This is a genomic window from Nocardia sp. NPDC047038 (assembly GCF_040644075.1).
Classification (GTDB): domain Bacteria; phylum Actinomycetota; class Actinomycetes; order Mycobacteriales; family Mycobacteriaceae; genus Nocardia; species Nocardia sichangensis.
Map to the genome: position 1 here is coordinate 1 of NZ_JBEYVQ010000029.1, position 43,597 is coordinate 43,597.

39 protein-coding genes are annotated in these 43,597 nt (G+C 69.3%); 25 read left to right on the plus strand and 14 right to left on the minus strand.

Annotated features, from left to right (window positions below; genetic code table 11):
* The 4 genes from ABZ824_RS38265 to ABZ824_RS38280 all read left to right on the plus strand — a co-directional run.
* A partial coding sequence (locus ABZ824_RS38265; protein WP_356969651.1) for an SAM-dependent methyltransferase occupies positions 1–456 on the plus strand: 456 nt, incomplete at its 5' end.
* Positions 457–679: 223 nt separating this feature from the next.
* On the plus strand, positions 680–916 hold the full coding sequence (locus ABZ824_RS38270; RefSeq protein WP_356969653.1) for a hypothetical protein: 237 nt from the start codon (positions 680–682) through the stop codon (positions 914–916).
* Positions 917–1,144: 228 nt separating this feature from the next.
* Positions 1,145–2,407 carry a helix-turn-helix domain-containing protein gene (locus tag ABZ824_RS38275; RefSeq protein ID WP_355078416.1) on the plus strand — a complete coding sequence of 421 codons (1,263 nt, stop codon included), beginning with the start codon at positions 1,145–1,147 and terminating at the stop codon, positions 2,405–2,407.
* 102 nt (positions 2,408–2,509) lie between these two features.
* Positions 2,510–2,944: a CBS domain-containing protein gene (locus ABZ824_RS38280; protein WP_356969655.1), complete on the plus strand. Its 435-nt coding sequence runs from the start codon at positions 2,510–2,512 to the stop codon at positions 2,942–2,944.
* On the opposite strand, the gene ABZ824_RS38285 is transcribed toward ABZ824_RS38280, so the two are convergent.
* Positions 2,941–3,372, minus strand: a complete 432-nt coding sequence (locus ABZ824_RS38285) for a pyridoxamine 5'-phosphate oxidase family protein (RefSeq protein ID WP_356969657.1) — start codon at positions 3,370–3,372, stop codon at positions 2,941–2,943. The two genes, ABZ824_RS38280 and ABZ824_RS38285, sit on opposite strands and share 4 nt — an antisense overlap.
* Before the next feature lie 138 nt (positions 3,373–3,510).
* Here ABZ824_RS38285 and ABZ824_RS38290 point away from each other — a divergent pair, with 138 nt between their 5' ends.
* Genes ABZ824_RS38290 through ABZ824_RS38305 form a run of 4 tightly spaced genes read left to right on the plus strand, consistent with a single transcriptional unit; the run spans position 3,511 to position 8,895 of the window.
* The gene (locus ABZ824_RS38290) at positions 3,511–4,776 is read left to right on the plus strand and encodes an aminotransferase class V-fold PLP-dependent enzyme (RefSeq protein WP_356969658.1); all 1,266 of its coding nucleotides are present in this window, start codon (positions 3,511–3,513) and stop codon (positions 4,774–4,776) included.
* A complete protein-coding gene (locus ABZ824_RS38295; RefSeq protein ID WP_356969660.1) occupies positions 4,773–6,059 on the plus strand; it encodes a heavy-metal-associated domain-containing protein in 1,287 nt (428 codons plus the stop codon). The genes ABZ824_RS38290 and ABZ824_RS38295 overlap by 4 nt, the downstream gene beginning before the upstream one ends.
* Positions 6,056–7,570: a decarboxylase gene (locus tag ABZ824_RS38300; protein WP_356969662.1), complete on the plus strand. Its 1,515-nt coding sequence runs from the start codon at positions 6,056–6,058 to the stop codon at positions 7,568–7,570. Before ABZ824_RS38295 ends, ABZ824_RS38300 begins: the two co-directional genes overlap by 4 nt.
* On the plus strand, positions 7,570–8,895 hold the full coding sequence (locus ABZ824_RS38305) for a pyridoxal-phosphate dependent enzyme (RefSeq protein ID WP_356969664.1): 1,326 nt from the start codon (positions 7,570–7,572) through the stop codon (positions 8,893–8,895). Before ABZ824_RS38300 ends, ABZ824_RS38305 begins: the two co-directional genes overlap by 1 nt.
* A 12-nt stretch (positions 8,896–8,907) precedes the next feature.
* On the opposite strand, the gene ABZ824_RS38310 is transcribed toward ABZ824_RS38305, so the two are convergent.
* Positions 8,908–10,407 (minus strand): condensation domain-containing protein, encoded by a 1,500-nt coding sequence (locus ABZ824_RS38310; RefSeq protein ID WP_356969666.1) that lies wholly within the window; start codon positions 10,405–10,407, stop codon positions 8,908–8,910.
* Positions 10,408–10,578: 171 nt separating this feature from the next.
* Here ABZ824_RS38310 and ABZ824_RS38315 point away from each other — a divergent pair, with 171 nt between their 5' ends.
* Complete coding sequence (locus tag ABZ824_RS38315) at positions 10,579–11,208, plus strand: TetR/AcrR family transcriptional regulator (RefSeq protein WP_355078424.1); 630 nt, start codon at positions 10,579–10,581, stop codon at positions 11,206–11,208.
* Between the two features lie 11 nt (positions 11,209–11,219).
* Here ABZ824_RS38315 and ABZ824_RS38320 read toward each other — a convergent pair whose 3' ends face one another.
* Positions 11,220–14,267 (minus strand): tetratricopeptide repeat protein, encoded by a 3,048-nt coding sequence (locus ABZ824_RS38320; protein ID WP_356969669.1) that lies wholly within the window; start codon positions 14,265–14,267, stop codon positions 11,220–11,222.
* A 107-nt stretch (positions 14,268–14,374) separates the two neighbouring features.
* Here ABZ824_RS38320 and ABZ824_RS38325 point away from each other — a divergent pair, with 107 nt between their 5' ends.
* The 5 genes from ABZ824_RS38325 (at position 14,375) to ligD (ending at position 18,372) form a co-directional block, all read left to right on the plus strand.
* Positions 14,375–14,608, plus strand: coding sequence for a hypothetical protein (locus ABZ824_RS38325; protein ID WP_356969671.1), 234 nt, complete (start codon positions 14,375–14,377; stop codon positions 14,606–14,608).
* Positions 14,609–14,627: 19 nt separating this feature from the next.
* The gene (locus tag ABZ824_RS38330; RefSeq protein WP_356969673.1) at positions 14,628–15,728 is read left to right on the plus strand and encodes an SPFH domain-containing protein; all 1,101 of its coding nucleotides are present in this window, start codon (positions 14,628–14,630) and stop codon (positions 15,726–15,728) included.
* A 32-nt stretch (positions 15,729–15,760) separates the two neighbouring features.
* Positions 15,761–16,162, plus strand: coding sequence for a cold shock domain-containing protein (locus ABZ824_RS38335; protein ID WP_356969708.1), 402 nt, complete (start codon positions 15,761–15,763; stop codon positions 16,160–16,162).
* 126 nt (positions 16,163–16,288) lie between these two features.
* On the plus strand, positions 16,289–17,374 hold the full coding sequence (locus ABZ824_RS38340) for an ATP-dependent DNA ligase (RefSeq protein WP_355078452.1): 1,086 nt from the start codon (positions 16,289–16,291) through the stop codon (positions 17,372–17,374).
* The gene (gene ligD, locus ABZ824_RS38345) at positions 17,371–18,372 is read left to right on the plus strand and encodes a non-homologous end-joining DNA ligase (RefSeq protein ID WP_356969674.1); all 1,002 of its coding nucleotides are present in this window, start codon (positions 17,371–17,373) and stop codon (positions 18,370–18,372) included. The genes ABZ824_RS38340 and ligD overlap by 4 nt, the downstream gene beginning before the upstream one ends.
* 6 nt (positions 18,373–18,378) lie before the next feature.
* On the opposite strand, the gene ABZ824_RS38350 is transcribed toward ligD, so the two are convergent.
* Positions 18,379–19,137 (minus strand): hypothetical protein, encoded by a 759-nt coding sequence (locus tag ABZ824_RS38350; RefSeq protein ID WP_355078429.1) that lies wholly within the window; start codon positions 19,135–19,137, stop codon positions 18,379–18,381.
* A gap of 230 nt (positions 19,138–19,367) precedes the next feature.
* On the opposite strand from ABZ824_RS38350, the gene ABZ824_RS38355 reads away from it, so the two are divergent.
* Complete coding sequence (locus ABZ824_RS38355) at positions 19,368–19,694, plus strand: hypothetical protein (protein WP_355078430.1); 327 nt, start codon at positions 19,368–19,370, stop codon at positions 19,692–19,694.
* On the opposite strand, the gene ABZ824_RS38360 is transcribed toward ABZ824_RS38355, so the two are convergent.
* Positions 19,676–20,371 (minus strand): helix-turn-helix domain-containing protein, encoded by a 696-nt coding sequence (locus ABZ824_RS38360; protein ID WP_355078431.1) that lies wholly within the window; start codon positions 20,369–20,371, stop codon positions 19,676–19,678. The two genes, ABZ824_RS38355 and ABZ824_RS38360, sit on opposite strands and share 19 nt — an antisense overlap.
* Positions 20,355–21,500 (minus strand): acyl-CoA dehydrogenase family protein, encoded by a 1,146-nt coding sequence (locus ABZ824_RS38365; protein WP_356969677.1) that lies wholly within the window; start codon positions 21,498–21,500, stop codon positions 20,355–20,357. The genes ABZ824_RS38360 and ABZ824_RS38365 overlap by 17 nt, the downstream gene beginning before the upstream one ends.
* 351 nt (positions 21,501–21,851) lie before the next feature.
* On the opposite strand from ABZ824_RS38365, the gene ABZ824_RS38370 reads away from it, so the two are divergent.
* The 3 genes from ABZ824_RS38370 (at position 21,852) to ABZ824_RS38380 (ending at position 24,749) form a co-directional block, all read left to right on the plus strand.
* Positions 21,852–22,784, plus strand: a complete 933-nt coding sequence (locus tag ABZ824_RS38370; protein ID WP_356969679.1) for an alpha/beta fold hydrolase — start codon at positions 21,852–21,854, stop codon at positions 22,782–22,784.
* A 98-nt stretch (positions 22,785–22,882) separates the two neighbouring features.
* The gene (locus ABZ824_RS38375) at positions 22,883–24,313 is read left to right on the plus strand and encodes an SDR family NAD(P)-dependent oxidoreductase (protein WP_355078434.1); all 1,431 of its coding nucleotides are present in this window, start codon (positions 22,883–22,885) and stop codon (positions 24,311–24,313) included.
* A gap of 46 nt (positions 24,314–24,359) precedes the next feature.
* A complete protein-coding gene (locus ABZ824_RS38380; RefSeq protein WP_355078435.1) occupies positions 24,360–24,749 on the plus strand; it encodes a DUF2784 domain-containing protein in 390 nt (129 codons plus the stop codon).
* 14 nt (positions 24,750–24,763) lie between these two features.
* Here the strand turns inward: ABZ824_RS38380 and ABZ824_RS38385 are convergent, their stop codons facing one another.
* Both ABZ824_RS38385 and ABZ824_RS38390 read right to left on the minus strand, forming a co-directional pair.
* Entirely contained in the window at positions 24,764–25,522 is a 759-nt protein-coding gene (locus ABZ824_RS38385) for an alpha/beta fold hydrolase (protein ID WP_355078436.1), read from the minus strand.
* Positions 25,523–25,651: 129 nt separating this feature from the next.
* Positions 25,652–26,632: an MBL fold metallo-hydrolase gene (locus ABZ824_RS38390; protein ID WP_356969682.1), complete on the minus strand. Its 981-nt coding sequence runs from the start codon at positions 26,630–26,632 to the stop codon at positions 25,652–25,654.
* Between the two features lie 83 nt (positions 26,633–26,715).
* Here ABZ824_RS38390 and ABZ824_RS38395 point away from each other — a divergent pair, with 83 nt between their 5' ends.
* A complete protein-coding gene (locus ABZ824_RS38395) occupies positions 26,716–27,666 on the plus strand; it encodes a LysR substrate-binding domain-containing protein (protein ID WP_356969684.1) in 951 nt (316 codons plus the stop codon).
* Here the strand turns inward: ABZ824_RS38395 and ABZ824_RS38400 are convergent.
* Together ABZ824_RS38400 and ABZ824_RS38405 are read right to left on the minus strand one after the other, a co-directional pair.
* The gene (locus tag ABZ824_RS38400) at positions 27,651–28,520 is read right to left on the minus strand and encodes a serine hydrolase (protein WP_356969686.1); all 870 of its coding nucleotides are present in this window, start codon (positions 28,518–28,520) and stop codon (positions 27,651–27,653) included. The two genes, ABZ824_RS38395 and ABZ824_RS38400, sit on opposite strands and share 16 nt — an antisense overlap.
* A gap of 56 nt (positions 28,521–28,576) precedes the next feature.
* On the minus strand, positions 28,577–29,119 hold the full coding sequence (locus tag ABZ824_RS38405) for a hypothetical protein (RefSeq protein WP_356969687.1): 543 nt from the start codon (positions 29,117–29,119) through the stop codon (positions 28,577–28,579).
* Between the two features lie 568 nt (positions 29,120–29,687).
* Between ABZ824_RS38405 and ABZ824_RS38410 the strand changes: the two genes are divergently transcribed.
* Positions 29,688–31,028, plus strand: a complete 1,341-nt coding sequence (locus ABZ824_RS38410) for a CoA transferase (protein WP_356969689.1) — start codon at positions 29,688–29,690, stop codon at positions 31,026–31,028.
* A gap of 101 nt (positions 31,029–31,129) precedes the next feature.
* On the opposite strand, the gene ABZ824_RS38415 is transcribed toward ABZ824_RS38410, so the two are convergent.
* Positions 31,130–31,705, minus strand: coding sequence for a helix-turn-helix domain-containing protein (locus ABZ824_RS38415; protein WP_356969691.1), 576 nt, complete (start codon positions 31,703–31,705; stop codon positions 31,130–31,132).
* A gap of 118 nt (positions 31,706–31,823) precedes the next feature.
* On the opposite strand from ABZ824_RS38415, the gene ABZ824_RS38420 reads away from it, so the two are divergent.
* From ABZ824_RS38420 to ABZ824_RS38430, 3 genes are all read left to right on the plus strand, one after another.
* Entirely contained in the window at positions 31,824–32,876 is a 1,053-nt protein-coding gene (locus ABZ824_RS38420) for a nucleoside hydrolase (protein ID WP_356969693.1), read from the plus strand.
* A complete protein-coding gene (locus tag ABZ824_RS38425) occupies positions 32,873–33,757 on the plus strand; it encodes an amidohydrolase family protein (protein ID WP_355078444.1) in 885 nt (294 codons plus the stop codon). The genes ABZ824_RS38420 and ABZ824_RS38425 overlap by 4 nt, the downstream gene beginning before the upstream one ends.
* A 195-nt stretch (positions 33,758–33,952) precedes the next feature.
* On the plus strand, positions 33,953–34,909 hold the full coding sequence (locus tag ABZ824_RS38430) for an endonuclease/exonuclease/phosphatase family protein (RefSeq protein ID WP_356969696.1): 957 nt from the start codon (positions 33,953–33,955) through the stop codon (positions 34,907–34,909).
* A 23-nt stretch (positions 34,910–34,932) separates the two neighbouring features.
* Here the strand turns inward: ABZ824_RS38430 and meaB are convergent, their stop codons facing one another.
* The 3 genes from meaB to ABZ824_RS38445 are packed head-to-tail and all read right to left on the minus strand — an operon-like array spanning position 34,933 to position 40,108.
* Entirely contained in the window at positions 34,933–35,976 is a 1,044-nt protein-coding gene (gene meaB, locus ABZ824_RS38435) for a methylmalonyl Co-A mutase-associated GTPase MeaB (RefSeq protein WP_356969698.1), read from the minus strand.
* Positions 35,973–38,252 (minus strand): methylmalonyl-CoA mutase, encoded by a 2,280-nt coding sequence (gene scpA, locus ABZ824_RS38440; protein ID WP_356969700.1) that lies wholly within the window; start codon positions 38,250–38,252, stop codon positions 35,973–35,975. The genes meaB and scpA overlap by 4 nt, the downstream gene beginning before the upstream one ends.
* The gene (locus ABZ824_RS38445; RefSeq protein ID WP_356969702.1) at positions 38,252–40,108 is read right to left on the minus strand and encodes a methylmalonyl-CoA mutase family protein; all 1,857 of its coding nucleotides are present in this window, start codon (positions 40,106–40,108) and stop codon (positions 38,252–38,254) included. Before ABZ824_RS38445 ends, scpA begins: the two co-directional genes overlap by 1 nt.
* 181 nt (positions 40,109–40,289) lie before the next feature.
* On the opposite strand from ABZ824_RS38445, the gene ABZ824_RS38450 reads away from it, so the two are divergent.
* The gene (locus ABZ824_RS38450; protein ID WP_356969704.1) at positions 40,290–40,976 is read left to right on the plus strand and encodes a TVP38/TMEM64 family protein; all 687 of its coding nucleotides are present in this window, start codon (positions 40,290–40,292) and stop codon (positions 40,974–40,976) included.
* 388 nt (positions 40,977–41,364) lie between these two features.
* Positions 41,365–43,597, plus strand: a 2,233-nt coding sequence (locus ABZ824_RS38455; RefSeq protein ID WP_356969706.1) for a condensation domain-containing protein, incomplete at its 3' end; no start/stop codon positions are given.

Genomic DNA, 43,597 nt, shown 5'->3' on the forward strand with positions numbered 1-43,597 from the left:
GCGCTGCTCACTTCCACCACGCCGGAGGGCGTCACCACCTACATCGACGCCGACTACCACGATCCCGAGCGGATCATCACCGACGCCAAGCACGTCCTGAACTTCAACGAGCCCATCGCCGTGATGTTCATGGGCGTGCTCGGCCACGCCAAGACCTACGACGAGCTGCTGCGCATCGTGCGCACCGTGCTGGACGCCGTGCCGTCGGGCAGCTACCTGGTGATGTGGGACGGCACCGACGACAGCAAGGAGTATGTCACCTTGTGCGAGAACTACACCGGCACCGGTGGCACTCCTTATGTCCCCCGCCCGCAGGCTCAGATCAAGGCCGTCTTCGACGGTCTGGAGTTGGTCGAGCCGGGCTTCGTGTCCATCACGCAGTGGCGCTCGGGCGCCACGGAGGTGGGCGAGTCCCGTCCGATCTCCGCCTACGGCGCGGTCGCGCGCAAGCCGTAAGGCCCCTGAACGCCAAACCGCAAGCGGCACAGCGGCGGTCGCCGGTCACCACCGGCGGCCGCCGCCGGTTTTTTTCTCCGACCGATCGTGCAGATGTACTTGCATTTGCAAGCGACGGAGGAATAGACTCGAACTCGAAATCGGGGAGGTACGCAGGGAGTTCGAGCCTGCGCTACCAGTACGTCGGCCTCCCCACCGCACGTCGGACGCGAGGGGTAGTCGAATGATCGAGCCATTTCGAACTTCCCCCCGGGTTGCCGTCATCGATGGCGCCGGCGCCGAGCCCTTCCGCCAGTACCCTGCGCCCGAGTTCGCCGCGACGGATTGCAGTGTGGAGCCCCGCGGCCTCACCTACCGGCAGGCCCGCGACATCCTCTACGCCCACGAGGTCCACGGTCCGCAGTGCAGGCAGTGGCTGGCGGCAGCCGCGTATCTGTCAGCCGGGCTGGACGACGAATAACAGGCCACATCCCGGCGCGCGAGTGCCTCGCCGCTTCGTAAACCCTGCTCCAGCATCGTAATCCGGGCCGCGCGCTGCGCGTCCGTCATCGGGTCACTACGGAATGCGGAGCGATCCCAAGCGATCTCACAGATCACTCCCGGTCCACACAGCCCTTTCGTATAGTGATCGATCGACTCGGGCGCGATTTCTCGCACGCCCGACGTGGCATTGGGGAGCGAACTCGTCATGACCTACTCCGCGTTGGATCTGTCCGCCGACTCGTCCGACCCGGTGCTGGAAATCGGTGGACAGCCGGCTTCGGTGCCTTTGCAGAACACCGACAGCGTGGCCTCGCACATGGTCGGATATTTCGAGAACGTCATGGCGCCCTGCCGCACCCTGCCCGGCGAGCAGATCCGCGGTGACGTCACGAAACTCACCCGCAGCTGCCTGAACCTCGCCGCAGAGATGTTCGACCGGCGAACCGTGCCGGACGAGGAGCAACTCGGCCCGGTGCGCGCGGCCGCCGCCCGCTGGGCGCGCGAGGGCGTGCCGTTGAGCACCATCCTGCGCGCCTACCACGAAGGATTGCGCATCGCCTTCGGTCTGGTCACCGCGCCCGCCGAGGCCGACGACGTCGAGGAGGTGCTGGTCGCCGCCGATCTGCTCCTCGAACTGCTCGAGGCGATCACCGCGGCGGTGTCCGATGCCTACGTCGACGAACAGCACCTGGTCGCCAAGGAGCATCAGACGGCGGCGCAGACGCTCGCCTCGGCGCTGCTGAGCGGGCGCGGCAGCTCGGCTCTGGCCCGCCAGACGGGTATTCCGATCGCGGAGGCGTATCAGGTTGTCGCCCTGTCGATTCCGGAGCATCCGGACGAGCGCGATCCGCGCGTCGACGGGAACGTCGCCGCGCGCCGGAAACTGCGACGGCTACAGTCCGAGCTGGCCACCGTGTTCGCCTCCCGCGCGCTCGCGCTGCTCAGCGCCAAGGGCGGCACACTGCTCATCCCGTCGGGCGACGAGGCCGAGACCGTCCTCACGGCCGCCACGCTCGAGCTGCTCGCCGTCGCCGCCGAGGTCCCGCTCACCGCGACCGTGGTGCCGACCGACACCGATCAGATCCCCGAATCGGCCGATCAGGCACACGAGCTGCTCAATCTCGTGCGCGTCGGCGTCCGGCCGCCCGGTCTCTACCAGATGTCGGATCTGGCGGTGGAGTATCAGCTCACCCGCAGCGGCCCGGCCACGCGCCGGATCGCGACCATCCTCGACCCGCTCGACGCCCATCCCGAGCTGTTCGACACCATGCGCGCCTACCTGGGCAACGACATGAACCGGCAGCTCACCGCGCGCCAGCTCTTCGTGCACCCGAACACCGTCGACTACCGCCTGCGCCGCATCGCCCAGCTCACCTCGATCGACCTGGCGACCTCGGCGGGCATCTCACAGGCGGCGATCGCCCTGCTGGCCCGGGATCTGGACCGCAGCGTCGCCCGTCGCCTGTGACGTCCGCGTCGTGACCTGATCGTGGCCTGTAACGGATTCGTGCTGGTCACCGGACCGTGAACTTGCGATCCTGGTAGTGCCGCGACGTCTGGATGGTGAAATATGCGAATTTCGGAGATCCTGCACAGAAAAGGCAGCGACGTGGCCACGGTCGCGCCCGATACGACGGTACGCACACTGCTCGCCACGCTGGCCGAGCGGAACATCGGCGCTGTCGTCGTCTCCCCCGACGGCAACACGATCGCGGGCATCGTCTCCGAGCGCGACGTGGTACGCAGTCTGCACGCGTGGGGCGCGGACCTGCTGGACATGCCGGTCTCGGCGATCATGACCTCCGCGGTGCGCACCTGCGCGCCCGAGGACCGGGTCGACGGCCTGCGCCGCACCATGACCGACCACCGCATCCGGCATCTGCCGGTGGTGCACGACGGCAAGCTGGTCGGCATCGTGAGCATCGGCGATGTGGTCAAGAGCGCGATCTCGGAATTGGCGGACGAACGCGAACACCTCGTGGAGTACCTGCAGGGCAGATATTAGAGCTCGCTGAGGTTCCCCAGATCGGCCGAGAGCCAGTGCTCCGGCCGCAGGAAGACGGCGACCTGCTCACCGTAGGCCTCGGCCGCCTTCAGGTAGGTGTCCACCGATTCGGCGGGTACGTACCGCGCGGCCATTTCACGGTGCATCTCGTCGGTCATCGGGGTGATCCGGGTGACCGGGCCCTCCACGCTCACGTAGCGGACCGTGGGTTCGGCCTGCTGCACCATCAGACCGAACCGGCCGGTCTCCCGGATATAGCGCATCTTCTGCGACTCCGGGCCGGTCAGGATCCAGGCCTCGTCACCGGGACTGTATTGGTACCAGATCGGGACGGTGAGCGGGCCACGACCGGTGCCCGCTGCCACCGAGAACGCCGCGATATGCGGCTGCGCAAGGAACTCTTGACGCTCTTGCAGGGTCAGAGGCATACGTTCCAGGCTAGTCGTGAAAGCCTTTGTCCACGACAAAACTTCGAAGTCCGTACCGAAAATGCGTATCGTGGGTGACGTCCGAGTTACCGGTGGGAAGGGAGCGTCACGTTGCGGTCCCCCACCCCGAGATCGCCGGTGACGCGGACGGAGGACATTCCCCGGCCGCCGGAAATCCCGACGTTCGCGCCCGCCGCGGCGCGGTCGCTGTTCCCGGCCCTCGCCGGCGCCTCCGAGGTCTATTTGGACAGCGCCGCCACCACGCAGAAGCCGCTGCCGGTGATCGAGACCATTCAGCGCTACCACAGCAACAACACCGCCAACGCAGGCCGCGGCACCTACCCCTGGGCCACCGGTCTCACGGCTCGGATCGCCCGCGTCCGCGAACACGCCGCCGCGTTCATCGGCGCCGAGCATCCGGACGAGGTGGTCTTCACCGCGGGCGCCACCGCCGCACTCAACGCCGTCGCGCTGTCGTGGGGTCTGACGGCGCTCGCCGACGGCGACGAGATCCTCTACAACGCAAGCGATCACGCGTCGAACGTGTACCCGTGGCAGCACTTGCGCGGGCTGCTCGCGCGGTTCGGACGCCGCATCCACCTCGTTCCCTACCGGGTGACCGCTGCGGGCGAGGCGGACACCGACGACATCCTGGCCAAGATCACCCCGTGCACCCGGCTGATCACGACCGGGCATCTGCACCATGTCTTCGGCGGTCTGAGCACTCTCGAGGAACTGCGCGGCCGGATCGATCCGGCGATCCTGCTGTGCTTCGACTGCTCGCAGAGCGGCGGCCATCTTCCGGTCGACGTCACCGCGCTCGGTGCGGATTTCGCGATCTTCGCCGCGCACAAGATGTTCGGTGCGCCCGGCACCGGGATCCTCTACTGCCACCGGCGTGTGCACGACCGGTTGACGCCGTTCCTGCCCGGGGGCAACTCCGGCGTCGAACCGGGTCCCGGCGGGCTGCGCCCGGGGCCGATGCCGTCGCTGCTGGAAGGCGGAACGCCCGACATTCCGGGCATCCTCGCCCTCGGCAGTGCGCTGGAGGTGCTGGAATCGTTAGGACTCGACGCCGTCGCCGCGCACAATCGCGCCCTGACCCTGCGGCTGATCGACGGGCTGCGACCGGTTCCCGGCCTGGAGTTCCTGCCCGGCCCGGCGCACGCGACCTGCGAGGTCGGCTACGGCATCGTCTCCTTCACCCTGGAGGGGATCTCGGCCGCCGACGCGGGATTCGTCCTGAGCGAGTTCGGTTTCCTGGTGCGCACCGGTGCGCACTGCGTCCCCGCCGAATCCGACGGCGCGGGCTCGGTGCGGGTCAGCACGCACATCTACAACACGCCCGACGAGATCGACCGATTCGTCGCGTGCGTGCGAACCATCGCCGAGGAGGTCACGTGAGTAACGACATCCCCCGCTACGACCGGCGGGCCGCGTCCAGGGTGCTGGCCGACTTGGCGCAGCCAGGGCTGTTCACCGAACCGGTACCCGCTCCCCGACATCGGCGATTCGAATACGCCTGTACGGCCTTGGGTCTCGAGCCGGACAGCCATCTCACCTACTCGCAGCGGCTGTATCTGGAGCGGTTCATGCGGCCGTGCCGCGCGGACCAGGTGACGAGCGCGACGCATCGGATCGCGTGGACCGACAGCGCGGGCATCCCGAATACCGGGCACTTCCGTGCCGGTGGTCTCGGCCCGTCGGTGCCGATCGCGACGCGCGAGACGGTCCTGGCGTTGTGGCGCCAATTGGACGCCGACGCCGATTTCGCCGCGCGGGTCGCGGCGCTCGGACCTCGCGAACACGCCGTATTGGCCGGCACGACCACCGACCACGATCCGCGCGACATCTTCCGGGTCGGCATCGAGGCGGCGGGGCGCGTGCTGGCCCAGCACGCGTTGCTGGCGGACGCGACCCCCTACCGCGACGCCGCCGAATTCGCCGAAGGGCTCCGCGTTTCCGGGATCTTCGCCGCGGTCGCCACGCGATGGTTCTGGGAATTGCAGGCCTCGACCTACCGGCGGGGCATGATCCCGGTGACGCTGGTCGCGCAATCCGACGGCACCGTCCGCTATTCGGCGGAGACGGTGGCGACCCTGCGCGCGATGAAGGACGCCACCATCGCCGACGCGCACGCCGTGATGGAGCGCGCCACCACGGTCGAAGGCCTCACGGTGGCCGAGGCGATCGCCAAGTACCACGACGACCTCGACCTGATCTCCCGGCAATACGCCCTGCTGCCCGAGGGCAGCCATCCGGCCTGCCCGGCCGCCACGCCACACCAGCTCGACAGCGGGCATTTCAGTCTCCTCCCACTGCTGGTCGACCGATTCGTCGCGACGTTCACCGAGATCGCGGGCCGCTGCGCGGTCGCCGAGGTGAGCGCCGAACTCGACGAGGCCACCGCCGACCGGGTCGCGACCGCCGAGGACCAGGTGTTCTACGTGCCCGACATGACCTGCAAGCACTGCGTCCGCACGATCGGCGGAGTGCTGGAGTCGATGGACATCCGCGTGGTCGAGATCGACCTGGACAGCAAACGGGTGGTGGCCGAGTTCCGCAGCCCGCGCAATCGGGCCCGTGCGTTCGAGGCGATCCGGGACGGCGGCTACAACCCGGTCGCGCAGCGGCCGGACGACGCGCCGCGGGCGTCGGCCACCGAGCCGTCGGAAGCCGCCGTATGACGCCGTGGCCGCCGGCGCTGCCCGCGAAGCTCCACCCGATCGTCCGCGCTTTTCTCGACACTCCCGGCCTCCCGACGCAAACGCTGACGAGATTCGGGTCGCCCGCGCATCTGCTGTTCCCGCAGGTGTACTCGGAAAATCTCCTGCGCCTGCGTTCCGTGCTGGAGCGGAGCCTTCCCGGCCACCGGATCTGTTACGCGCACAAAGTGAACCAGTCTCGCGCGTTCGTCCGTACCGCCGAACGCGAGGGCATCGCCGTCGACGTCGCCTCACCGCACGAACTGTCCAGCGCCCGCGCCGCCGGGTTCGATCCGGCGCGCATCGAGGTCACCGGCCCGAAAGGGGAAGCCTTCCTACGCGAACTCGTCGACCGAGGGGTCACGATCAACGTGGACAACCTCTGGGAGCTGGGCCGCATCGCGGAACTGGCCGGAACGCAAGCGGAAGTGCCTGTGCTACTGCGCATTTCCGGCTTCGACGCGGGACAGGTGAGCCGGTTCGGGATACCGCTCGCGCATGTCGGGCAGGCATTCGATCTGCTGTCGGCGCGGCGCGGGCGGATCGCCCTCCTCGGCTTCGCCTTTCACCTCGACTCCGGCGACCTCGGTGAGCGCGTCCGGGCGATCGACACCTGCCTGCGACTGATCGAGCGCGCCTACGATCACGGGCTCACCCCGTCGGTGCTCGACATCGGCGGCGGCTTCCGGCAGGTGTTCACCGCCGACGCCGAGCGGTTCGACGCCTACGTGCTCGCGCTGCGCGAATCGCTGCTCGGCCGCGGGGAGCCGATGACCTGGGGCAGCAACACCTTCGGCTACCACGTCGCGGGCGGGGCCGTGCACGGCACACCGGTGTTCCACAAGTACGCCAACACCGTCGCCGCCGACCGCATGCTCGCCGACCTGCTCGACGCTCCGCTGGAGCGGCACGGCGGACGCACGGTGGCGCAGGTGGCGGGCGACAATCTGCTGGAGATGTGGCTGGAGCCGGGCAAGGCGCTGGTAGATCACGCGGGTATCACGGTGGCCACAGTCGAGTTCGTCAAGGAGGTCGCCGACGGCAGCGTGCTGGTGCACGTCGACCTCAGCCGCGATTCGGTGACGCCCGCCGATCAGGAGGTCATGGTCGACCCGATCCTCCTGCCCGGCGATGACGCGACCGCGGGCGACCGCGACAGGGGTCCGGTCGGCGTCTACCTCGCCGGGCGGCTGTGCCTGGAGCGCGATCTGATCACCAACCACAAGGTGTGGCTGCCCGCGCGGCCCCGGCCGGGCGATTCGGTGGTGTTCCCGAATACCGCCGCCTATCACATGGACCTGTCCGCCGCGACGGCCTCCATGCATCCCCTGCCCGCGAAACTCGCGGTCACCCGGACGCCCGACGGGTTCCGGGTCGTGCACGACGCCGACTACGAGCCCGATTTCCCCGTCGAGTCGTCCCGGCCGCGTCACATCGCGCCGCACGCCACCGACCTCGTCAACCGTTCGGTCCGATCCGTCGAGGCCCCCTGATGCGATACGACCACATCACCGAACTCATCGGCAACACGCCGCTGCTGCGGCTCGACCCCGCGGTGCACGGGCTGGCGAATGTCGAACTCTACGCGAAACTGGAGTCGCACAACCCGTTCGGTTCGGTGAAGGACCGGGTGGCCTGGGCGATGCTGCGCGACGACCTGGCGCGGATCCGCGCCGAGGGCCGGACACTCATCGAGGCGTCCAGCGGTAACACGGCCAAAGCGCTGCGCGTCCTCGGCGCGATGTACGGGATCGACCTGCGCGCGGTGACCAACCGGATCAAAGTGGGCGAGGTCCGTGATCTGCTGCAGCTGTTGGGCACCGAGATCGTGGAACTGCCCGGCCTCTCCGAGTGCCCGGACCCGACGACGCCGAACGACGTCTACTCGGTGATCGAGGCGACCATGGCCCAGCAGCCCGCTACGTACCGGCATCTGTCGCAGTACACCAACGAGAAGAACATCGAGGCGCACCACCACGGCACCGGCCGGGAGATCCACGAGGACCTGGCCGCCGATGGCATCACCAGGATCGATTATCTGATCGGCGGGCTCGGCACCACCGGTTCCACCAGGGGGACCGCTACCTACCTGCGCAAGCACAATCCCGAATTGCGCACCGTCGCGGTGGTTTCGGAGCGATCGGACTTCATTCCCGGCATCCGTTCGGAGAGCGAGATGTGGGACGTCGGGCTGTTCCAGCCGGAATTCTACGACCGGATCGTGACCGTGACGGCGGGCGACGCCGTGGACGCGACGCTGCGCCTGGCGAGCGGATACGGAGTCCTGGCCGGGCCGACCAGCGGTGCGAGTTACGCCGCCGCGCTGGAGACGCTCGGCGCGCTCGATCTGTCCGCGAGGGATCCGGACGATCCGCTCGTGGCGGTGTTCATCGTCTGCGATCGCCTCGAACCGTACCTGTCGTACATCAAGAAGCGCAGGCCGGAACGGTTCGGCCGCGCCGAACGCGAAGCGGCCCCGACCGCGGAGGAGCTGGCGGCGGTGCCGCGGCTGTCGCCCGAGCAGCTCGCCGAGCTGGACCGGACCGGACGCCCGACCATCGTGGACAGCCGTGGCGCCATGGCCTATCGGATCGGGCACGTCCCCGGCGCGTTGAACATCCGCGACGACCAGCTCGACGACATGTTCGGGCACGGCATCCCGTTCCCGCGCTCGCGCCCCGTCGTCTTCGTCTGCCCCGTCGGTGAGCTGTCGGTGCGGTTCGCCGCACGGGCCAGGCGAGCCGGCTACGACGCCACCAGCTTGGCCGGTGGCGTGGTCGCCTGGCGCGATGCGGGGTTGCCGCTGGAACGAGGCTGATCGCCCGCGGGCTCACCGCCGCCCGGCGGACAAGTCCGTCAGCAACGGGGTGACCGGACCCCGGTAACCGGCGGCCAGGAGTTCGACTGTGGCGGTGAATAATTCGGTGAAAGCGACCGCGGTTTCCCGCTCGAACAGCGCGGCCGGGTAGATGAATACGCCGTCGATGCCCGCGGGCGCACCGAGCCGGTCGTACCGGTCGACGAGACCGAATTCGAGGTCGTGCTTGGCGCGGACGATTCCGGTGTCGACCTCGGTGATGCTCACCCCGCCGGAAGCGTCCGCCGCGGGCTGGGCGGCCGCGCCGCGCTGGAGGATGAGCGTCGCTTGGAACAGCGGGCAGGCCGCGTCCTGCAGCAGGCAGCGCTTCAGCCGCTGGCCGGGTGTATCGGGATGGGCGAAGGCGGCCAGCGCCACGCCGCGCACCTGATCGAGCAGTTCGTCCGCGTCGGCGGCGCGGTCGAGCCGGACGCGCATCAGCACGTCGTCGGCGAAGTTGCCCACCAGGTCGTCGAGCAGCCGGTGATCACGGCCCGCGACCGCGGTGGCCACCGTCACGTCGGCGCTGCCGGAGAAAGCGCCGACGGCCACCGCGAACGCGGTCTGCAACACCATGAACAGGCTGGCTCGCGCCGCGCACGCCCGATCGAGCAGCGCACGGTGCACATCGGCGGCGAACGCGACCGGTACGACGGCACCCGCGCTCGCACCGCCTCGGCTGATGGCACGAGGCCGGACGCAGGGGAATTCGAGCACCGGCGGCCGACCGGCCAGGGTGTTGGCCCAGTACCGCAACTGCTGCGTGGCGCGGCTCCATTCGTCGGAGAAGTCCCCGAGCTGGGCGTGCTTCCACAAGGTGTAGTCCGCGTAGTCGATCGGCAGCGGCGGCCAGTCCGGCGCGGCTCCGTCCTGTCTGGCGAGGTAGGCAGTGCCGAGATCGCGCAGCAGCGGGGCCACCGACCGCCCGTCGATCGAGATGTGGTGCACGACCAGCACCAGCACCACCTCGTGCGGTCCGAGCACGCACAGCCGGGCGCGCAGCGGCAGGTCGGTCTCCAGATCGAACTCGATCGCGGCGAATTCCGCGATATGCCGCGGCAATTCGGCTTCGGTGGCCAGGACGACGTCGGTCCGCCCCCCGGCCTCGTCCGCGGGGACGATCACCTGGGCCGGGCCCGAGGCGGTCCTCGGGTAACGGGTGCGCAGCGGTTCGTGCCGGGCGACGACGTCATCGATCGCGGCGACGATCCCCTCGGGCCGCAGTGCCGGTCCGGACAGTCGCACCGCGCGAGTCACATTCCAGTCACTCGAGTTCCCGGCCCGCGCGGCGTGCCACATCCGTTCCTGCGCGGGGGCGAGCGGGATGTGCGCCGGACGCGGCCCACGGGCCAGCGGCAGCGGCCGCCGCGGCGGCGGGAGAGGCCGAACCGCCGGTCGTACGGGGCGCATCCCCGCATGCCCGAGTACGTGACCGATTCCTTCGGACGAGATCGCCGCAGCGGAGTTGTGCACGCGCCGTCACCTCCACTACCGAACCACCGAGCAACCCAGGGAAGGTAACCAGGGCGAGTAAACCGTCAGTTACCGCACCGTGACGGCGCGGAATCCAGTTCGGCAAGACCGGGGAGGGCGGGGCGGGTGCGCGCGGCGCCGGGGCGCGCCGCCAGGCACTATCGTTGGGCCGTGCAGACAGGTCAGGACGCAGACGACGACGGGGGCCCACGGATCTGGGGTGGGACGACGCTCACCGAGCGCAGGGAGACGCGGCGGGCGGCGCTGTTGGAAGCGGCGCTCGATCTGATCGGCGAGTCGGGCGCGAGCGGGGTCACCATGCGGGCGGTGTGCCGTAAGGCCAATCTCACCGACCGCTACTTCTACGAGAGCTTCGCCAGCCGCGACGAGCTGCTCGACGTGCTCTACCGTCAGGTCGCCGAGGAATTCCTCGAACCCATGACGGCCTTCGCCGCCACCGACGACCCGTCCCGCGATCGCGCGCTGTCGGAGATCCTGGTGGACAAGGTGCTCGCCGACCCGCGCAAATCGCGGCTGTTCCTGGTCGAGCCGTATTCCAGCACCGGGCTCGGGCAGACCACCTTCGCGGTGATGCCGGTCTTCACCCGGATCATGCAGGACCATCTGTTCGGCCACATCGACGATCCGGTCAAGCGCAGGCTGGCGGCGGTGACCATGGCCAGCGGGAACGCGGGCATGTTCTCGGCATGGCTGAACGGCTCGCTGCGCGCCACCCGCGAGCAGATCATCGAGCACTGCCTCGCGATGCTCACGGTGTATCGCTCGCTCTACCGTCCCTGACCGCCCGCACGTCACCCGGTGCGGCCGGACGGTAGGTCCCCGGACCGGCCCCGCCAGTACGCCAGCGTGTTCTGCGTCCGGATGGTGGCGCCGTGACTGGGGCCGAGAGCGCGCAACTCCGCGACCAGCAACACCTCCAGTTCCGCGACGGCGCGGGTCAGGTCGCCGTGCCGGGCGCGGCAGCCCGCGAGTTCGTTGCGGGTGTCGAAGGTGTCCGGATGGTCCGGGCCGAGCACGCGCAACCGGTCGCCGAGCAGTTTCTCCAGGTCGGTGATCGCGCCCGCGAGATCGCCGCTGTCGGCGCGGTAGGCGGCCAGTTTGCCGCGGGTGAGCAGCGTGTCGGGGTGGTCCGGTCCGAGCACCCGCAGACGATCGTCGAGCAGTCGGGCGAACTCCGCGCCCGCCCCGGACAGATCACCGCTGCGCGCGCGGAACGCCGCGAGGTTGTTGCGCGCGCCGAGCGTATTGGGATGGTCGGCGCCGAAGACGCGCAGATAGTCGGCTACCAACTGCTCGAATTCGGCCCGTGCGCCTGCGAGATCGCCGCTTGCCGCCCGCCAGTACGCGAGGCTGTTGCGGGTGCGCAAGGTGTCCGGGTGATCGGCGCCGAGCACGCGGGCGCGGTCGGTGCGCAGCTGTTCGAACCGGTCGATCGCCCCGGCGAAATCGCCGACGTCGCCGCGATTGGACGCCAGGTTGTTCCTGGTGCGCAGGGTTTCGGGATGGTCGGGCCCGAGCAGGCGCAGCCGGTCGGCGAGCAGATGCTCGAACTCCTCGCCCGCGCCGGAGTAGTCGCCGCAGCGGGCGCGGTAGCTCGCCAGCTTGTCGCGGGTGTCCGAGGTGGCCGGATCGTCGGGTCCGAACACCCGCAACCGGTCGGCGAGCAACTGTTCGAAATCGGCGACGGCGCCGACCAGGTCACCGCTCTCGGCGCGGTGATATGCCCACCGTTCCCGCGTGATGAAGGTGTCGGGATGGTCCGGTCCCAGTGACTCGGCGAAGTCGGGCGTCCACGCCGCCCACAGGTCGCGGTCGTCGGCCGACCTGCCGGTTTCCAGTTTCTCCAGGAAGTCGATGGCCAAGGCGGCATCGCCGTAGGCCAGGCAGTGGCGTACGGCCGCGCCGCGCGCGTAGTCCGCGGCCCGGTCGCCTCCGTCGGCCTGGATCGCCGCGACCAGGGCGCGGTGGGCGTCCGCGATGCGCACGCCGAGGCGGTGGCATTCCGCGCCCAGCGCGGGCAGGAACGCGCTGTGGGTCACGCCGAGCGACTCCCGAACGGTGCCGGGATGACTGCGGGTGACCAGGGTGCCGAGATTCACGGCGATGTCGCGGACCCGGGCGGCGCTGAGGTCGACGCCGAGCGACAACAGCGCCGAATCCAAGAGCTCCAGTGGCAACACCGGCCCGACACCCGCCGCGACCAGCACACCGAGCAGAGCCGCTGTGTCACCGGTGGTTTCGGGATCGAGCCCGCGCAGCGCCGTCTCGACCCGCAGCGCGATGACCCGGTCGAGGCCGATCCCGGAGGCCACCGCGCCGTCGGTCAATCCCGAAGCGACCTCCAGCAGGATGCCTGCGAGCAGCCAGCCGCCCGCCACCACCCGCGAACCGCTCGCGTCCGTGGGGGTCTCCGCCAGCAGCCGCTGGATCCAGCCGATCCAGTCGACCGGGCCCAGCGGCGCCGTGCCGCGCGCGGAATCCACCACGGCGGCGATGTCGTCGGCCGCCGGTTCGGCGATATCGATGCGGTACATGTGCGCCAGCCCCGGATCGTCCTCCACGCCGGTGCCGGGCCGGATGCCGACGATCACGCGCACGTGCCGAAGATCCTCGCGGCCGGTCAGATCGGCGATCGCGGCCACGAGCAACCGCCTGGTCCCCTCCTGCGGCTGGTTCAGTCCGTCGAACACCAGGGTGACCCGGCGGCCCGCCGTGGACAGCCGCGCCAACGGGCGGCGGACCAGGATGTCGAAGATGTCGAACTCGTCCCTGGGCCGGTGCGCCCTGGCCGCGCGCGCCGCCTCACGGAAGCCGGGCACGCGCGCGTCGAGCTGCGCGGCCAGCTCAGCGGCCACGGACTCCACCGAACTGTTCACCGTCAGGAACACCGCGGCGGTGATGTAGTCGGGGGTGACGGCGAGCCCGTCGACCAGGCTGGGGCGGATCAGCATCGCCAGCAACGTGGACTTACCTACGCCCGCCGGACCCAGCACCGCACGCAGCCGGTGGCTGCCCGCGTCGACGATCGCGTCGAGACGCTCGCGCACATCGGGCGTCAGCAGCAGACGCCGGGTGAGTTGGTCGACGAATCCGGCCGCGGAGCGTCCGCTCACCGCGTCGCGGTGGCGCGCGGTGTTCGGCACCAGCCACAGCCCCGGGTCGACGCCCTGTGCCGGGGACACCGCGCCGGAACTGAACGACAGATGCTGCGGCTGTTGATGGGTGCACTGCACGGCGATCGGATCGACCAGGTCCGAGGGCAGCAGGTTCTCCCCGCGCAGCGGCAGGCCCAGGTCGAAGGTGGCGAGCATGGTGCGGGTGAAGCATCCGGAATACGCGGGCCCGTCGCCCGAGGCGACCAGCAGTTCCATCCGGCCGCCCGACTGCGCCAGCAGATCGGTCCACCGGCGCGCGGCCCCTTGGACGCCCTGCCCCGCCTCGCAGGCGTCGACGAGCAGCACGAGCCCGTCCAGCGCGGCGCGGTCGAGCCGCTCGCGGATCTCTTGGGTCAGGTGAAACGCGTTGTGCGAGGTGGGATCAGCGGGTGAATCGTGGCCGAGCAGGTAGAAGTCCTCGGCGCTGGTCGCCACGCCGTGCCCGATGAAGCCGAGCAGCAGGGTGGCCTGCCGCTGCGATGCCGCCGTGAAGGCCGCGTCGACGGCCTCGAGCAGTTGCGCGGCAGTGGGATTCAGCACCGGGCCGTCCAGCTCGATGGCGGGCCGCCACCCGCCCGCTTCGGTCAGACTCCCGTACAAGCCGTTGGCGAGTTCTTCGGTGAAACCCAGATCCCCCAGCGCCGCGCATTCCGACCCCACCACCAGCGCCAGCCGACCTCCCATGCAAGAAACATACTCGCGCCGCCGCGCCGTTCCGCCGCACCGATACCGAAAGGCGCTGTGCGAGACGTAGGGTGACGGTCCGAGAGCCGGAAGAAGGAGATCGCGCGATGACCGACCCGGTGGTGGGTTTGACGGGTACGCTCACATCGCCGATCCGAGGTGCCGGGACGCTGAGCGAGGTCCTGGTCGCGATTCGCGGGGGAACCGAGCTGTACATCGCACAGTCCACCGAGCCGATCCCGGCCGGTGCGACCGTGCTGGTCATCGCGGTCCATCCGGGGCGCGTCGTCGACGTCGTCCCGTGGATTCCGCCCGCCCCGGACCCGGCAGCAGAAACCTGAGAAAGTAAGGGAGACAGACGTGCTGGGCTACCATGTGCCGGACCCGGACGAGGCGATGCTGGTCAGCGGCGGCAAGAGCCGCGACAACACGCCGTTCAAAGTAGTCATCGGACGCGGCGCCTGGGTGATTCCGCTGTTCCGCAAGGTGCGCTACCTGTCGCTGGCGATGTTCGAATCCGAGATCAAGGAGCGGTGCGTCACCAAACAGGCGATCCAGCTCGACGTCCGCGCTGTGATCGCGTTCAAGGTGGCCAACGACACCTCCTCCATCGTGAATGCCGCCCAGCGGTTCCTCTCCGAGCAGGAGCGGGAGATGTCGGTGCTGACCGGACGCATCTTCTCCGGGCACCTGCGTTCGATCGTCGGCTCGATGACGGTCGAGGAGATCATCCGGGAGCGGCAGAAACTGGCCGACGAAGTGCTCGTCGCGTCGAAAGTCGAGATGAGCAACATCGGCCTGTGGGTCGATTCGTTCCAGATCCAGTCCATCGATGACGGCAACCTCGGCTATATCGCCGCGCTCGCCGCCCCGCACAATGCCGCCGTCCAGCGCGACGCGCAGATCGCGCAATCGCAGGCCGCGCAGGCGGCGGCGCAGGCCGAGCAGGAATCCCAGCGCAGGCAGGCGGAATATCAGCGCGAGACGGCGATCCTGCGCGCGCAGTACCAGCGCGACATCGACAAGGCCAACGCGGAGGCGGCGCAGGCGGGCCCGCTCGCCGAGGCGATGGCGTTGCAGGAGGTGCTCACCGCCCAGGCCGAGCAGGCGCGCAAGGAGGCCGAGCTGCGTGAGCAGCAGTTGCAGGCCGAGGTCGTCAAACCCGCTCAGGCGGAAGCGGATCGGGTGCGCATCCTGGCCGAGGCGGAAGCCGACCGGACCCGGATCCAGGCCGATGCGGCCGCGTCGAACAACCGCATCGCGCTGGATCAGTTGTTGATCGAACAACTTCCGGAAATCGTGCGGCAGGCGTCGAACGGGTTGGCGAACGCGAATCTCACCGTACTGAACGGACCGGACGGAGTCAGCGAACTGGTGAACGGAATGGTCGGTCAGGGACTGACCGTTTTCAATTCGCTGCAAAAGGCGCTTTCCTCCGACGACGGCGAAAAGGCGCGTTAAAGTTGCCGAGTAGCGACGGCGACGAGGAGCGGGTGTTGGTGTCCATCGGGAAATTGGTGTCGTTCGACAGCTCTCGGGGATTCGGATTCATTCGGCCGGAGGACGGTGGACCCGATGTGTTCGTCCACGTCAACGACATCGGCCTGGACGAGGACGAGTTGCGACAGGGACGGGTGTTCGAGTTCGAGGTGACCGAAGGCGACCGCGGACCCAAGGCGGTCAATCTCACTGTGGTCGGCGGGTCGTCCGCACCCGCCGCCCGGCACAAGGGTAAGGACAGGGCCGGTTCGGGACAGCTCACCGTCGCCGAGCACCAGCGCCTGATCACCGAGCTGCTCCTGGACGCCAGCCCCGCGCTCACCGCGGGTGAGATCCTCACCATCCGCGACCGGCTCACCGCGTTCGCCGACCAGCACGGCTGGCTGGAGAACTGACCGGCGAAGTCCACGAACCTGTCGGGGCACCCGCCTACGATCGAGCCGAGGCCGCGGCCGCATACCGATGAGTTCGGTCCGCGCGCACCGTCGACATGGGTGAGGATCGAACCCGAGGAGGATCGCGTGGAGCTACCGGTGATGCCACCAGTGCGGCCGATGCTGGCCAAATCCGCGCCCGCGGTGCCGCGCGAGCCGGGCCTGAGCTACGAACCCAAATGGGACGGTTTCCGTTGCATCGTGTTCCGCGACGGCGCCGAAGTGGAACTCGGCTCGCGCAATGACCGGCCGCTGACCAGGTATTTTCCCGAGGTCGCCGAATTGCTGAAGCAGGCGCTGCCGGACCGCTGCGTGGTGGACGGCGAGATCGTGGTGGTCACCGAACAGGGTCTGGATTTCGACACCTTGCAGAACCGGCTGCATCCGGCCGCGTCCAGGGTCGCCAAGCTGGCCGCGGAGACGCCGGCCAGTTTCGTGGCCTTCGATCTGCTCGCCCTCGGCGACAAGGATCTGACCGGGGAGCCGTTCATCGAACGCAGGCGGCTGCTCGAAACGATCCTGGACACCGCGCTCGCGCGCGTGCACCTGACTCCGCTCACCCACGATCCCGACGTCGCCGAGGACTGGTTCACCCGTTTCGAGGGCGCGGGGTTCGACGGCGTGATGGTCAAATCCGACGACCTCGCCTATCTCCAGGACAAGCGGGTGATGCTGAAGGTCAAGCACGAGCGCACCGCCGACTGCGTGGTGGCGGGTTTCCGCTGGCACAAGGACGGTGCCGGGGTCGGCTCGCTGCTGCTCGGACTTTTCGACGACGAGGGCCGCCTGCACCACGTCGGCGTGGCCAGCAGCTTCACGGCGGCCCGGCGCAAGGAACTGGTCGAGGAGCTCGCGCCACTGCGGGAGAACGCGCTCGACAACCATCCCTGGCGGGATTGGGCCGACGCCGCGGCGCAGGCGGCGGCGGAGGGCAAGATGCCCGGCGGCGTCAGCCGCTGGACCGGCGGCAAGGATCTGTCCTGGGAGGCGTTGCGGACGGAGCTGGTCGCCGAGGTGCGCTACGAGCACGTGCAGTCGGGACGCCTGCGCCACGGCGGCAGGCTGGTGCGCTTCCGCACCGACCGCACGCCGGAATCGTGTACCTACGCGCAGTTGGACGAGGTCGCGCCCGCGGAATTGAGCACGCTGTTCGGCGAAGGCGCGGCGCGATGACCGAGTCCGTCGACATCGAGACCGACGGCCGGACCGTCACGATCAGCAATCCGGGCAAGACCTATTTCACCGAGCGCGGCGAGACGAAACTCGATCTGGTGCGTTACTACCAGGCGATCGCCGAGCCGTTCCTGAATGTGGTGGGCGGACGCCCGCTGCTGCTGGAGCGGTATCCCGACGGAGCGTCCGGCAAGTCCTGGTTCCAGAAACGCGTGCCGAAATCCGCGCCGGACTGGCTGCACACCGTGGAGGTGTCCACACCGAACGGCACCACCAGCGACGCCCTCGTCGCCCACGATCTCGCCCACATCCTGTGGGCGGTGAACCAGGGATGCCTCGGGTTCCACGTCTGGCCCAACCGCGCCGACAATCTGGAGATCGCCGACGAGCTGCGCATCGACCTCGATCCTTCGCCGGGCATCACCTTCGCCGATCTCCGGCACGCCGCGATACGCACCAGGGATCTGCTCGCCGAACTCGGCATCGAATCCTGGATCAAGACTTCCGGCTCACGCGGCTTGCATCTCTACTCGGCGCTGGAACCGAAGTGGGACGGTTATCAGGTGCGGGCCGCCGCGGTGGCGCTGGCCCGCGAATTGGAGCGCCGGTTCCCGGAGGACATCACCGCGCAGTGGTGGAAGGAAGAACGCGGCAACCGGGTCTTCATCGATTTCAATCAGAACGCGCCGCACAAAACGGTGTTCGGCGCCTGGTGCGTGCGGCCGAAGGTCGGCGCGCAGGTCTCGACGCCGATCAGCTGGTCGGATCTGGATTCGGTGGTGCCCGACGAGCTGACCATCGCGACCGTCCCGGCACGCTACGCCGCATCGGGGGACCCGTGGGCCGACCGTGCGCCCCAGTCCATCGCCCCGCTGCTGGAGATGTCCGACCGGGACATGGCGGCCGGTCTCATGGACGCGCCGTGGCCCCCGCAATATCCGAAGATGCCCAACGAACCGCCCAGGGTGCAGCCGAGCCGCGCCAAGAAGGCCGAATAGCGAGCGTTATTCGGTCCACAACACCCAGGTGCCGCTGCGGCCGCTGAGTTCGCACACCAGGGCCCGGCCGTCGGCGGTGCGTCCGGTCTTCGCCCCGGAGGCGTCGCACTTCGACCCCGCTTGCTGCACGGCGGTCGCGACGACGTGCGGGCCCGCCCACTGGTAGCCGCCGGAGGTGGTGAGGCAGATCAGGGTGCCACCGTCGGCGGCGCTGCCGATCTGGCCGAGCTGCGCCTCGCTGCACGACGAACCTTTCGTGACCGGCCCCTGGCTCGCTGACGGCGTAGTGGTGACAGCGGGGCTCGGCGCTGCCGCCGTGGTCGTCGCCACCGGACGCTCGACGGTCGTGGGCACCGACGCGACGGGCGTGGGTGCGATCACGGACTGGCGGTTCATCACGTCCGGCAGCCAGTTGCCCGTCAGCAGGACGAACCCGGCCACCGCGGTGATCTCGGCGACGCCGAGCAGCAGCGCGAACATCGCCATGACCCGGCCACGCGGGTGGCTGAAGGCGATGAAGCCGAACACGATGGCGACCGGGAACAGTCCCAGCAGCGCCGCCACGAGCGCGACGATCGCGTACGGATTGACGATCGGCGGGATCTCCACCCGCAGTCGGCCGGTTCGGCGGCGGCTCGGCGGCTGCTCGGGCCAGCGCTCGTCCTCCTCGTCCGCCCAGCCGCCGTCGGGCTCCGGCTCCGACCAGCGATCCTCCGGCCGCGCCTGCGGCCAGCGATCCGTATCACGCCGTTCTGCCCGTGTCATTCAGGTCCCTCTCCACACCAACACCGCGCAGGAACCTCGGACTGCCCGGACCCGCCCCGATATACCGACACAGAATAGGGCGCGCGCGGCGAAAAGTTGATTCGAAGTGTCGGATATTTGTGATCGGGCCGTAATAACAAACGTGTCGCAACTCTCGCGAATCTGTTAGCCGAGGCGCATGCTGATCGACATACGACCCACCTGACCGCGGCCTTTCCTCAGGAGGATCCATGTCCGATAAGACGACCTCGAGCGGCCGGGATACCCCGCATTGGCATGCCAGGGCCGGAGATTTGCTCGATGACAACTTCAACCTCCCGGGCATCGTGTTGTGCACCCTCGGCGTCGTAGCGCTGGCCTGTACTCTGACCGCCGCCGGATACGGGTTCACCGGCTGGACCGGCGTCGGTGTGGTCGTGACGGCCGCGCTGTGGATCACCGGCGTCGGCGCCCTGCTCGTCGAACATCACCGGGAACAGGCGATCGAACTGAAGCACGGCCGCCACGGCCACGGGCCGGGCGCCTTGCGTCCGATTCGCTACAGCGGCGAGCGGTGATCCGGGCCGCCGGGTGACTGCCTGCGGTCGACCTTGGGCAGCGATTCGGTGACCAGCGTCAGCAGCATGTCGCACAGCAGCTCGTGCACCTGCGCGCGGGTGAGCGTGCCGCGCGTGATCCATTCCCGGCCCGCGACCTTGACCAGACCACCATAGGCACGCACCATCGCGCGCAGTTCGGCGTCGTGTGCCGAATCGGCGAGGCCGACCATCAGCAGCAGGCGCTCGGCCGCCGCGTCGTCGGCGGCGTCGAGGATCTGCTGCACCTCGGGATCGTCCCCGACGCCCTCGTGGCTGGTCACCTTCACCCAGGTGCTGCCGTGCTCGGCGATGGTGTCCAGCAGCCAGCGCACGCTGGCATCCACCCGCTCACGCCAGCTGCCGGTGGGCACGACCATGTTGTCGAGCTTGGGCAACGTCACCATGCGCCGCACCACCGCGAGATAGAGGTCGCGCTTGTTGCCGAAATAGTGGTTGATCAGACCGCGCGCGACGCCCGCGCGCTGCGCCAGTTCGGCGGTGGAGACGGCCGCGTACGGGCGCTCGCCGAACATGTCGATCGCGCAGGCGAGGATCTGCGCGCGCCGCTCGTCGGGTTCGAGCCTGCGGCGGCGCGGTAGCGCCGGGTCGGCGCCACCGTCCGCGGCCGCACTCCTGGTGTCAGAGAGACCGGGCAATGAGATCCTTCATCACCTCGTTGCTGCCCGCGAGGATGCGCAGGACGCGGGCGCCGGTGTAGAGCTGGGAAATCGGATACTCCGTCATGTAGCCGTAGCCGCCGAACAGTTGCAGGCAGCGGTCCACCACGATACCGAGCTGATCGGTCAGCCAGTATTTCGACATGGCAGCGCTGGGAATGTCGAGTTCACCGCGCAGGTGCTTGTCGATGCAGTCGTCGAGGAAGGTGCGCGACACCTTGGTGATGGTCGCGCACTCGGCGAGTTCGAACTTGGTGTTCTGCATGGCGAACAGCGGTTTGCCGAACGCTTCACGGCCCTTGGTGTAATCGACGGTGAGCTGCACCGCCTTCTCCATCATGGCGACCGCGATGATCGCCGTGACCAGGCGTTCCTGCGCGAGCATCTGCATCATCTGGTAGAAGCCCTGCCCCTCGGCGCTGCCGAGGAGGTTGGACGCGGGCACACGCAGGCCGTCGAAGAACAGCTCCGCGGTGTCCTGGGCCTTGCCGCCGATCTTGTTCAGGATGCGCCCGCGCTCGAAACCGGGAGTGTCGTCACCGACTTCGGCGAAGATCAGCGAGACACCGGCCGCGCCCTTGGTGGGGTCGGTTTTGGCGGCGATGATGATGCCATCGCAGAGCCAGCCGTTGGTGATGAAGATCTTCGAGCCGGTGATGACGTACTCGTCACCCTCCAGTACCGCGCGGGTCTTGATGTTCTGCAGGTCCGATCCGGTGCCCGGCTCGGTCATGCCGATGGAAAGCACGATCTCGCCACTCGCGGCCTTGGGCAGCACACGCCGCTTGAGTTCCTCGGAACCGAACTCGTACAGGTACGGCGCGATGATCGAACTGTGCACGGGGATGCCCATCGATCCGTCCCCGGCGCGGGCCTGCTCCTCGATGATGGCGGCTTCGTGCGCGAACGTACCGCCGCCACCGCCGTATTCGGCGGGAATCGCGGGACACAGCAGGCCGAGTTCACCGGCCCGGTTGTACAGCGCGCGATCGGGGTGCCCTTGCGCGACGAATTTCTCCTCATGAGGCACGACCTCCTTCTCGAAGAAGGTCTTCGCCAGGTCTCGTACCGCCTCGACCTCGTCGTCACTCCACGCCGCGCGCGCCATCGCTGGATCCTTTGCTAGCTCCGGTCCGGCCCCTTCGCCGGTTACGCCTTAGATTCCCGAACTATTGGCGAGTTGTCAACAAGGGAAGCGAGCCGCCGTCACGGCCACCCGAATGCGAGCCCGCGCCCGGATGAGCAGGCCCGACCGCGAGCGGAGGCGGGCAGCCTGCCGAGTGCTGAGGAGAAACCGCCGCCCGTGCCGCGATACCGGTGGTGAGCTGCGCCATATTCGGACGTTTTACCTTTCCCTCCAAGGGTCAATCCTTCGTACTGTCCGTATCGGAATTACTGACATCGGGCACGACGGCGACGTGCCATCGGATCGGTAGCCGGCAGCGAATGAGGTAAGGACATGACCGAACTGCTCGACACCACCGAAACGCCCCGACCGGACCGCACCTGGACGGTCGACCGGGACGGCGCCGAACTCGCCGTCTTCGAATGGGGTGATGCCGCCGCGGAGCCCTTGGTGCTGGTGCACGGCCTCACCGACACTCATAGCGTGTGGTCCACGGTCGCGGCCCTGCTGGCCGACGGCTTCCGGGTCATCACCTATGACGTTCGCGGCCACGGCGATTCGGCCGTTCCCGCCGTACTGTCGGAATATCGCCTCGGCACGCTGGCGGAGGACTTCTTCGCGGTGATCGACGTCGCCAGCCCGCGCAGGCCGGTGCACACATGCGGCCACGGCTGGGGCGCGGTGCAACTGTGGGAAGCGGTCTGCGACGAGCGTGCCAACACCCGCATCGCCTCGTTCACCGCGATCGCCGGACCGAACCTCGATCATCTCGGCCTGTGGCTGCGCGCGCTGGCGCCCCGCGCCGGCCGCGAACTCCGCGATCTGGGCTGGTGGTTGCACGGTGCGCGCTGGGCGCTGACGCCCGGTCCCATGGCCCGCAGGCTCTACCCGCCCCGCCTGCGCGGCCTGCTCGTGCGCGGGCTCGGAGGAGTATCACCGCTGCCCGCGCGGATCGCGCCCACCTGGCGTGGCGATCTGCTCGCGGGCGCGCGCATCGCGCAGGCGAATCTGCTGCACCACCTGGGCAAGCCGCGGGTGCGCCGGACGGCCGTCCCGGTCCAGCTGCTGGTCGACACCACCGACCCGTTCGTCCCGGCCGCCGTCTACGACGCCTCCGCGCGCTGGGTCGACAAGCTGTGGCGCTGCGCCGTCCCGGCGAATCACTGGCTGCCGATCACCGAGCCGTTGTTGGTCGCCGAGGCCATCGCCAACTTCGTCGACGACCTGCGCGCCGACCGCGCGGCGATCACCCCGCGCAGCAGCTGACCACGGCGTACCGGACGGGGCGCGGGCGACCGGTCCGGCGAGTTTGCGACAATAGGCCGGTCGTCTGCCCAGCTCGATGAAGGATGTCCCCCGCCGCGATGGCCGAAAGCATGATCGATCCCGAGGACCTCGCGACCTGTCTTCGGGTCCTGGAGCAGGCCGGAACGCTGGAGAAGGACCATCCCGACTCGGTGGCGGTGCAGCGCGCGGTCGGGCACATGTTCAAGAAGCTCAAGCAGCGGCGCCGCTCGGATGCGCGCGCGGCGGTGTCGGCCGCCGACCGCGCGGTGGTCGCCGCGACCGCGACCGGCTCGCCGAACCGGATCGATGACGAGACCGCGGGCATCCCGATCAGCTCCACCACCACCGGAGCCAGCGCGGGCACGCTGATCCGCCCGCGTCCCTGCTACATCTGCAAGCAGCGCTACACCCGGGTCGATGCCTTCTACCACCAGTTGTGCCCGGACTGCGCGACGCGCAGCCACACCAAACGGGACGCTCGTACCGATCTGACCGGAAGGCGGGCACTGCTCACCGGCGGCCGCGCCAAGATCGGCATGTACATCGCGCTGCGCCTGCTGCGCGACGGCGCGCACACCACCATCACGACCCGCTTCCCCAACGACGCGATCCGGCGTTTCGCCGCGATGGACGACAGCGCCGACTGGTTGCACCGGTTACGCATCGTCGGCATCGATCTGCGCGATCCGGCCCAGGTGGTCGCCTTGGCCGACGATGTCGCCGCCCAGGGCCCGCTGGACATCCTGATCAACAACGCCGCACAGACGGTCCGTCGCTCCCCCGGCGCCTACAGCGCTTTGGTCGAGGCGGAATCGGGTCCGCTGCCCGCGGGCGCGCTGCCGGAGGTGGTCAGCTTCGGCAAGACCATGCAGGCGCACCCCACCGCGCTGACCGCCTCGCTCACCCCGGCGCTCACCGCCGCCGATGTCGCCGAGCTGGCCTTGGTCGCCGGATCGGCGACGCCGGAACGGATCGCGCGCGGCGTCGCGATCGACGCGGGCGGCCTGGTGCCCGACCTCGCGCACACCAACAGCTGGGTGCAGACCGTCGCGCAGGTGGATCCGACCGAACTGCTGGAAGTGCAGCTGTGCAACTCGGTCGCGCCGTTCATCCTCGTCTCGCGCCTGCGCCCGGCGATGGCGGCCGCCGCGGCGCGCCGGAAATACGTCGTGAACGTCTCCGCGATGGAAGGGCAGTTCTCCCGCGCGTACAAGGGCCCGGGACACCCACACACCAACATGGCCAAGGCGGCGCTGAACATGCTGACCCGCACCAGCGCCAGGGAGATGCTGGAGCAGGACGGCATCCTGATGACCGCGGTCGACACCGGCTGGATCACCGACGAGCGCCCGCACTACACCAAGCTCCGCCTCGCCGAAGAGGGTTTCCACGCTCCATTGGACCTGGTCGACGGCGCGGCGCGGGTCTACGACCCCATCGTGCAGGGTGAGAACGGAATCGATCTGTTCGGCTGCTTCCTCAAGGACTACCAGCCTTCCCCGTGGTAGCGGCCGACCCGGGACCCGCCGCGCGAGGGAAGGTTACGCTGGAGGCGTGCTGTACCGGCTGTTGGCCGACGCCACCGCCGTCACGCATTTCGCGTTCGTGGCCTACGTGGTGGTCGGCGGGTTCCTCGCGTGGCGCTTCGGGCGCACGATCTGGCTGCACGTGCTCGCGGTCTGCTGGGGATTCAGCACGATCGTGTTCGGCATCGACTGCCCGCTCACGTATCTGGAGAACTGGGCGCGCGAGCGTGCCGGGGAGCAGCGGCTGCCGTCGAGCGGGTTCATCGATCACTACATCACCGGCGTGATCTACCCCGAAAGCGCACTCGGGTTGGTGCGGGCAGTCGTGGCCGCGCTGGTGGTGGCGTCCTGGATCGGCTATGGGTGGGCGCTGCGCAGGCGGGCCACCCCGGCCACCCGTGTGCACGCACCGCACTGACGAGGCGGCCGTGCTCAGGCGCCGAGGTGGCGCTCCACGAAGCTCGCGACCTGCGCGCCGTGCTCGTCCAGGTAGAAATGCCCGCCGGGGAACGTCGCGCGATCGAATCCGCCGCTGGTGTGCGCTCGCCATTCGTCGGCCTGTTCGGGTCGCATCGTCGGGTCCTCGGTGCTGACCAGCGCCGCGATGTCGACGCGCAACGGTTCTCCCGGCTGATGACGATAGGTCTCGACCGCTCGATAATCCGCGCGCACGGCGGGCAGCACGAGTTCGGCGAGGCCCGGCTCGGCGCGCAGCATCTCCAGCGGAGCGGGATCCGAGGCCAGCCGTACCAGCTCATCGATGAGCGCGTCGTCGGAGGCCAGGTGCAGCCGCTGCGTCTCCTCGAATGTCGGTGCGGGACGGCCGGAGACGAACAGGGTGGCCAGCGGCTGCCCGGCGCGCTCGAGCCTGCGCGCGGTCTCGAACGCCACGGTCGCGCCCATGCTGTGGCCGAACAAGGACAGCGACGCGATCTCGCCCTGCGCGAGCACTTCTCGCGCGATCCGGTCCGCCAGTGCGGCCAGGTCGGTGATCAGGTCGTCGCCCAACCGGTCCTGCCGCCCGGGATACTGGACCGCGGACACCGCGACACCCGGCCCGAACCGCTGTGCGAGATCTCGGTATGCCGTGGCCGAGCCTCCGCCCGGCGGGAAGCACAGCAGGTGATGCCGCACGACCGCCTCGGATCGCAGGGTCCGCAACCACTCCGAGTCGGTGATACCGCCTGCCATGTTCGATCTCCCTTCGCCGTCGCATGTCCCGGCGCGCGGCCGGACCAGACCACGGTAGTCGCCACGGCCACCGCATCGGGTGACGCTTGCGCTGTGGCACCCGATCGGCCCCGGCGAGATCCAGGCCGGTCACGGCGTGAAGGTCTGTAGATGGTCCACGGTGACGAAAGTGCTCTGCGGGCTCGCCGCCCGCACCGCCGCTCGTAGCGGCTCCAGACCGCCCCAGTCGCGAGCGGGTTCGGTGAGTGGATGGTCGAAGTCGTCCCAGTGGGTGGGCAGCACGTAGCGCGGATTGCCGGTGGCGCGCAGCAGGCGCCCGACGTAGTCCTGAATCTTCCCGCCTCCGGCGGGCAGCAGCAGCACGTCCGGGCGCAAGCCCGCCAGTTCCGACTCGATGTAGTTCGAGCCGCCGAAGTTCAGCACGCTCACGCCGCCGCCGCTCACCTCGTAGGCGAGTGTGCCGCCCTCGACCAGATCACGAATCACTCTGGGCTGCGGCAGTTCTCCCGCGCCCAGGCCTGGACGGGTACCCGCGAAAGCCACCGTGGCGCGCGCCCCGGATGCGGAGTGCAGCGAACGCAGCACCCGGATGGTGTATCCGTCGAAACGGAGGAACTCGCCGCCCGTCGCCAAGGCGAGCTGTTGCTCCGGGGCGCCGAGCGCGGCCATGAGGTTCAGGTGCGTCTCGGTGCCGAGCACCGTCGCTCCGGTCTTCTTCGCCAGATACGGCACGTCGGTGAGGTGGTCGTAGTGGCCGTGGGTGACCAGGATGTGATCGGCGCGCAATTCACCGCTGTCGACGTAGTGGTCGATCAGCGCGGTGTCCACGGTGATCGGCGTCTGCGGATCAGCGCCCTCGGCGGTGTAGGTTCCGGTATGGAACCTGGTCAGCCAGGGGTCGATGAGCACGACCTTGCCCCCCGGCAGGCGGATCTCCCAGCTGTTGTTGCCCCACCACCGCAGCGTCACCCCGCCGGGCGATCCGCCCGCGGGAACCGAAGTCGCCGCACCATTGTCGGCGGAATCCGTTGTAGCGCAAGCGACTAACCCCGCCAGCGCGGCCGCGCCCGCCGTCGCGCCGAGAAATTCACGCCGTCCGAAACCTGTCATGCGGGCACCACACCACATGCCCTGCGGCCGTGTCCAAGACCGGTGTCGACGCTCGGTGATATCGGAAGAGATATCGTCGCAGCGTGGACCAGCTGCGCCAGCTCCGGTATTTCGTCGCCGTCGCCGAGGAATTGCATTTCGGGCGGGCCGCCGAGCGGCTCGGCATCGCCCAGCCGCCGCTGAGCCAGCGCATCCGCCGCCTGGAGGCCGACCTCGGCGCGCGTCTGTTCGAGCGCGACAGCCGCCGCGTCGAACTCACCGAGGCCGGGCAGATTCTGCTCGCCGAGTCGCGAGACCTGCTCGCGCGCTGGGAGCGGACGAGAACGCTGGTCGGGAAGGCGCATCGGGGCGAGATGGACGCCGTGCGGATCGGAGTGCCGCCCGAACTGGCCGGGCGGGTGCTCGCCGCGCTGCTCACCGCGTTCGAGGCCAGGGACGTCCGGGTGGATCTGCAGGAACTGACCACCGCCGAGCAGGTCCGGCTGCTCGCCGACCGTCAATTGGACGCCGGGGTGCTGCAACACCCGGTCGACGTGGTCGGCCTGGAACTCGGCCCGGTGGTGGAGACACCGCTCGGCGTGGTGCTGCCCCGCGATTCGCCGCTGGCCGCGCGGTCGGCGCTGGAACTGGCCGACCTCGCCGGGCACGGCCTGGTGATCTTCCCGCGCGCGGCCGCGCCCGGACTCTACGACGCCACGCTGCGCCGCTGCTGGGAGCACGGCTTCCGCCCGGCCTCGGTGCAGCACGCGCGCAATCCCGAATTCGTCCTGGGCATGGTGCTCTCGGGGCGGGGCGTGGCCTTCGACCAGGGGGTGGTGGCGCAGAAGGAACCCCGCGTGGTCTGGCGGCCACTGCCGGAGGGCACGCTGAGTCATCGGTTGTCGCTGGCCTGGCCGGTGGGCGTGGCGCATCCGCTGGTGGGCGAGCTGGCCGAACTGGTCGTCGCGGTGCTGCAAGGCGACGGCGCGTCACGGCCGAGTCCGGTCGCGGACCCGCCGCAACGGCCATGGAACGTCGTCTACGGCCCGCCGTGAACGATCCGGCCGATCGCCTCGACGGCGGCTGCGCCGATGGCGCGATCCACCTCCGGCAGCCGCTGCGCCAAGGTCGCCGCGCGGGTGAAAACCGCTACGGCATAACGCTTTCCATCCGGATACTCGACGACGCCGACCTCGTTGCGCACCCCGGGCAGCGTCCCCGTCTTCGCCCAGACCTGCACGTCCGGCGGAAAGGCGGCGGCGAGCCGGTACCAGTTCACCTGCTCACGCATCAGATCACGCACCCACCGGCACGCCTCCGGTGCGCCCGCCTCGTCCCGGGCGATCATGCTGAGCAGCCGCGCCATCTCCCGCGGGGTGCTCGCGGTGGTGCGCAGCGGGTCCAGCGCGCGGGTGCGCAGCACCTGCTCGGCGTCGAGCGCGGGAAACCGGCGGGCGAACTCGACCGCGTCGGCGGCGCCGATGTCCTCGGCCATGGACTGCACCACGGTGCGCGGCGGACCCACCACACGGGTGGCGGCGAGGCCCAGTTCGCGCAGCAGCGAGCGCACGTTGTCCAGCCCCACCCGGTCGAACAGCAGGTCCGCCGCGGTGTTGTCGCTGACGGTGAGCGCGAAGTACGCCGCGTCGCGCAGGCTGAAATCGACGTCGTCGGCGCAGCCCGCGGTGCCGACGCCGCCGAGCCGATCCGCCGCCCGCGCCCGCACTCGGTCGGCGGGGTCCAACTGTCCCGCCGCTACTTGCCTGGCGAACTCCAGGACCAGCGGCACCTTCACCACCGAGGCGAGCACCACCGGTTCGTCCGCCCGGACGCCCGCCTCGGCGCCGCAATCGACGCACCGGGCATGCAACCACCCCTCGACGCCGACAGTCCGAAAGATCTCCTGCACCGATGCAGCATCCCCGTCCGCGGGAGCGGGTACGGCACCGGGGCGTACCGGACGGCTCAGGCCCCGCCGGGGCCCGTCCGCGCGATTCGCTGTTCGAGTTCGGCGATCCGCTGCCGATAGTCGGCCAATTCCGTGAGACGAGAACTCATCTCGTCGGTCAACTGAGCGATCCGGCCGAGGTAGCGGTGCGCGGGGCGGTCGGCCCAGTAGGCGCCGGCGCGACCGTACTCCACCGCACGATCGACATCCCCCGCGGCGACCCCCGCCGCTGCCGCGTCCGTCGCCGCCGCCGCGAGCGCCGCCTCGAGCTGCTCTACGCGCAATCGCGTCGCCTGGTCGTGGCCGGCGGTGCCGAGTGCCGCGCGCTCGGCGGCGAGGTCCTGGATCTCCCGGAGGTACCCCGCGTTCTGCGCGTCCTGCACGGCCATCAGCTCGTAGTCGAGTGTGATCGGCGCGGAGCGGACCCGGTCCGGGAGCAGAGCCGCGCGCGGCCGCAGGTCGATGCCGAAGACCGGCACGCGTTCTCGCGCGGGTGAATTCGGCTTCTTTCTGATCGTCGGCACCGTGTATTCCGCGCTTCCGGCGTAGACGTTCGTCATCGTCGATCGACCTCACCTATGGCCGACGCGCGGCAGTTCGGTGCGCCGGCCATGCTCTGCCCCTCTGCCCGCACGCGACGGGCAGGTCATCGGATCGGCGCGGCGTCACCGCGCCGGCTGCTGCGGTGCAGCATGTGGACATGCTGGCCGATACGTCCGGTCTTCGCGCCCCCACTATTTTCACTGGCGAGAAGTGCGCTCGGACAGTCTCTTCGGTGTGGCATGGTGCTTGCTGCCACGGCCCGCACCCACCACCGTCCGAGACGCCGGGGCCTCGAGCTCGTCAGCATTTCATCCGCTATCCCGGCCTCGCCGTTGTGCGATTTTGCGGTCGCCGTTCGGGCCTGTCCACGGGTCCCACCTGGACGGGCGCGCCATCCGTTCGTCGACCACCCCGCCGCATCGAGGCGCGGCGCGCCCGCATGCGGGCCACACTGGTCGCCGAACCGAATCGGCGCAGGTGACACCACAGAACGACGGTGCGGTGCGGAAGCCGCGAACCGCATCCGGCGCGGCTGTGACGACCACCGCACCCGAGTTCGCCGTACCGCCAACTACGCTGAAGCGAGTGAACACGCACGCACGGCTCGTCCAGGACTACGAGGCCGGTATCGGTGTCACCGCCTCGCCCATCTCCCCCGCGCCCGATCCGGGTAGCAATCTCGCCGCGACACTACCGGTCTGGGCACTCGCCGCCGGTTCGGTCGCGGCGTTGACCGCCGCGGCGAACCGCATGCGAGCGGCCCGCGGTCTGGCCCCGGTGGCGCATCGCATCGACCCGGCCCGCATCACCGCGGCCTTCTCCAGCGAGCGTCTCTTACGTATCGGCGGCCAACTGCCGACGCAGTTCGCCGACCTCTCCGGCTTCTTTCCCACCTTCGACGGATGGGTTCGCACGCACGCCAACTATCCGCATCACCGGGCGCGACTGCTCGCCACACTCGGCTTGCCCGAGTCCGTGCCGGTCGATCTCGCCGTCGCCCGAATTGCGATGATCCGCGCCTCGGATCTGGAGGAACAGGCCTCCGCGCAGGGCGCTATCGCGGTCCGCGTCCGTACCGAGGAGGAGTGGACCGCCAGCCCGGAAGGACAGGCCGCGGCGGCGGCCCCCTTGGTCGCGATCGACCGGCGCGCCGACCGTGGGGAAGCCGGATTGCCTACGGGCGCCGCACCTTTGCAGCCGCTGCGGGGATTGCGTGTGCTCGATCTGACCAGGGTGATAGCGGGCCCGGTCGCGACGCGGGCGCTGGCTTTGCTCGGCGCCGAAGTGTTGCGGGTCGACCCGCCGCAACTGCCCGAGATCCCCTGGCAATTCGCCGACACCTGTCAGGGCAAGCGCTCGGCGTTGGTCGATCTGCGCACCGGTGGCCTCGATGATCTGATCGCCGCCGCCGACGTGCTGATCACCGGCTACCGGCCGGGCGCACTGGAGCGCGCCGGGGTGCGGGCCGCCGCCAGGCCAGGGCTGATCCACGGGCGGGTGTCCGCCTGGGGTGAAGCCGGGCCGTGGGGTGAGCGGCGCGGCTTCGACAGCATCGTGCAGGCCGCATCCGGCATCTCGATCCTGGAGGGCGCGCCCTCCGTGCCAGGAGCGCTGCCCGCCCAGGCGCTCGACCACGCCTCGGGCTACCTGCTCGCCGCCGGAGTGATCGACGCCTTGGTCGCGCGCGCGGGCGACGGCATCGGGCGGGACGTGCGTGTGGCTCTGGCCCGCACCGCGTCCTGGCTGCTCAGCGCCCCCGACCGCACACCGCGTCATCCGGCAGCCGCGGAGCCGAGCGCAGCGCAGGTGGTCCGGCACGGACAAGTCGTCACCGCGCCCCCCGTACTCCCCGAATACCCGGACTACGCCTGGCCCGCACCCACCTACGGCGCGGACCGTCCCGCCTGGCCCCTGCCGACCCACTGATCCGTCCCGCTGAGGCGCCGCGAAAATCCTTCGCGGCGCCGACCAGTGGCGCTCGCGGTACCGCGCCTGCGCCCCATCCCCGTCGGAGCTGTCCAGGAGCACTAATCCTCGACCCCCGCCAGTGCGGCGACCGCCTGCGCCAGGCGGTCGCCGTCGGGGAGGTTCGCGTCCGGAGCGATGGTTTGCAGTACGCCGAGGCCCTGGACGAGTACGAAATACAGTTCGCCGATCGCCTCGGCCTGGTCTTCGCTCAGCTGCGGGTGCGCCTCCCGCAGCGCGTCCGCCATCTCCCGGTAGGCCCCGGGCAGGCTCTGCGCGAAGAACTTCCGCGACTCCGGCGAGCGGGCGACGCGGACCAGGTTCTCCATGCTCGCCAGCATGCTGTCGTGGTTCTCGGTGAACACCGCGGGCATGCCGTTCCACATCGTGGCGAACGCCGCCAGCGGCGTCACACCACTACCGTCGCGGATCTTCTGTTCCATGCTGTCGCCGATCGCGGTGCCCAGAGAGTCGGCCAGGGCCTCGGTGATCAGCTGGTCTTTCGAGCCGAAGTGGTAGCCGATCGCCGCCAGGCTCACACCGGCCGCCGAGGCGATGTCGCGGGCGGTCGCCTTGGCGACGCCCCGCTCGATGATGACTTTCCGCGCTCCCGCCAGCAGATCCTCGCGATTTCCCATGACTCGAGGCTACAACGTCTAAGACATATGTACCAGACGCATGTACTACCGCCTGCCATCACCGAGCTATCGGCCACCTCGGCGACGCTCCGGCACCCCGGCTCGCTAGTCTCGTCCCGTGCGGCAGAAGATCATCCTGGACGTCGACACCGGCATCGACGACTCGCTCGCGCTGCTGTACCTGCTCGGCTCCCCCGAGGCCGAGATCACCGGAATCGCCGCTACCGCGGGCAACGTTCCGGCGGCACAGGTGGCGGCAAACAATCTGGCCTGGCTGGATGTCTGCCACGCGCCGGACATCGAAGTGGCGCTCGGCGCGGCCGAACCACTCGCGATCCCGCTGCGCACCACCGAGGACACGCACGGACCCCAGGGCATCGGGTACGCCGAACTCCCCCGGTCGGCTCGCCGTCTCTCGCCGCGATCGGCCGCGCGGATGTGGGTCGAGCTGGTGCGCGCGCATCCCGGGGAGATCGTCGGCCTGTGCACCGGGCCGCTGACCAATCTCGCACTCGCCTTGCGGATCGAACCGGAGCTGCCGCTGTTGCTGCACCGCCTGGTGATCATGGGCGGCGCGTTCAATCATCCGGGCAACACGACGCCGACCAACGAGTGGAACGTGCACGTCGATCCGGAGGCCGCCAAGGAGGTCTTCGACGCCTTCGCCGCGGCCCCCGCGCAGCGCAGGCCGATCGTGTGTGCGCTCGACATCACCGAGACCATCGAGATGCGGCCCGAGCACCTGGCCCGCCTCGCCGAGCGCGCGAAGAGTTATCCGGTGGAAATCGTCTCGCCCGCCGATCCGCCGGAGGCCCGCTCGGCGGCGAGTAATCCGATCGTCCGGTACGTCACCGACGCGGTGCGGTTCTACTTCGATTTCCACCACGGCTACGACCTGGGCTACTTGGCCCACATGCACGACCCGTTCGCGGCCGCGGTGGCGCTGGACCCGGCGCTGGCCCGTACCCGCCCTGCGACGGTGGACGTGGAACTGGCCGGAACCATCACCCGCGCGACCACGGTCGCCGACTGGACGAGCATGTGGGGCCGGGAACCCAACGCCGACATCGTGATCGGCACCGACCAGGAGCTGTTCTTCGAGCGACTGATCGCCCGGGTCGGCGACCTCGCGCGCACGGTGCATCCGCCCGCCACACAGGAGGTCCGGTGACCGACGCCGACGACACGACCTACCTGGCCGCCTTCCGCACCCGGCTCGGCCTGCCCGGAATCATCGACGTCCATACGCATTTCATGCCCGACCAGGTGCTGCGGAAGGTGTGGGCCTACTTCGACTCGGCAGGTCCGTTGACCGGCCGCGCCTGGCCGATCACCTACCGCGCCGACGAGCAGGTCCGTTTGAAGACGCTGCGCGACTTCGGCGTTCGCGCGTTCACCGCTCTCGTCTACCCCCACAAGCCGGACATGGCCGCGTGGCTGAACGAATGGACCGCAGACTTCGCGGCACGCACGCCCGATTGCCTGCACACCGCCACCTTCTTTCCTGAACCACCGGCCGCGAGCTATGTGCGGGAGGCCGTCGAACGTGGCGCCCGCGTCTTCAAAGCGCACGTCCAAGTCGGCGGCTACCATCCGGGCGACCCGCTGCTGGACCCGGTGTGGGGCCTGCTGGAGGACGCGCGCGTTCCGATCGTCATCCATTGCGGTTCCGGCCCCGCGCCCGGAACGCACACCGGGCCGGAACCGATCGCCGGTGTGCTGCGGCGCTTTCCGCGCCTGCGGCTGATCGTCGCGCACATGGGCACGCCGGAGTACTCCGAATTCCTGGACCTGGCCGAGGCCTACGCGGACGTGCGGCTGGACACCACCATGGTGTGGACCGATTTCTCCGAGGCCGACGCCCCGTTTCCGGTGCACGAACACGGTAGGCTGCGCGCCTTCGCCGACCGCATCCTGTTCGGCAGCGACTTCCCGAACATCCCACATTCCTACGGTCATTCGATCGAGGCGCTCGAACGGCTGGATCTCGGTGACGACTGGTTACGCCAGGTCTGCTATCGCAACGCGGCGGCGCTGTTCGGCCTCGAATGACCGGTGTCGACCGGCTCGGGTCGCCATGACCGTGAGCCGCTGGGCCGTGCGGGCACCAGCCCGACCGCACCTGCCCGCAGCGGTCGTCACCTACGGCGTCTGGAACGGCCGAAGAACACGCTCTGCCTCGGCAGCAGCGGTCGGCGGCGGCTGCCGTCGAATGCCCGGCGTCGCCGGTGTGTTCGAATATCGGACGTGATCTCGAAGTCGATCGTGGTCGTCGTCCAGCTACTGGCCTGGCTTGCCGCACTGGCCGGGTGCGTGGGGATCGCACTGCACTTCAGCGGATCGCAGTCGCGGATGTTGGTCTTGGCGGCTTCGGGTGCGCCGTATCTGATGGGTTCTGCCGTGCTGGGGGCGGTGGCGTTCGTCGCCATGCGGCAGTGGAGCGGTGCGGCGGTCGCGATCGTCGTCGTCGCCATCGCGGCGTGGACGCAGGCGCCGCTGTACGTCGGCCGTTCCGGCGACGCGGACGGGCACACCCTGACGGTGATGCAAGCCAATCTCCTTTTCGACGGAGCCGATCCCCGGGCGCTGGTCGACCAGGTACGCGCGAGGAACGTCGCCGTCCTCACCGTGAACGAACTCACGCCGACGGCAGTCGAGCAACTCGGCCGCGCGGGACTGGACCAGGTCTTGCCGCACCGGTTCGTCTCACCGGGAAGGACAGCGACCGGGACGGGAATATGGAGCAGCCACCCGCTGACCGAAACCGTCGAGTACGACGGCTTCGTGCTGAACCAGCTGTCGGCGACCGCCGACGTTCCAGGCGTCGGCCCGGTCGCGGTGTACGCCTTCCATCCGGTACCGCCGGTGTACGGCACGCGGGTATGGGCCGACGAATTGTCCCGGCTGCGGGTGATTCTCGACCGATCACCCGCGGATCGACCGGTGCTCGCCGGCGGCGATTTCAACGCGACCTACGACCACCGGCAGTTCCGCGCGATGCTGTCCGGCCGCTTCGCCGACGCCGCCGAGCAGGCGGGCGCCGGACACCTGGTCACCTATCCGACCGACAAACGGTGGCCGCCCCTGGTCGGTATCGACCACATCCTCGTCGCCGGCGGTAGCGCGGTCGCGGTGGAGACCGTGGGACTTCCCGGCGCGGACCACCGTGCCTTGGTGGCGCGGATCCAGCTGAACGCGCGGTAGGCGTTGGATCGGATCCCGGCGGCTCAGCGGCCGTCGAAGGCGTTCAGCAGTTCCTCGGCGGCGAGCGCGGCGGTGAGGGTGCCGTCGCGGACCTGCTTCTCCACTTGCGCCCGAATGGCTTTCACGTCCGGGTTGTCCGAGAGCCTGCGCAGCAGCTGGTCGTGCACCATGGTCCAGGTCCAGTCCACTTGCTGGCGACGGCGCTTCTCGGCGAACTCCCCGGCGTCGGTGAGCACACGACGATGTTCGAGCACCGTGTCCCAGAACCGGTCCAGGCCGATGCCTTCCAAACCGCTCATGGTCAGCACCGGCGGCCGCCACAGCGCGTCGTGCGGGTGGATCAGCCGCAGCGCGCCCGCGAGTTCCCGGGCGGCGGCTCTGGCCTCGACCTCGTGTTTGCCGTCGGCTTTGTTCACCGCGACCAGGTCGGCGAGTTCGAGCACACCCTTCTTGATCCCTTGCAGCTGGTCGCCGGTCCTGGCCAGGGTGAGGAAGCAGAACACGTCGACCATGTTCGCGACGGTGACCTCCGACTGGCCCACCCCGACGGTCTCCACCAGGATCACGTCGTATCCCGCCGCCTCGAGCAGCACGATGGTCTCGCGTGTCGCCTTGGCGACGCCGCCGAGCGTGCCCGCCGTGGGCGAGGGCCGGATGTAGGCCTCGCGCTGCACCGACAGCCGCGCCATCCTGGTCTTGTCGCCGAGGATGGAACCGCCGGTCCTGGTCGAGGACGGGTCGACCGCCAGCACCGCGACCCGGTGCCCCCGCTCGATCAGATACATGCCGAGCGCGTCGATGAAGGTCGACTTGCCGACGCCGGGAACGCCGGTGATGCCGACGCGGTTGGACGGCGCGCCCCCCGCGCCCGCCTCCGGCGTCACTTTCAGCAGCAGCTGCTGCGCCAGCGCACGGTGATCGGCCCTGGTGGATTCCACCAGCGTGATCGCCCGCGCCAGAGCAGCACGCTCGTTGGCGCGGACCGCCGCGGCGAGGGCGTCGACGTCGATCGCCCGGCGCGCGGTCACCTTCGGGGTGTCGCGCGCCGGGGAACCCGCTTCGCTCATTCCGTCGCGGCGGAATCCGCGGCGCCGCTGCCGAGTTCGTGACCGAGTTCGGCGCCGAGCTTCTTCAGCAAGTCGATCGCCGCGTCCGCGATCACCGTGCCGGGCGGGAAGATCGCCGCCGCGCCCGCCTGGTAGAGCTCCTCGAAGTCACCGGGCGGGATGACGCCGCCGACGATGACCATGATGTCGGGGCGTCCGACATCGGCCAGTGCCTGCCGCAGGGCGGGCACCAGCGTGAGGTGGCCCGCCGCCAGCGACGACACACCGACGACGTGCACATCGTTGTCGGCCGCCTGCTGCGCCACCTCTTCCGGGGTCTGGAACAGCGGGCCCACGTCGACGTCGAAGCCGAGGTCGGCGAAGGCCGTGGCGATCACCTTCTGTCCCCGGTCGTGGCCGTCCTGCCCCATCTTCGCGACGAGGATGCGCGGCCTGCGGCCCTCGGCCTCGGCGAATTCCTCGACCAGCTCGCTCGCCTTGGTGATGTTGGTGACCTTCCCTGCCTCGTCGCGGTACACACCGGAGAGGGTACGGATCTCCGCCTGGTGGCGGCCGTACACCTGCTCCAGCGCATCGGAGATCTCGCCGACGGTGGCCTTGGCCCGTGCGGCGTCGATGGCCAGCGCGAGCAGGTTGTTCGCCATGCCGCCCTCGGAAGAGGCCGCGGCGCGGGTCAATTCGGCCAGCGCCCGCCGTACCGCGTCGGGGTCGCGCTCGGCGCGCAGGCGTCGCAGCTTCTCGATCTGCTCGGCGCGCACCCGCGAGTTCTCGACCTTGAGGACCTCGACCTGCTGGTCCTCTTCGACCTGATACTTGTTGACGCCGATCACCGGCTGCTGGCCGGTGTCGATCCGCGCCTGGGTGCGCGCGGCGGCTTCTTCGATGCGCAGTTTCGGGATGCCCTCGCCGATCGCCTGCGCCATGCCGCCGTGCGCCTCGACCTCCGCGATATGCGCGCGGGCGCGGTCGGCCAGCTGGTGGGTGAGCCATTCGACGTAATACGAGCCGCCCCACGGGTCGATCGGGCGGGTGGTGTTGGACTCCTGCTGGATCAGCAGCTGGGTGTTACGGGCGATGCGGGCGGAGAAGTCCGTGGGCAGCGCCAGCGCCTCGTCGAGCGCGTTGGTGTGCAGCGACTGGGTGTGGCCCTGGGTGGCTGCCATCGCCTCGATGCAGGTGCGCGCGACGTTGTTGTAGGCGTCCTGCGCGGTGAGCGACCAGCCGGAGGTCTGCGAATGGGTGCGCAGCGACAGCGATTTCGCGCTCTTCGGGTTGAACTTCGCGACCAGCTCACTCCACAGCAGGCGCCCGGCGCGCAGCTTGGCGACCTCCATGAAGAAGTTCATGCCGATGGCCCAGAAGAACGACAGCCGCGGCGCGAACTTGTCGACCTCCATGCCCGCGTCGATGCCCGCCCGGATGTACTCGACGCCGTCGGCGAGGGTGTAGGCCAGTTCCAGGTCGGCGGTCGCGCCCGCTTCCTGGATGTGGTAGCCGGAGATGGAGATCGAGTTGAACTTCGGCATCTTCGCGCTGGTGTAGGCGAAGATGTCGGAGATGATCCGCATCGATGGCTTCGGCGGGTAGATGTAGGTGTTGCGGACCATGAACTCTTTCAGAATGTCGTTCTGAATGGTTCCGGCCAGCTGTTCCGGCGCGACGCCCTGTTCCTCGGCGGCCACGACGTACAGCGCCAGGATCGGCAGCACCGCGCCGTTCATCGTCATCGAGACGCTGACCTGGTCCAGCGGGATGTGGTCGAACAGCTGGCGCATGTCCAGGATCGAGTCGATGGCGACGCCCGCCATGCCGACGTCACCTTGCACCCGCGGATGATCGGAGTCGTAGCCGCGGTGGGTCGCCAGGTCGAACGCGACCGACAGACCCTTCTGGCCCGCCTGCAGGTTGCGCCGGTAGAAGGCATTCGAGTCCGCTGCGGTGGAGAAACCCGCGTACTGGCGGATGGTCCACGGCTGGTTGACGTACATCGTGGGGTACGGACCGCGCACGAACGGCGCGACACCGGGCACGCTGTCGAGCGGATATCCTGCGGCCGCGATCGCGTCCCGGTCGGCCTTGGTGAACACCGGCGGCACGTCGATGCCTTCCGGGGTCGACCACACCAGCTGTTCGGGGGCGTACTGGTTGGCCGCCGCGGCCGCGCGCACGTACTCCGTCACCTGCGCCGCGTCGACCGCGGCGGGCTCCGGCGCGCGCTCGGCCAGCGGCACGTCGGCGAAACTACCGATCACGTGCTTGATCTCACGAGTGGTCATCAGGCTCCCACCTTCTCCAGCAGGCCGGACAGCGCGGCGACGGCGTCGATGCGCGCGGCGAGGAATCCGTCCGGGCGTTGCGCGTCGTCCAGGTCGGCGACGGCCTTCGCCGCACCCGCCAGCAGCACGGTGGGCACGCCCGCGGCGCGCAGTTGCCGCACCGCTTCACCCGCTTCCGATCCGTAGCGCGTATCCGAGCCACACAGCACCGCGATCGGCGCCCCCGCTTCGGCGGCCGCCGCGGCGATTCCGTCCACCGCGAGCGGACCCGGATTGATCGACTCGATGCCGCCCGAAGCCAGCAGATTCGCGATGAAGGTGACCCGCACGTTGTGCTCGGCCACCGAGCCGAGCGGCACCAGCAGCGCTTTCGGCCGCGCGCCGTGCTCGGCGAGGTAGGCGTCGGAGCGGTTGCGCAGCTGCTCGAACGCGGCGCCGTAGCGGGCGACCCGGCCGGTCTGCCGCGCCGCCTCGGACAGCGGCTGCTCGGCGAGGTTCGGGAATTCGTTCACGCCGGTGACGGCGGTCTTGCGGTGCGCGACATCCGCGTCGCGAGCGGCCTTGGTCGCCGCGACCCGCTCGGCGAGCAGCCCGGACTCCAGCGCGGCGAGGTAGCCTCCGGCCGCCTCGATCTCCTGGAGGAACTCCCATGCCTTCGCCGCCAGCGCGGCGGTGAGGTCCTCGACGTACCAGGAGCCCGCACCCGGATCCTGCACGTGGCCGAGGTGCGATTCCTCGAGCAGCAGCAGCTGAGTGTTGCGGGCCATCCGATCGGCGAACGCCTGCGAGACGCCGAGTTCGCCGGGCGGCAGGGCGGAGTCGAACGGCAGCACGGTCACGGTGTCGGCGCCGCCGATGCCCGCGCCGAACGCGGCGAGCGTGGTGCGCAGCATGTTCACCCAAGGGTCGCGCTGACTCATCATGGCGGCCGAGGTGACCGCGTGCTGGGGCGCGCCGCCGAAATCCGGTGCTCCGCAGACCTGCGCGACCCGCGCCCACAGCCGCCTGGCGGCACGGAACTTCGCGATGGTGGCGAACTGATCGTCGGTGGCGGCGAACCGGAACTCCAGCTGTCCCAGCGCGTCGGCGATGTCCAGGCTCTCCGTCAGCGACCGCAGGTAGGCCAGGCCCGCAGCGACCGCCGCGCCCAGTTCCTGGGCGTCGGAGGCGCCCGCGTCGTGGAATCCGGTGCCGTCCACGGTGATCGCACGCACCGTTTCCGGTCGTCGCGCCGCCTGTCCGGCCAGCGCGACGGCCTCGGCGAGACCGGTGTCGGCCGCTCCGGCGAAGCGGCTGGTCAGAGGCGCGGCGCCGAGCGAGACTCGGATGCCATCGCGCGCCGGCGCGGTGTAGCCGTCGAGCGCCGTGAACACCTGCGCCGCCGCGTCGGCGACGTCGCCGCCCGCGTCCAGCGTGAGCGGGGCGAGTTCGAAGAGCAGGCCGGTCAGGGCGGTCGGCAGATCCGCCACCGGTACGCCGCGCTCGCCCGCACCGAGCCAGATCGCGCTGATCCCGTTCTCCAGCGCGGCCAGGATCTCGCGGTTCGCCACCGCGGCGTCGCGCTGGGCGAACCGGGCGCTGACGAACCAGCCCCGGTGCACGTCGCGAGTGGCGTCCCGGCCGCGAACGAAGGGGAACGTTCCGGGCAGGGGCTGCTCCGGCAGCTCATCGCGCCGGGTGTAGAGCGGGGCGACCGTCAGCCCGTCATAGGTGGTCTCGTCGAGCAGTCGCTCGGGCTCCTCGGGAAGTTCGCTGACATCGACGCGGCGAGCCTTCGCCAGCACCCCGGCAACACCCTTGCGCCATGCGCCGTATTCGGGCACCGGGTCGACCCCGGGATCTGAAGCAATCGGCATAGCTTGCTGTTCCTCTTCCTCACCACGGGCGCACCGCCAGTGCGCGCCCGATACCCTCACATTCGCCCAGCTCAGCGACTACTTCGGTTAACGGGCATTCGTCCCGCTTCCACTGATGCTAGCGGGCGGATTCCCAGCCGGTTGACCCTGCCCGCCACTACCAACCGGTAACCTGTCGCCCGTGACGAGGCTGATCCGTGACCCGCGTATCGTCGCGCTGATCGTCGGCGCGGTGGCGCTGTTCGGCGCGGCGCTGCTGGTCCCGCTGCCGTCGCCCCGCCAGGTGCAGGACTGGGCGACTTCCGTCGGCCCGGTCTTCCCGCTGCTGTTCTTCCTGGTTCACGCTCTGGTGACGGTGGCGCCGATCCCGCGCACCGTATTCACCGTCAGCGCCGGTCTGCTGTTCGGCCCGCTGCTGGGCATCACGCTCGCGGTGAGCGCGACGACCGTCAGCGCGGCCCTGGCCATCGTGCTCATCCGCGCGCTCGATCACAATCAGGTCGCCGCCCGGCTCACCCATCCCGCGGTGCGCGCCATCGACGAACGTCTCGCCCGCCGCGGCTGGCTGGCGGTCGGCTCGCTGCGGCTCATCGCGGCCGTACCGTTCTCGGTGATCAACTACTGCTGTGGCTTGTCATCGATCCGGTTCTGGCCGTATCTGTTCGCCACGGTGCTGGGTGTACTGCCCGGCACGATCGGCACCGTCATCCTCGGCGACGCGCTCACCGGGACCACCCATCCGGCGATGCTCGCGCTGTCCGGCGCCTGCCTCGCGGTCGGACTGGCCGGTCTGGTCGTCGACGCGCGATGGAAGACGACAGTCCCCGCTTCGGTAGACATCGCCGAACCCGTCGCGGCTGCCGACTGAGCAGCGCTCGATCGTGGCCGATTCCACCGGAACCGGGGTCACGTCCACCACGGCCGCCGCGCAGCCGGACACGAAATGCGGGAAATTCATCGGTGCCGAGAACAAGGACAAATCAGCAATAAGGGACCGAGCGCCCGCCCACTCTCCAGGACACGGTTCGCATGCGGCACCGTAATTGACACTACAACGGCGCCATCGGACGAATCAGGCCGCAGTGCAGTTCGGTCGCTGCCGCGTCACATAAGCCTCTGCTGCGGCAGTTCCGCGCACCGGCCCTTATCAATTTCGTAAAGTCGGCAACTATTTGCCGGTCTGCATCGTGGTTTAGGTGTACGCGAACGAACCGGTCGGCTTAAACTGATTTCCGGTCGGGTCTGGAGGCAAGGTGATGACCGTTCAGCGACCGCAGTTCGACCCCGACCGTGGATCGAACACCGCACCGGACGTGTCGCCACCAGAGCCTGTACCGCTGTCAGCCGGACAGCGGGGGCTGTGGCTGGCGCAACGCTTGAGTCCGGACGTCCCGATATGCGAGGCGCAATACGTCGAGTTCCACGGGGAGCTTGATCGTGAGCTTCTGCGTTCGCTGATGATTTGCGCGGGTCACGAGTTCCAGTCAGGGTATTTGCGGCTGGTCGAGGTGGACGGTAGCCCGCATCAACTGTTCGACCCGTCGCTGGCTTCGACGGGGCCGGTCATCGATATGCGTGCCGAACCGGATCCCATGGCGGCGGCATTGAAGTGGATGCGCGACGAATACACCGCACCGTTGGATATGGCTCGGGACCGGTTGTGGGCAGGGGCGCTTCTGCAGGTCGGCGATCGGCATTACCTGTTGTACAACAAAGTTCACCACGTCGCGGTGGACGGTTACGCCGCGATGACGATGTTGAACCGGCTCGCGGAGTTGTACACGGCCGCCGTGGAGGAACGGCCGCCGGAACCGAACCGGGCGGCGGACCTTCGCACACTGTACGAGGCCGACCGCACGTATCGGGAGTCCAAGCGGTTCGCCGACGACCAGGCATATTGGGTGGACAAACTCGCCGATGTCGCCGATGACGAATCCAGTCTGGCGACCCGCTACGCGCCGCCGCGTGCGGACAGCGTGGTCGCGATGGCCGAACTGCCGACGGCGCTGGTGGGGCGGATCGCGGACGCCGCGAAAGCGCTCGACGCGAGCCCGGCCGCGGTGGTGATCGCCGCGTTCGGTTGCTATCTCGCCCGGATGACCGGCCGGGACGAGATCCTCGTCGATGTTCCCGTCTCCGGCCGAACCACGGCCGTCCTGCGCCGATCCGGCGGGGTGTTCGTCAACCTCGCGCCGCTTCCGCTCGCACTCGGCGCGGAAGACACGGTCGCGACGCTGGTACGGCGGGTCCAATCCGACTTGGTCGGAGCGTTGCGCCACCAGCGGTGCGGCCTCGCCGATATTCGCGCCGCCACCGGATCGCGTGGGCAGCGGCGGTTCGCGGGTCCGATGGTGAACGTCATGTTCTTCCCCCAGAAGATCCGGTTCGGCGAGTTGACCGGGGACTTCCACATCCTCAGCTCCGGGCCGGTCGAGGATCTCCTGGTCAACCTGTATCAGACCGGAGAACCGCCGCGGACGATCCTGCACTTCCTGGCCAATCCCGACCGCTACACCGGCCCCGAACTGTCCGCCCACCACAGCAAGTTCGTGGAGTTCCTCGACGAGTTCGCCGCCGCCACGCCGGCCACCGACCTCGCGCGGATCCACCCCGGCAGCGCGCGCGAAGCGGCCCGGATCCGAAGCCGCCGCGACGACCTCGCGTTCTGGCGCGACACGCTCGCGGACCTTCCGGAGGAGTTGTCGTTGCCGGTGGATCGTCCCCGCCCCGCAGTGGCCTCCCACCACGGCGCCACCACCACCTACACCCTCGACACCGAACTCATCACCGCACTACACACCCTCGCACGCCAGCACGACTGCTCCCTGTTCATGGTCATCCACGCCACCCTCGCAGTCCTGCTCGCCCGCCTCAGCAACAGCACCGACATCCCCATCGGCACCCCCATCGCCGGACGCGGCGACCCCGCCCTCGACGACCTCATCGGCATGTTCGTCAACACCCTCGTCCTCCGCACCCACATCAACCCCCACGAACCCTTCACCGACCTACTCACCCGCACCAGAAACACCGACCTCCAAGCCTTCCAACACGCCGACATCCCCTTCGAACAACTCGTCGACCACCTCACCCCCCACCGCACCCGCTCCCACCACCCCCTCTTCCAAACACTGCTCGCCTTCCAAAACCTCGACCAACCCCACCTCCACCTCCCCCACCTCGACATCACCCCCACCGAACCACCCACCCCCACAGCACGATTCGACCTACAAATCATCCTCACCGACAACCACAACGGCGAGATGACCGCCACCATCACCTACGCCACCGACCTCTACAACCCCACCACCATCGACACCCTCACCCACCGATGGCTCCACATCCTGCACGCCATCACCACCAACCCCACCCAACCCATCGCCACCATCGACATCCTCGACCCCACCGAAAAAACCGACCTCCTCACCCGCACCGGACCACCACCCACACCACCGACCACCCTGCCCGACCTCCTCACCACCACCGCCC

Excerpts from the sequence above, each read along its gene's own strand:
- ABZ824_RS38270 (WP_356969653.1), top strand. The coding sequence starts at position 680 with ATGATCGAGCCATTTCGAACTTCCCCCCGGGTTGCCGTCATCGATGGC.
- ABZ824_RS38275 (WP_355078416.1), top strand. The coding sequence starts at position 1,145 with ATGACCTACTCCGCGTTGGATCTGTCCGCCGACTCGTCCGACCCGGTG.
- ABZ824_RS38280 (WP_356969655.1), top strand. The coding sequence starts at position 2,510 with ATGCGAATTTCGGAGATCCTGCACAGAAAAGGCAGCGACGTGGCCACG.
- ABZ824_RS38285 (WP_356969657.1), bottom strand. The coding sequence starts at position 3,372 with ATGCCTCTGACCCTGCAAGAGCGTCAAGAGTTCCTTGCGCAGCCGCAT.
- ABZ824_RS38300 (WP_356969662.1), top strand. The coding sequence starts at position 6,056 with ATGACGCCGTGGCCGCCGGCGCTGCCCGCGAAGCTCCACCCGATCGTC.
- ABZ824_RS38305 (WP_356969664.1), top strand. The coding sequence starts at position 7,570 with ATGCGATACGACCACATCACCGAACTCATCGGCAACACGCCGCTGCTG.
- ABZ824_RS38320 (WP_356969669.1), bottom strand. The coding sequence starts at position 14,267 with ATGGGAGGTCGGCTGGCGCTGGTGGTGGGGTCGGAATGCGCGGCGCTG.
- ABZ824_RS38325 (WP_356969671.1), top strand. The coding sequence starts at position 14,375 with ATGACCGACCCGGTGGTGGGTTTGACGGGTACGCTCACATCGCCGATC.
- ligD (WP_356969674.1), top strand. The coding sequence starts at position 17,371 with ATGACCGAGTCCGTCGACATCGAGACCGACGGCCGGACCGTCACGATC.
- ABZ824_RS38350 (WP_355078429.1), bottom strand. The coding sequence starts at position 19,137 with ATGACACGGGCAGAACGGCGTGATACGGATCGCTGGCCGCAGGCGCGG.
- ABZ824_RS38355 (WP_355078430.1), top strand. The coding sequence starts at position 19,368 with ATGTCCGATAAGACGACCTCGAGCGGCCGGGATACCCCGCATTGGCAT.
- ABZ824_RS38365 (WP_356969677.1), bottom strand. The coding sequence starts at position 21,500 with ATGGCGCGCGCGGCGTGGAGTGACGACGAGGTCGAGGCGGTACGAGAC.
- ABZ824_RS38370 (WP_356969679.1), top strand. The coding sequence starts at position 21,852 with ATGACCGAACTGCTCGACACCACCGAAACGCCCCGACCGGACCGCACC.
- ABZ824_RS38375 (WP_355078434.1), top strand. The coding sequence starts at position 22,883 with ATGGCCGAAAGCATGATCGATCCCGAGGACCTCGCGACCTGTCTTCGG.
- ABZ824_RS38385 (WP_355078436.1), bottom strand. The coding sequence starts at position 25,522 with ATGGCAGGCGGTATCACCGACTCGGAGTGGTTGCGGACCCTGCGATCC.
- ABZ824_RS38390 (WP_356969682.1), bottom strand. The coding sequence starts at position 26,632 with ATGACAGGTTTCGGACGGCGTGAATTTCTCGGCGCGACGGCGGGCGCG.
- ABZ824_RS38405 (WP_356969687.1), bottom strand. The coding sequence starts at position 29,119 with ATGACGAACGTCTACGCCGGAAGCGCGGAATACACGGTGCCGACGATC.
- ABZ824_RS38415 (WP_356969691.1), bottom strand. The coding sequence starts at position 31,705 with ATGGGAAATCGCGAGGATCTGCTGGCGGGAGCGCGGAAAGTCATCATC.
- meaB (WP_356969698.1), bottom strand. The coding sequence starts at position 35,976 with ATGAGCGAAGCGGGTTCCCCGGCGCGCGACACCCCGAAGGTGACCGCG.
- scpA (WP_356969700.1), bottom strand. The coding sequence starts at position 38,252 with ATGACCACTCGTGAGATCAAGCACGTGATCGGTAGTTTCGCCGACGTG.
- ABZ824_RS38445 (WP_356969702.1), bottom strand. The coding sequence starts at position 40,108 with ATGCCGATTGCTTCAGATCCCGGGGTCGACCCGGTGCCCGAATACGGC.